Origin of the sequence: Parabacteroides acidifaciens (genome assembly GCF_003363715.1) — a bacterium.
Taxonomy (GTDB): Bacteria; Bacteroidota; Bacteroidia; order Bacteroidales; family Tannerellaceae; genus Parabacteroides; species Parabacteroides acidifaciens.
Map to the genome: position 1 here is coordinate 1 of NZ_QREV01000024.1, position 57,671 is coordinate 57,671.

At 42.1% G+C, this 57,671-nt stretch carries 42 protein-coding genes (1 of these 42 running past the window's edge); 6 read left to right on the forward strand and 36 right to left on the reverse strand.

Going from position 1 to position 57,671, the window contains the following annotated elements; translation table 11 throughout:
- Positions 1 to 946 precede the first annotated feature (946 nt).
- The 28 genes from DWU89_RS11125 to DWU89_RS11250 all read right to left on the reverse strand — a co-directional run bounded on the left by DWU89_RS11125 (position 947) and on the right by DWU89_RS11250 (position 39,910).
- Positions 947 to 1,660, reverse strand: a complete 714-nt coding sequence (locus tag DWU89_RS11125; protein WP_115499723.1) for a hypothetical protein — start codon at positions 1,658 to 1,660, stop codon at positions 947 to 949.
- A gap of 1 nt (position 1,661) precedes the next feature.
- The gene (locus DWU89_RS11130; RefSeq protein ID WP_115499724.1) at positions 1,662 to 6,563 is read right to left on the reverse strand and encodes an efflux RND transporter permease subunit; all 4,902 of its coding nucleotides are present in this window, start codon (positions 6,561 to 6,563) and stop codon (positions 1,662 to 1,664) included.
- Between the two features lie 2 nt (positions 6,564 to 6,565).
- Positions 6,566 to 9,730, reverse strand: a complete 3,165-nt coding sequence (locus DWU89_RS11135) for an efflux RND transporter permease subunit (protein WP_115499725.1) — start codon at positions 9,728 to 9,730, stop codon at positions 6,566 to 6,568.
- 98 nt (positions 9,731 to 9,828) lie between these two features.
- Positions 9,829 to 10,890, reverse strand: coding sequence for an efflux RND transporter periplasmic adaptor subunit (locus DWU89_RS11140; protein WP_115499726.1), 1,062 nt, complete (start codon positions 10,888 to 10,890; stop codon positions 9,829 to 9,831).
- Between the two features lie 6 nt (positions 10,891 to 10,896).
- Positions 10,897 to 12,393: a TolC family protein gene (locus DWU89_RS11145; protein WP_115499764.1), complete on the reverse strand. Its 1,497-nt coding sequence runs from the start codon at positions 12,391 to 12,393 to the stop codon at positions 10,897 to 10,899.
- Between the two features lie 20 nt (positions 12,394 to 12,413).
- A complete protein-coding gene (locus tag DWU89_RS11150) occupies positions 12,414 to 15,686 on the reverse strand; it encodes a golvesin C-terminal-like domain-containing protein (RefSeq protein WP_115499765.1) in 3,273 nt (1,090 codons plus the stop codon).
- 17 nt (positions 15,687 to 15,703) lie between these two features.
- Complete coding sequence (locus tag DWU89_RS11155; protein WP_115499727.1) at positions 15,704 to 16,597, reverse strand: ABC transporter ATP-binding protein; 894 nt, start codon at positions 16,595 to 16,597, stop codon at positions 15,704 to 15,706.
- 122 nt (positions 16,598 to 16,719) lie between these two features.
- Positions 16,720 to 17,298, reverse strand: a complete 579-nt coding sequence (gene rbr / locus DWU89_RS11160; protein ID WP_115499728.1) for a rubrerythrin — start codon at positions 17,296 to 17,298, stop codon at positions 16,720 to 16,722.
- A gap of 136 nt (positions 17,299 to 17,434) precedes the next feature.
- Positions 17,435 to 18,172 carry a glycosyltransferase family 2 protein gene (locus tag DWU89_RS11165; protein ID WP_115499729.1) on the reverse strand — a complete coding sequence of 246 codons (738 nt, stop codon included), beginning with the start codon at positions 18,170 to 18,172 and terminating at the stop codon, positions 17,435 to 17,437.
- A gap of 6 nt (positions 18,173 to 18,178) precedes the next feature.
- Positions 18,179 to 19,831, reverse strand: a complete 1,653-nt coding sequence (locus DWU89_RS11170) for a glycosyltransferase (protein WP_115499730.1) — start codon at positions 19,829 to 19,831, stop codon at positions 18,179 to 18,181.
- Positions 19,828 to 20,883, reverse strand: coding sequence for a glycosyltransferase (locus DWU89_RS11175; protein WP_115499731.1), 1,056 nt, complete (start codon positions 20,881 to 20,883; stop codon positions 19,828 to 19,830). The genes DWU89_RS11170 and DWU89_RS11175 overlap by 4 nt, the downstream gene beginning before the upstream one ends.
- Positions 20,884 to 20,886: 3 nt before the next feature.
- Positions 20,887 to 22,200: a galactosyltransferase-related protein gene (locus DWU89_RS11180; RefSeq protein WP_167451665.1), complete on the reverse strand. Its 1,314-nt coding sequence runs from the start codon at positions 22,198 to 22,200 to the stop codon at positions 20,887 to 20,889.
- Complete coding sequence (locus DWU89_RS11185) at positions 22,193 to 23,362, reverse strand: cysteine peptidase family C39 domain-containing protein (protein ID WP_115499732.1); 1,170 nt, start codon at positions 23,360 to 23,362, stop codon at positions 22,193 to 22,195. The genes DWU89_RS11180 and DWU89_RS11185 overlap by 8 nt, the downstream gene beginning before the upstream one ends.
- On the reverse strand, positions 23,362 to 24,702 hold the full coding sequence (locus DWU89_RS11190; protein ID WP_115499733.1) for a nucleotide disphospho-sugar-binding domain-containing protein: 1,341 nt from the start codon (positions 24,700 to 24,702) through the stop codon (positions 23,362 to 23,364). The genes DWU89_RS11185 and DWU89_RS11190 overlap by 1 nt, the downstream gene beginning before the upstream one ends.
- A gap of 7 nt (positions 24,703 to 24,709) precedes the next feature.
- Complete coding sequence (locus DWU89_RS11195; RefSeq protein WP_115499734.1) at positions 24,710 to 27,052, reverse strand: carboxypeptidase-like regulatory domain-containing protein; 2,343 nt, start codon at positions 27,050 to 27,052, stop codon at positions 24,710 to 24,712.
- Positions 27,053 to 27,063: 11 nt separating this feature from the next.
- On the reverse strand, positions 27,064 to 28,530 hold the full coding sequence (locus tag DWU89_RS11200; RefSeq protein ID WP_158543365.1) for a radical SAM/SPASM domain-containing protein: 1,467 nt from the start codon (positions 28,528 to 28,530) through the stop codon (positions 27,064 to 27,066).
- 62 nt (positions 28,531 to 28,592) lie between these two features.
- The gene (locus DWU89_RS20630; protein WP_158543367.1) at positions 28,593 to 28,733 is read right to left on the reverse strand and encodes a hypothetical protein; all 141 of its coding nucleotides are present in this window, start codon (positions 28,731 to 28,733) and stop codon (positions 28,593 to 28,595) included.
- A 25-nt stretch (positions 28,734 to 28,758) separates the two neighbouring features.
- Entirely contained in the window at positions 28,759 to 29,301 is a 543-nt protein-coding gene (locus tag DWU89_RS11205; RefSeq protein WP_115499736.1) for a hypothetical protein, read from the reverse strand.
- A 1-nt stretch (position 29,302) separates the two neighbouring features.
- A complete protein-coding gene (locus tag DWU89_RS11210; RefSeq protein WP_115499737.1) occupies positions 29,303 to 30,160 on the reverse strand; it encodes a DUF6734 family protein in 858 nt (285 codons plus the stop codon).
- 87 nt (positions 30,161 to 30,247) lie between these two features.
- Positions 30,248 to 31,756 carry a radical SAM/SPASM domain-containing protein gene (locus tag DWU89_RS11215; protein WP_115499738.1) on the reverse strand — a complete coding sequence of 503 codons (1,509 nt, stop codon included), beginning with the start codon at positions 31,754 to 31,756 and terminating at the stop codon, positions 30,248 to 30,250.
- Positions 31,757 to 31,779: 23 nt separating this feature from the next.
- Positions 31,780 to 31,953, reverse strand: a complete 174-nt coding sequence (locus DWU89_RS20635) for a hypothetical protein (RefSeq protein WP_158543369.1) — start codon at positions 31,951 to 31,953, stop codon at positions 31,780 to 31,782.
- A complete protein-coding gene (locus DWU89_RS11220) occupies positions 31,934 to 32,788 on the reverse strand; it encodes a glycosyltransferase (protein WP_115499739.1) in 855 nt (284 codons plus the stop codon). Before DWU89_RS11220 ends, DWU89_RS20635 begins: the two co-directional genes overlap by 20 nt.
- 2 nt (positions 32,789 to 32,790) lie before the next feature.
- A complete protein-coding gene (locus DWU89_RS11225; RefSeq protein ID WP_115499740.1) occupies positions 32,791 to 33,930 on the reverse strand; it encodes an HlyD family secretion protein in 1,140 nt (379 codons plus the stop codon).
- A gap of 12 nt (positions 33,931 to 33,942) precedes the next feature.
- A complete protein-coding gene (locus DWU89_RS11230) occupies positions 33,943 to 36,144 on the reverse strand; it encodes a peptidase domain-containing ABC transporter (protein ID WP_115499741.1) in 2,202 nt (733 codons plus the stop codon).
- The gene (locus tag DWU89_RS11235) at positions 36,141 to 37,160 is read right to left on the reverse strand and encodes a hypothetical protein (protein WP_115499742.1); all 1,020 of its coding nucleotides are present in this window, start codon (positions 37,158 to 37,160) and stop codon (positions 36,141 to 36,143) included. Before DWU89_RS11235 ends, DWU89_RS11230 begins: the two co-directional genes overlap by 4 nt.
- A gap of 5 nt (positions 37,161 to 37,165) precedes the next feature.
- Positions 37,166 to 37,444, reverse strand: coding sequence for a hypothetical protein (locus DWU89_RS11240; protein ID WP_115499743.1), 279 nt, complete (start codon positions 37,442 to 37,444; stop codon positions 37,166 to 37,168).
- A gap of 40 nt (positions 37,445 to 37,484) precedes the next feature.
- Positions 37,485 to 37,874, reverse strand: coding sequence for a DUF3244 domain-containing protein (locus DWU89_RS11245; RefSeq protein WP_115499744.1), 390 nt, complete (start codon positions 37,872 to 37,874; stop codon positions 37,485 to 37,487).
- Between the two features lie 176 nt (positions 37,875 to 38,050).
- Positions 38,051 to 39,910 carry a tetratricopeptide repeat protein gene (locus DWU89_RS11250; protein WP_115499745.1) on the reverse strand — a complete coding sequence of 620 codons (1,860 nt, stop codon included), beginning with the start codon at positions 39,908 to 39,910 and terminating at the stop codon, positions 38,051 to 38,053.
- An 803-nt stretch (positions 39,911 to 40,713) separates the two neighbouring features.
- Between DWU89_RS11250 and DWU89_RS11260 the strand changes: the two genes are divergently transcribed.
- Positions 40,714 to 42,405, forward strand: coding sequence for a SulP family inorganic anion transporter (locus tag DWU89_RS11260; protein ID WP_115499747.1), 1,692 nt, complete (start codon positions 40,714 to 40,716; stop codon positions 42,403 to 42,405).
- Positions 42,406 to 42,411: 6 nt separating this feature from the next.
- Here DWU89_RS11260 and DWU89_RS20785 read toward each other — a convergent pair whose 3' ends face one another.
- Entirely contained in the window at positions 42,412 to 42,582 is a 171-nt protein-coding gene (locus DWU89_RS20785; protein ID WP_167451667.1) for a hypothetical protein, read from the reverse strand.
- Between the two features lie 118 nt (positions 42,583 to 42,700).
- Here DWU89_RS20785 and DWU89_RS11265 point away from each other — a divergent pair, with 118 nt between their 5' ends.
- Positions 42,701 to 45,508, forward strand: coding sequence for a T9SS type A sorting domain-containing protein (locus DWU89_RS11265; RefSeq protein ID WP_115499748.1), 2,808 nt, complete (start codon positions 42,701 to 42,703; stop codon positions 45,506 to 45,508).
- A 67-nt stretch (positions 45,509 to 45,575) separates the two neighbouring features.
- Here DWU89_RS11265 and DWU89_RS11270 read toward each other — a convergent pair whose 3' ends face one another.
- Genes DWU89_RS11270 through dinD form a run of 4 tightly spaced genes read right to left on the reverse strand, consistent with a single transcriptional unit; the run spans position 45,576 to position 50,100 of the window.
- Positions 45,576 to 46,355, reverse strand: coding sequence for a radical SAM protein (locus DWU89_RS11270; RefSeq protein WP_115499749.1), 780 nt, complete (start codon positions 46,353 to 46,355; stop codon positions 45,576 to 45,578).
- Between the two features lie 36 nt (positions 46,356 to 46,391).
- On the reverse strand, positions 46,392 to 48,422 hold the full coding sequence (locus DWU89_RS11275) for a helix-hairpin-helix domain-containing protein (protein WP_115499750.1): 2,031 nt from the start codon (positions 48,420 to 48,422) through the stop codon (positions 46,392 to 46,394).
- 12 nt (positions 48,423 to 48,434) lie between these two features.
- Complete coding sequence (locus DWU89_RS11280; RefSeq protein WP_115499751.1) at positions 48,435 to 49,241, reverse strand: PorV/PorQ family protein; 807 nt, start codon at positions 49,239 to 49,241, stop codon at positions 48,435 to 48,437.
- 19 nt (positions 49,242 to 49,260) lie between these two features.
- Positions 49,261 to 50,100 carry a DNA damage-inducible protein D gene (gene dinD / locus DWU89_RS11285; protein ID WP_115499752.1) on the reverse strand — a complete coding sequence of 280 codons (840 nt, stop codon included), beginning with the start codon at positions 50,098 to 50,100 and terminating at the stop codon, positions 49,261 to 49,263.
- Between the two features lie 264 nt (positions 50,101 to 50,364).
- On the opposite strand from dinD, the gene DWU89_RS11290 reads away from it, so the two are divergent.
- Entirely contained in the window at positions 50,365 to 50,970 is a 606-nt protein-coding gene (locus tag DWU89_RS11290) for a DUF4294 domain-containing protein (protein WP_115499753.1), read from the forward strand.
- Here DWU89_RS11290 and DWU89_RS11295 read toward each other — a convergent pair.
- Positions 50,962 to 51,492, reverse strand: coding sequence for an RNA methyltransferase (locus DWU89_RS11295; RefSeq protein WP_115499754.1), 531 nt, complete (start codon positions 51,490 to 51,492; stop codon positions 50,962 to 50,964). The two genes, DWU89_RS11290 and DWU89_RS11295, sit on opposite strands and share 9 nt — an antisense overlap.
- 754 nt (positions 51,493 to 52,246) lie before the next feature.
- On the opposite strand from DWU89_RS11295, the gene nadA reads away from it, so the two are divergent.
- The 3 genes from nadA to DWU89_RS11315 are packed head-to-tail and all read left to right on the forward strand — an operon-like array spanning position 52,247 to position 55,654.
- Entirely contained in the window at positions 52,247 to 53,233 is a 987-nt protein-coding gene (gene nadA / locus DWU89_RS11305; protein WP_115499755.1) for a quinolinate synthase NadA, read from the forward strand.
- Between the two features lie 2 nt (positions 53,234 to 53,235).
- A complete protein-coding gene (locus tag DWU89_RS11310) occupies positions 53,236 to 54,678 on the forward strand; it encodes an MBOAT family O-acyltransferase (protein WP_115499756.1) in 1,443 nt (480 codons plus the stop codon).
- A gap of 4 nt (positions 54,679 to 54,682) precedes the next feature.
- Positions 54,683 to 55,654, forward strand: a complete 972-nt coding sequence (locus DWU89_RS11315; protein WP_115499757.1) for a hypothetical protein — start codon at positions 54,683 to 54,685, stop codon at positions 55,652 to 55,654.
- Here DWU89_RS11315 and DWU89_RS11320 read toward each other — a convergent pair.
- Both DWU89_RS11320 and porZ read right to left on the reverse strand, forming a co-directional pair.
- On the reverse strand, positions 55,646 to 56,698 hold the full coding sequence (locus DWU89_RS11320) for an acyltransferase family protein (RefSeq protein WP_115499758.1): 1,053 nt from the start codon (positions 56,696 to 56,698) through the stop codon (positions 55,646 to 55,648). The genes DWU89_RS11315 and DWU89_RS11320 overlap by 9 nt on opposite strands.
- A gap of 4 nt (positions 56,699 to 56,702) precedes the next feature.
- A protein-coding gene (porZ, locus tag DWU89_RS11325; RefSeq protein WP_115499759.1) for a type IX secretion system anionic LPS delivery protein PorZ crosses the window boundary here: on the reverse strand, positions 56,703 to 57,671 show its 3' portion. The gene runs 1,362 nt beyond the window's last position; 969 of the gene's 2,331 nt are visible here — the last part of the coding sequence; its start codon lies off the right edge, out of view; its stop codon occupies positions 56,703 to 56,705.

A 57,671-nucleotide genomic window follows, 5' to 3' on the forward strand; every position in this document is an offset into this window, starting at 1 on the left:
GAACGTTTTTTTTAGTCATTTTTCAAGTAAATTTTTGCTTTGCAAATATGCTTTGATATTCAAAAGATAATAGCATTTGCAGTAAAACACTTACATTTTTGAAAGAAAAGCTGCCGAGGGTTTTCTAAATGTATTTTTACAAAATACACTTTTCCAAGAGGGTTTTCCGCACGTTCCGCAACTTCCATACTACACACGTTTATCGTTGTAATTTTATTGATTTTCAATGCATTATACCAACACTTACCACTCGTGATTCGTAAGATCAGCACCTTTTTACACTAACGTATAAGAGCTGATTCAACTGATCTTTTTCCATTCCGAGAATATGGCCTTTGTCGAAGGCTTCTTTTATTGTAAAATTTTCACCTAATTAGAAAAAAAGTCACTCGCTGACGAACGGGTTCAAGATCGGATTAATTACAATAACCCCCATTTCGGCCGTTTTTCTATTTCGTCTGAAATTTTGGTCGATTTTGGTTTGACTTTTTTCATTGATTATCCCTTCCTGTCTGACAACAGATGAAGTGAGATGCGCAGCCCATTCCAAAAGGCATTCTTTTTGATTGTCGAAAACCAGAAACGCCGTCAAAGTGATAAAGCTTAACTCCTGGAGAATCGCCTGTAGCAAAATAAAACGGACGGCGTTCCAAATATCCCAAGGAAATTTTAGCGGTTTTTAGGCATGAGGACGGTCGTTTTTCAAAAGAAGACGGTCATAACCGCCATTACGACCGTCCTAATGGGTAATGCACTCGGCACCTCGCAAAGATTAGCACGGTCGCAATGGCGAAGAGGACGGTCGTGATGGCAAAAAACTCCCGGAAAAGGGAAAAAAGTGCATTTTTGACGGCTGAAAAGTGGATTAACATTTATTTTATTTCGTGCGTCTTCCGAACCTGAAAAATGCGTTTTTTACAATAAGTCCCCCTCGAATAGTTGAAAGTCACACGAACTTCTCCCTCTTTTGCAAGTTCAACAGGCCGATGAGCATCCAGACGATACTGGCGACGAGGAGGAAGATGCGGCTTTTGATGATGATGCCTTCCCAGATGATCGGCAGGAAATTGCGGGGGATGGAGAAGGGGTTGAGCATGATGTTCCAGAAGGAACGCTCGATCAGGGGGGTATTGCTGAAGATCAGGAGGACGATACCGATGACGATCATCAGGACAGCCGTTCCGTTACCGCTGCGGGTAATGGTGGAAAACATGAAGGCGAGGTTGCCGAAGAAAAGGATCGGGAACATCAGCTGCGTGGCCATCTCGAGGGGATTGACAGGATAGAGCAACAGCGTTGCCAACCACGAGAAGGCGATCAGGATCACGAAGATCGCCACGTAGATCATCAACAGACGGATGCCCCATACCTTATATTTATAGTTGGGGATGCCGAAAAGTATCTCCAATATCCGGCTGTCCTCATCGTTCTGGATGCCGAACACGGCGGGATAGAACACTAACAGGACGCAGGGGAACATCAGGAGGTTATAGATCAGCCCTTCGTTGATCTCCGCCCGGTTCCAGGCACTCTGGAACATGAACAGGCCGAAGAAGAGGAACGCCGCCAGCAGGAACCAGATGAATTTCCCGGCAAAGATGATCTTCAGGTTATACTTAACCAGGCGGGGCAAGAGGGATATGAGTTGTTTCAGTGTCATCCTATAATCCTTTTAATAAACATAAATATGCATCTTCCAGGTTCGGCTCGACTTGCACTGCGCCTTCGTAGGGGAAGGCGGCGGAAAGATAGCGAACCCGGATCCGGTCGTCTTTCTGGATATGGTTGACGATACGGGATTTATCTAATGCTTGTTCAAACGCTGTCTTGTCGATATCGAACTGCCAGACTTTACCGGCGGCCATACCGACCATATCGACCGGGTCACCGAAGTAACGCAGGGCGCCCTTGTTGATCACGACAACCTGGCTGCACGAGCTGGATATATCTTCGATGATATGGGTGGAGAAGATGACGATACGGTCCTTACTCAACTCGACCAGCAAGTTACGGAAGCGGATACGTTCGCGCGGATCGAGTCCGGCTGTCGGTTCGTCGACCACTAAGATGCGCGGCAGGTGCAACAGGATCAAGGCGATACCGATACGCTGTTTCATACCGCCGGAGAAAGAGCCGATCTTCTCGTCCTTTCGGTCGTACATGTGGACGGCTTTGAGGACATATTCGAGGCGCTCACGGCGGACAGCACCGTCGACAAGGCCTTTCAGGATCGCCTGGTAGTCGAGGAACTCCCACGACGACATATTCTCGTACGTCCCGAACTCCTGCGGCAGAAAGCCGATGAGACTCTGCAGCTCTTCCCGGTAGATGCGGGTGTCGAGTCCGTTGATCCAGATGCTTCCGTAACTCTGCTCCAGGATGCCGCAGATGATGCGCATCAGGGTGGATTTACCCGCTCCGTTAGGTCCTAACAAGCCGAACATACCGGTACGGATCTCGAACGACACGCCCCGGAGCGCCTTGAACGGGCGGCGGCGTTTGCCGATCAGCGGGATGCCTTTCACCAGCCGGAACCACGAACGGCGGAGTCCGGCAAAGCGTCCCTTCACACGCTCGATATTGATCTCCTTCTCAAACAGGTAACCGGCAGTCACGTAAACGGCGATACAGAACGCCCACAGCAACCCGACGGTACTGACGAGGTTCGGATTGTCCAACCTGCGGAACAGGGCGAAGAGGATCAGCGGCGGGATGCTCCAGAAGATGACACGGTTGAGAATCCTCACCGTACGGCTTCCGGCAAAACGCCAGTAGAGGTATTCGCGCACCTTCCTCCACAGATAGAGCGTGGCGGCATAGATTGCGAAGGAAAGGATAAAGATCCACAGCCTGCTCCCGATAAAGAACCAGGTGAACCAGATGGCGAAGCCTAAGAGGGCGAACTGCCAGCTCAGTTCCATAAAGAACCCTCTTTCCCGCGCTTGACGCGGGATCGCAGAGGTACTGGCGGTGTCTGCATCATCAGAAGAGGGATCGGGGTTGTTCTTTTGCGATCCCGCGTCAAGCGCGGGAACGAGGTAGCTTTTCTCCAAGCCCAACCGACGGCGGATCAACAGACCGCTCCGCCACTGGCGGCTGACACGTCCCGGCCAGTCGTATATCTTCACTAAGTTGCGGACGGAGATATGGATGTCCGCCTCCGGGTCGATCACCTTCGAACGGGCACGGCGCAAGCTGGTCTGCATAAAATAAGTCATGCCCGGAGTACCGGCCAGCAACACCACTCCATAGATAGATTGCCACAACAGGCTGCCGCCATAGAGATAGATGCAGCTCATGCCTGCAACAAGGAGCACGCCGTGCAACACCCATACCTTCGGCGACAGGCCCCGGTACCACTGCAACGTATTTTCCAGCCCCATGCAGACAGTCGGGATCAGTATCAATGTCAGCAATGCCGAGAAGGACAGGCCGCCGATCACGGTAATGGCGAAAGGCGCACCGATCGCACCGGCATACTCGTCATTGCCCATCGCCATCGGGAACATGGCGACAATCGTCGTAATGGAGGTAATCAGGATCGGACGGATACGCGACAGCCCTGCCGTCATCAACGCCCGGTTACGGCGATAGCCACGCCGCCGCAGGATATTGGCATAGTCGATCAGGATAATACCATTGTTCACCACGACGCCTAACAGGATCAGGAAGCCGATCATCACATTCGCATTATTCAGCAGACTGTTGCCCGTCAGCAGCAGCGCTAACAAAGAACCGATAGCCGCTAACGGAATGGAGAACAGCAGGACGAACGGTGTCGCAAGGGATTCGAACACCGAGGCAAGGATCATAAAGATCAGGATAAAGGCTGCCAGCAGGAGGAACTTGAAGTCAGCAAAAGTATCTTCCTCATGGAACACCTCGACCGCCACACCCGACGGGAGATTATAGCCCGCCACCAACTGGTCGATATCCGAGCGGTAGCCTTCGAGAAGGTCTTTGGAATCTTCCACGTCGCGCGAGAAGGAGTAGAACAGTTCGATCTGCTTGTCCTGGTTCACACGGGTGATGCGGGCACGTCCCCGTCCATAGTCGATCGTGGCGATGTCTTCAAGGCGGTGCAGTCCGCCGGATGCATTCGGGATGCGTACTTCGCGGAGGTCGTCGACCGTCTTGTCCTGCTTCTTTTCGGCTTCTAATTCTTCTTCCGTCCGGTTCTCCCGGTTACGGATGATGATGTCGTAGGTGTCTTCGCCAACCTTAAAGGAGGTTCCGGAAGACATCTCCGGGTTCAGCGAGGCGAGGCCGGAGGATATATTTTGGCGGGAGATATCGAAGGAGGTGAGCAGGATCGGGTCGAAGCCGAGACGGACCTCCGGCTGGCGGCGGTTGTAGGAGACACGGGTGTTGCGGATGAACTCCTGCTCGTCGAGGTAGTAACGGAAGTCTTCCGCCACACGCTGCATACGGTCGAAGTCGGAACCCTTGATAACGATCCGTTCACGGTTCTCACCCATTCCGAGGAGGCGCATGAAACCGCCCATACCGGACATATCGCTACCTCCCCCAAAGGCTCCGCCCTGACCTCCGCCCGAAGGGGAAGATAAGGATATCTCGGCGCCGTTAATGGCCCGGAGGCGGGTTTGCACATCGGACTTGATATCGGAGATCTTGCGTTTTCCGATCTTCTGGTAATCTTCTTTGAGGACAAACGTCAGCTCGGCATCCGTCTCGCGGATGCGGCTGATCAGGTCTTGCTTCTCAGGGAACTCGGCGAGGCGTTCTTCAATGACGCGGACCACCTGGTCGGCATTCTCTAACGTGCTGCCTGTAGGCATGGTCACATAGATACTGAAACGATCGTTCTCCACCTCTTTACGGTCCTGTATATTGAGAGAGATCGAGAGGATCAGGGAGACGAAGAGCAGGATGACAGCCCCGAATATTGTCACACCCGGATTCCGCATACAAGTCTTCAGCAGCACTAAGTATATCTGCACAGGCCGCTGCGTCACGGACACCTTCTCGTAGAAGACAGTGTCCCCTCCACGCATTACCGGACGCAGATGACGCATGAAAAGTCTGCGTCCTTCTGCGTTATCTGCGTCATCTGCGTCCGATAATTCCGTTTGTTTACGCCTCAACACCGTATAGGTCGCCATCGGGATGAAGAGGAGGGCGACGATGAGGGAGATTGTCAGAGTAGAGATGATCGAGACGCCGATATGGTGCCCCATAAGCTTGATCAGGAAGTTATCGGAAAAGACGAAAGGCAGGAAGACCGTAACTGTCGTCAGCGTAGCCGCTAAGATAGAGCGCCAGACCTCTCGCGTACCTTGCGTCACCGACTGTTCGGGACTCTTACCGGCGGCCGAGAGACGGTATATGTTCTCTAAGACGACCACACTATTATCCAGCAGCATACCGATCGCTAACGCCATACCGACCAGCGTCAGGCTGTTAATCGAGATCCCCGCCCCGTAGAAGAAGTTGAACGCCGTATAGACCGAAATCGGAATAGAAAGGGCGATGAAGAACACCAGCCGGAGATTCTTCAGGAACAGCCAGAGAATAAGAACGGCAAGCAGGCCGCCGACGAGGGCAAGGTGGATAATCTGGTCGATATTGTCTTCCATCGTCTCTGCCTGGTTGCTCTCCACCACGATTGAGAGATCGAGCGGCGCAAGCTGTTCGTTCAGGCGGCCGATGACGGCTGTCGTACGGTGGGACAGTTGAATCAGGTTCGCCTGCGAGTCGGCAAGCAGGGAGACAGAGACAGCGTCTTTCCCGTTCACACGGCTATAGCTGGTCTCCTCCTTCTTGTCGAAAAAGATCGTGGCGATGTCTTTCAGCAGGATAGGGCCGGGAGCGACGACGATGTTCTCGAGGTCCGACACTTCGGCGTAGGGCGAGTCGACGTGTACGAAATACTTCCCGTCAGGCTCTGTGGCGTATCCGACAAAGGCTTTCTCCTGCGTATTCTGCGTCAGGATGCTGCTGATAGTGGAAGGTGTCAGGTTAAGCGCCTTGCAGGCATCGGGGTCGAGCTGCACTTCGATCGCCTTCTCACGGCCTCCGTAGACGTTGACCGAGGCGATCCCGTCGATATTTTCCAGGTCGGGACGTATCTCCTTCTCCACGAGGTTACGGACACGGTCGGTACCGCCCGAACCGCGCACCTGCAACAACATGAAGCCGCCGCTAAGCATAGAGACGTCTATCTTCTGTATCTGTACCGTGAAACCTTCGGGCAGGGTCGAGGCTGTCTCGTTGATCTTCTCCTGCAGCTTGAGGGCGGTGATCTTGAAGTTTACGTTCGGCTTGAAGTCTATCTTGATAGAGGATTGGCGGCTGTCGACCTGCGATTCGATCTGTTCCACACCGCCTATCGTGCCGATCGCACCTTCGAGCGGGATGATGACCTCCGACTCCACATACGACGGGTCCATATCCTGCCGGGCAGAAACCTGCACGAAGAGCATCGGCAGCTCCGCATTGGGCAACAACTCGACGGGCAACTGCTTATACGAGACATAGCCGAGGCCTGTCAGGGCTATAAACAGCATGCAAATCGCAATCCTTCTATGTAGTAAAAAGTTCATACTTATCTTCTTTTCATCTTCTCAAACACGTAATAAACACACGGTATCACCACTAAACTCATGACCGTCGAGGTGACAAGCCCCCCGATCACCGCTATCGCCATAGGCGAACGGAGCGATGCGCCTTCCCCGAAACCGAACGTCATCGGCAGGAGGGCAAGGATCGTCGTAAGCGTGGTCATCAGGATCGGACGGATACGCTGGCTGCCGGCCTCCACAATCGCATCGTCGAGCGGCATACCGGCCTGGATCAACTGGTTGATACGGTCGACCAGGATAATCGAATTGTTCACCGCTATACCGACCAGCATCACGATACCGATCACACCCATCATGTTGATCGTCGTCCCGGTCAGGAAGAACAACAGGATCGCCCCTACGACCGCCAACGGAATCGTCAGCAGGATCGTGAAAGGATGCAACAGCGACTCGAACTGCGAAGCAAGCACCATATAGACCAGGATAACCGAGAGGGCAAGGGCAAACAGGAGGCTGTTCATGGACTCCTGGCGTTTCTCTTCTTCTCCGGTGACGGTGATCGAATAGTTGTTCGGCAGGTCGATATCTTTCACGGCAAGCCGTATATCGGCGGCAACACGGTCGAGCGAATGCCCGGCGTCGAGACTGGCGGTCACCTTACTGATACGGTTCTGGTTGCGGCGGAAGATCTCCTTCGGCGCCTGTGAATGGGTGATCGTGGCGATCTCCTGCAGGCGGAATTCCTTCTCGCCGCTCCGTATGACGAGCGTACCGAGGTCACGCAGGGTGATGTCGGGCACTTTGATCAGGATGTCGCGCATCTCTCCCCTGTACTCCATCTTGCCGGATTCCAGGCCGGTGAGCTGCTGCTTCAACTGCTCGATAACGGTTGAGACGCTTACGTTATTGATACCGGCAACCGTGCGGTCGACGGAGATAGTCACCTCGGGGGCGCCGTCTTCGACGGACGACTGGATGTTATAGATGCCCCTGACATCCCCGAGACGCTGCTTCACCTCATCCGTAAGGGCGGCGATCTCGTCCAGTTCCTCTCCCTTCACCTCTACGACAATGGGAGCGCCTTCGCTGCCTAAGAGGGAGCTGAGGGAGTTCTCTTCCTGCTTCAGGGTGATTTCCAATCCTTCGGTGTTTTCAGTGGTCTGCACGAACTGTTCCATGACCACCTCCGGCGGGACAGGGCAGGAAGGCGAGAGGATCACTTTCATTACGGCAGTATTCTCTCCCTCGAATATATCATTCTCCGAGCCGCTCCCCGACCCGATATGGCTGTAGATCGTACAAAGCGAATCCTGAGAAATCGTGTGCATCAATGTTTCTAAGTTCCCGACGGCCGAAGCGGTACGTTCTAACGGAGTCCCTTCCGGCAGCTTGATAACAGCCGTGAAAGCCCGGCTCTCTGCCCGGGGCATAAACTCCGTCCCGATAAAAGGCACCAGCAAACCCGCCAGCGCAATCAACCCCACGGCACAGCCGATCACCACCCAACGGTGCCGTAAGAGGGCACGCAGGAAGGGGGCGTAGGCGGTAATCCGAATGCCAATTACCGTCTGCGTTGTATCCACCGTCGTCGTTTCGACCGTAGAGACGCACGGCCGTGCGTCTCTACATACGCCACCCACGCCATCACCATTATCCCGTCGTCCGGTAATCCGGTCATATAACATCGGGATCACCAACACCGCCACAAACAGCGACGACACTAACGAGAAGGTCACCGTCCAGGCCTGGTCCTTAAACAACTCTCCGGAGGCGCCATGCAGGTAGACGATCGGCAGGAACACGACGATCGTCGTCAACGTCGAGGCGATAACAGCCCCCGCCACTTCGGACGTTCCCGTAATGGCAGCTTCGCGCACCGTCATCCCTTTCTCCTGGTTACGGAAGATACTCTCGATCACTACGATCGCATTGTCGACCAGCATACCCGCCCCGAGGGCCAGACCGCCGAGTGTCATAATGTTCAGGGTAAGATGATTGAAGAACATCAGGTTGAACGTGGCAACGATCGAGATCGGGATCGCCAGACTGACAATCAGCGTCGTCCCCAATCGTCGGAGGAAAACGAAGATAATGATCACCGCCAGGATAATACCTAACACGGCACTGTTCTTCACCTCCCCGATCGCATTCTTGATAAAAGTCCCCTGGTTGGTAATCACCTGGAAACGGTAGCCGGGCAACGCCTGTTCGATCATCCCCAACTGGCGGATCACGCCGTCTACCACCTTTATGGTATTAAACCGCATCTCCTTATAGACCGACAGCCCGATGCTGCGCTCGCCATTGATACGGACAATATTCTCAGGCCGTGCATTCTCGAACCGGACATCGGCAACTTCTTTCAAAAAGATCGGCGCCTTATCGACACTTCCTGCCGTCGTGCTACCGGCTGTTGCCGAAGCGCCTTCCTCCACCTTGACCGCCTTATAGCCGACGATCAGATTCTCGAAATCGCTTTCCGTAGCAAAGAGGCTCGAACTCTTTACCAGGTATTGCAATCCCAACTCGCTGACTCGGCCACCGGAGATGCTCTGATTGTTGGCTTCTATCTTGGAGGAAATATCATTAACGGTCAGCTTAAAGGCATCTAACTTATAGGGATCGGTACGGATCGTCAGCGTACTGACCTCATCGCCGGACAGCGTGACATCGGCAACACCTTCCAGGCGGATCAGTTCGTTACGGATATAGCTCTCGGCCACCTTGCGGAGCTCCGCCATATCGGTAATGCTGCGGTGCGAGAGGCCGATCAGGACGACGGGCGACTGGTTCGGGTCGTGCTGCGTGATCTTCAGTTCGGTGATATCCTTGTTCTGGGCATACGGATTCATCGCTTTCTGCAAATCGAGGAAAGCCTCGTCCATATCCTTCTTCCAGGTATATTCGACGGTGATACGGGCAGAACCGGCACGGATCACGGACGACACCTGCGTCACATCGCTCTGGCGTATTGCCATCGATTCGATGTTCTTGACGAACTGCTTCTCTATCTCCTCCGGCGGACGTTCGCCTGCCTTCAGCTCGATAAAGAGCCGGGGGTTATTCAGGTCGGGCAGCAGGTCGACAGCCAACTGGTCATAGGATATCTTGCCCAACAGCAGGATCGCCAGTACGAGCATGCAGATAGTGACCGGGTTGCTTACTGCAAATTTGATAATGCTTTTCATATTAATAATGTGCTGATGTGCTAATATGCCAATGTGCCAATGAAATGTACCAATTCATTCGCATATTTAGCGAAGCGCCACATTGGCATATTGGCACATTATTTTTGTACTTTTACCTTCGCATTCTCCTTCAACGTCTCGAAGCCTTTCACCACCAGGTTGTCGTTTTCCTTCAGGCCTTCCAGAACCTGGATGTTCTTGTCGTCTTCGAGGCCGGTCTTCAGTTCCCGAAGCAGGGCGGTGTTCTTTTCAACGATATAAACGTATTTGGTACGGCGGTTGGACTGGATCACATCTTTCGGGATGATAATGGCGCTGTCCGCCTTGTTGACGATGATATCCGCCTTGACGAACATTCCAGGACGGAGTTTGAGACCGTCGTTCTGGATCAGTATCTTTCCCTTGAAAGTACGCGTCTCGGAGCTGATAGCCGGCGACAGTTCGCTGATCACCCCTTTGATCGTATCTTCCGGCAAAGTATAGTGGGTGATACGGACCGGCTGATCCGCCTTCACATATCCGATAGCGCTTTCCGGCAGGTTGATGTCCATATACATGCGGGCATAGTCCATGATGCCGACAACCGGTTTCCCCTGCTCGATCCGGACATCGGACGTATAATGCGGCAGGTCGACAATCACACCGTCGAAGGGAGCCGTGATGTTCATCTTTTCCAGATTGAGCTTGCCGTTCTCGAAGTCGTAGCGGGCGTTCGTCACCTTTACCTCCGTGTTACGCATCTCGCTAAGTGTCACGCCACCCTTTTCGTAAAGGGCTTTCTGCTTCACCTGCTCCTGCTCGGCTATTTCGAGGCTCAGTTCTTTGGCGTCGATCGCAATGCCGTTCTCATACTCTTTGTCTTCGAGGCGGACGATCAGTTGCCCTTTGGAAACGAGATCACCCAACTTAAAGGGCTTACCGGTACGCGGGTTCGTCTGTAACTTATACAGGCCGCTCATCTCGGAATTGAGGGTGACGCCGTAGGTGGGCTGTGCCGTCCCGGTAGTATTGACCAACTTGCTGATAGAACCTTTCTTGAGTTCCATCACGGAGACAGGGGTTGCAATATCGTTCTGCGTATTTTGAGGCTGATTGTTACAACCGGCCAGTAAAACAGCTGACAGCGAAAGAGAAACAAGGATGGTATTATAGTGCTTCATAACCGTTTATTTTTTCGTTATTAAATCTTTCATCGGAACAACAGCCACATCGTGCTCGAAGTCGTAGAGGGAAAGTATTTTGAGGTTCAACAATTCGATTTTATAGTTGATAAGCGATTGCGTGTAGGCAATCTTCTTATTGGAAAGCTGCGTCTGGAACTGGTTCATGTCCATACCGGTGATATCGCCTTCGCGGTAGCGGGTCAGGTTCAGGTCGTAGGTACGCTGGGCGTTCAGTACGTTCTGTTCGGCGATCTTGATCTGCGAAAGCAGGTTCTCCAAGCTGCGCCAGGTCTGACGGATATTCAGCTCGATGCTCACCTTGTCTTCGTGAAATTCCAGTTGGTTGATCTTCTGGGCTACCTCCTGCGCCTTGACACGGGCTTTCTTTTCTCCCCAGTCGAAGATAGGAACAGAGAATGTAATCGCGACGCGGGGGTTCTGCGTCGGGTTGTTATAGATCTGGTCCAGGTGGCGGTTATCACCGATCAGACCGAACGAGAGCGAAATGTCGCCCTTAAATTCGTTCAACGCCTTTGTCTTGATCATGTCAAAAGCCAGTTCCTTGCTCTCGATCTCCCGCTGGCGAAGTTCGAGGCGCGACTCGAGGCCATGCTGGATCGCCTTTTCCAGGTTCACCTCCACCGGCTTGATCTGCACTTCGGCAAAGACCATCAGGTCTTCGTCCAGGTTCATCCCCAACGTCTGCTTCAGCTGGTCTTTCGCGTTTTCGAGCGAAACTTGCTGCTCTTCCATAGAGGAACGGGCGGATGCTAAGTTTACCTCCGCCTGGAACAGTTCATCGCGGGCGGCCAGGTCGGCTTCGACCTTATTCTTGATGATATCATAGCTCTGCTGTGCGTTGGTCAGTTCTTCCTTCGTAATGGCCAGCTGGCTTTGCGCCATATAAACGGAATAGAACTGCTGGGTGATGTCTTTCTCCGTATTGAGCCGTTGCAGGGCATAGCTGATATTGGCATTCTCGTAGTCATATTCGATCTGTTGCAGTTCCATCTTACGCTTGTTATAGGTAAAGATAGGCTGCGAGAGTTGCAGATAGAGGTCGTTACTGAAAGCCTTGTTGCTGGTCTTCGTCCCGTCTATATTGGAGTTGTTGTCCTGCCATCCGAAACGGTTGATCAGCGAAAGGACACCATCCGTCCACAAGATCGGCTGGTCGACCTGGAACGTCCCGCTCGTACTGAACCTCTCATTCGTGTACCATTGCGACAAACGGTTGTCGAAACTACGGCTCTTGCTATAGTCCACCGGATTAAGGTTCAGCGAGAACCTCGATTTCAGGGAGGCCCGCTGTGCAACCAGGTTCTGCTGGTAGCGTTCCAGGTTCATGTGGGAACGACGCAGGGAAGGGCTGTTCTCTTCCGCAATATCCATCGCCTTCTCGATCGTCAGCGCGATCTGCCCGTAGGAAGGGACCGACAGGCTCAAGCAGGCAAGGCCTGTCAGCAGCATCTTTTTCATGGATAGTAACTCTCTTTGCATCATGTATCGTAATCTACTAATTAATATCGTTTTACTATTTTGACCGCATCGGCCGTAACACTCCGGAGCTTGCACTCGTTCGTGAGGGTGATCCGGATCGTATCGCCGCTGAAGTAGTAAGCCCCTAAAGGCTCCCACCCTTCATTCGCCTTCTTCAAATCTATATACGCATCTTCGCTCTCCTCATCATAGGCCACCTTGAAGTGGTATTCCCCGCCGGCCTGCTTATTATATTTCAATTCGTTATCCTTGGAAACATAATAATAGACATCATATTGCCCGGCAGCCGGGACAGGCACTTTCCAGGTAGCCGTCTGGTTCCCGTTGCCACTCTTGATGACATAGGCGGAACGGATATAGCGGCCGTAGTAAGCCGCATTCGTCGTCGCCGTCCACTGAAGCGGAGCGCGCCAGGGAGAAACGCCGGCATACTTGAAGGAGGTGTCTTCCACCTTATCGAGCCATTTAGGCAGCAGCCCGACAACGGCCGGTTCGGACAGGGAGAAAAGCGCATCTTCATTATCGACGATCACCTCCCCCTCCGCCTCGGGAGAAAAGTTTTGTACGATGAAATCTCCTTCCGGATCGACCGTACGCTCCCGTTCTTCCGGGATATTGGTGATAGGCAGGTTCAGCACATTCGGCAGGTTACCGGATATCAGCGTATTGACATCCACCTGAAGAGGCGCATCCTCCCAAACGGTTACCAACAGCTTGGTCTGATGGGCGGCAAGCGGCAGTTTCCGGCTGGTGCGCGGATCGATATCCGGACCATTGCCCCTGGCCTGTATATCGAGCTGGAGCATCCCGTCGTAATCTGAATTATTGCTCACCAACTGTTTCAACACAAAACTCTCCTGCCCCTTATTCGTTACCTTCGTCACCCCGGGCTGTCCGATCGTATAGAACGGAAGCGGCGTCGGACGTTCCCAAGCAGAGATACCCGAACGGATATCGGACCGGCTGATCATCCCTAACGTATCGAGCAGAGACTCGAAACGAATGTTTTTAAACTCATTCCGTTTCAGCACGGCATACAGGGAATCGCGGAACAGGCTGACCCCGATATTTACCTCGGCAGGGGCAAACAGGCTGTAGCCTTTCAGACTGATAATATTGTTCAGCAAGTCACGATGTTCGACATCGGACAGCAGCTCCTTAAACGACTGCTTCTCCATCAGCAGGTTCGCCTTCTCGTTATTACTGATGCCGTTAATCTCCCGCTCCCAACCGTTGTTATCGGCTTTCTTTTGCAGGTAAAGCTCGATGATACGGTTCGTAACGGGCCATGCGGATGAATAGATATTGTACCGGAAATTATAAAGCTCGGGAAACAACAGATAAGGATTGCTCTGGGAAGAGATATTGAACTTGCCCCGGCTGCCGGAAGAGAAGTTATAATTACCCTCCGTCTGCGAGAATATCCACAGGAAACTGTTCAACGTCCGTATCTCAGCCTCCTCCTCGCTAATCTCCCGCCCTCCGCGTTTCGCCCATCTCAACTGGTTTTTCTTGCTCCTGACGAAGTCCATCTGGTTGAACATACACCCCATTTCGGGGAAAAGAACCATCTCCGGCTGCACAACCTCCTGCGCCTGCGACCAGGAACGGACATAGCTATAGAACTGTGCGGGGACCTCCACCACCGAGAAGCGGTCGAACGGATAGCTCAACTTATAAGTGCGTTCCAGATTATCCCGCAGGTTCCGGACAAGTCCCGGAATCGTATCGCGGATCGAATCGAAAGCCGCCTGATAATAGTCATGCCCTTTTATATGCCAGACACTATAGAGCGTACTGTCGCTCTCGAAGCTCTTCTGCTCATACCGCCCGATAATCAGCGAGACTGACTGATAGGGGGCATTACCCGACTGCGAAACGGCAACCAGCCCGGGCAGTGGCTTCACATCCAGCCGGAAACGGCTGAAATAGGTCTGCTGCCAGTCCGGACTCACATCGCTGTATGCTGTGCCGGGACGGGGATACCAATATGTCTCGGGTGTAAACAGCACATAGTCGGGTGTCTGGAAACTATATTTCTTATCTATCTTCAGTAGTTCCTTCTCATACGGTTCCTGCAAGACCTCGGCCGGAATATCCAGGTAACAGAAGTTATCCGCTATCCGTCCCGCATAGCGTACCGAAAGCGAAACCGTGTCCCCCTCCTCTATCTTCCTACCGAAATCCACCAGCAGGATCTGTTTGTCCCGTTTAAAATCGAGCGCCTTCTCCCCTTCCCTTACCTCTTCCACCTTCAATCCCGGATTCAGGCAGAAGGTAAAGACATCGGATGCGGCAAGGGCCGCCCCTTTCATCGTGACGACCGATTCGATCGATTCAGGCTTCTGTTCCACCGAAATATCATAGCAGTCGATCACCATCTTAGGCGTATGGACATATTTATTGTTGATGCTTGTGTATAAAGCCCGCACCTCTCCTTCCTCCAGGATAAGGCGTATATGCCGGAAACCCGCCGTCCCCGCCACCCCGAACATACAGAGGGAAAGGAACAACCAGGGATAATGACTCCGCCGGGCATTAGGCAACCGCTTGAACAGAAAGATCGTAAAGAAGATAAATCCCAATCCGGCAAAAAGGTAGATAGCCCGGTGATTCAACATCAACTCCGGACTGCTAAACCCGACAATCGTCGATTTGAACAACGGCAGGTTATACGCCATATAATCGAACAGGTAACAAAACTTATCCTGTATATAGAACAACGTCAACCCGATATACCCCAACAACAGGATAAAGGTCAACGCCTGGTTCTTCAACAACAACATCAGGAAAATGGAAAGCCCGATAATAAAAATAAGCGTCGGCAGGCTGACCAGGAAGAAATAGATGAAATAGGCCTGCCAGTCGACCGCAATACCGGGCGCCATAAAGTTTAAAGCCATCACAATCCCCAATATCAGCACATTCAGAAGCAGGAACACACGCAGGTTTCCCCATATCTTCCCGACCACATATTCCGCATTGCTGAGCGGACGGACATAAAAGACTTCGGACGTATCGAGCTTCTTATCCCGCTTCAGGAACTCGGACGAGAGGAAGACAGCCACCACCGCCTGCCCCGTGTTCAACAGCAACAGACTAAAATAAGGTATATTGGAAGCAACCGATTTCTCGAACCAAAGCCCCCCGCTATCCTCCATCAACAGCATAGCAAAGTTGAAGAACCCTAAAAAGGCGACGGCAAGCAGCGTGAAGATCCGGAAGAACCAGCTTCGCACCAGTATCTTGCTTTCGTATTTAGCAACGGATTGTATGTTTGTGATAAATGACATCTCGCAGGCAACCTCCTTTAATCGTTTCTCCACCGGTTCAACTTATTCTCCATATAATAGACGTAGGCATGTTCCAGGTTAGGTGTATAAGACTCCGCCTCATACCCCCGCACCTCATCGGCCACCACCTGCACTTCCCAACCCGTACCGGAAGGAATGGTCGAGATAACAGGGTACTGTTTGTCCACCTCATGCAGTTCGTCACTACTCACCCGTATGCGCCACACCTTCCCTTCCGCCTGCTTCAGCATATCCTGCGGAGAACCGAAAAACGACACTTCCCCCTTATTCATCAGCGCCATGCAGTTGCAGGTACTCGAAATATCCCCCACGATATGCGTCGACAGGATAATCGTCACGTCATTCTCACTGACTTCCGACAGCAGGTTACGGAAACGGATGCGCTCTTCCGGGTCGAGCCCCGTAGTCGGCTCGTCCACGATAATCACCTTCGGATGATGGATCAACGCCTGCGCAATCCCCAAACGGCGCTTCATACCTCCCGACAGCTTGTTGGCATAGCGGTCGCGCACATCGAAAAGCCCCACGTTCTCCAACATCTCATCCACCGCTTTCTTCCGGAAAGACTTACGGTTTATTCCGGAAAGACGCGCAGCGTAGTCCAAAAACTCGTACGTTTTATATTTGGCAAAGAAACGGAAGTCCTGCGGAAGATACCCCAATATGCCCCGTATCTCTTTCCGCTGCTTCATCAGGTCGTAGCCGCAGATATCGACTTCACCGGAGGTCGGTTCCATAAGTGCGACAAGGATACGCATCAGGGTAGACTTACCTGCGCCATTCGGCCCCAACAGCCCGAACATACCGGTCGGTATTTCCAGATTGACATCTTTTAGTGCGTGGTTTCCATTCGGATACACTTTATTGAGATTTCTTATCGATATGCTCATCAACAGGTAAATTCTGATTCATATAAATAGTCGGGCTAAAGATAGAGTTTATTTCATAAAAAACGCTCCCTTACAACATAATATTGTAAGGGAGCGCCCTAATTTAAAAACTAATAAGATAATTAATAGTTCTGTTTCATCGGTTCGAAATAAGCCTGCGGGTGAGCACATGCCGGACATTTCATCGGAGCCTTCTTGCCTTCGAATACGAAACCGCAGTTACGGCACTGCCACATGATAGCTTCGTCTTTTTCGAATACCTTGTTTGCTTCCACGTTAGCCAACAGCTTGCGGTAACGTCTTTCGTGTTCAGCTTCCACCTTTGCGATCATACGGAAAACGACAGCGATTTCCTTGAAGCCTTCTTCGTCTGCGATATCAGCAAAAGCCGGATAAAGGTCTGCCCATTCTTCGTTTTCGCCAGCAGCAGCGGCAGCCAGATTTTCAGCAGTTGTTCCGATCACGCCAGCCGGATAAGAAGCTGTAATTTCAACCATTCCACCTTCCAGGAATTTGAAGAAACGCTTTGCATGTTCCTTTTCCTGTTCAGCTGTTTCCATAAACACACCTGCAATTTGTTCGTAACCTTCTTTTTTAGCTACACTTGCAAAAAATGTGTAACGACTTCTTGCCTGAGATTCTCCGGCAAATGATTTCAGCAGATTCTGCTCGGTACGAGTACCCTTAATACTTTTTTCCATAACGCTAATATATGTAAGATAATTATGAGTTTGTCTAATCGCCTATAAATAATAACGCTCAAAGGTATGAAAATGTTTAAGGGGATTACTAATTTAGATGATAAAAATATTTCTATATACTGATAGATGAGATTTATTATATGACTTTCTCGCATTGCAACACCCAACCTGAATTTCTGAACTTTTTAATGACTCTAACTCTCTCCCAACCAAATCCTACCTTTTTATGTAACGCAAATTCATCTGTAGAATACACACGCTTTATATTTCCTGATTCGTAAGGCTTAATTTGCCGAGGGACAAATGTCGGTATATTTCCATACTGTTTACAAGTCGCCGAAAGATGAATATCCTCTCCATTATTACGAAATAAAGGACTTTCCAGTAAAAACATATCAATCCATTCTTTCTTGAAGAACCACGAGTTATTGCCAAAGTCAACTTCTTTGTCAACAGTGCAGAAACTATGTTGGAATTCATAACCATCCCCAACAAATACTTCTGTCTGATTATTCCTGATATTCAACAATCGCCCATTTGGACAAACAATTGCATTTAACCGTTTACTTGTCTCCAATGCTTTTTCCAGAAAGCCAGGACCGGGAATAATATCATCGTCTATTATATATACATACGAAGTCGTAACATCCTTTACTGATTCGAAACGCCCGAATACCCCCGGATTATCCTCCCAACAAATATACTTTATATGATCCCGATATTTAGAAACAACACTATCCACATTGACATGATGTTGAGTTTGCTGTACCCAAATAACCTGCGGAGATAAGGTCTGTCCCAACAATGCCAAAAGTTGTTCTTCCAGATGATCCCGTTTCCAAACAGTAAGAATTGCAGTTATAGTATTATCCATAAATATTTATATATTACTCCATAAAACAAATTCTTCTCCTTCTTTTGCAATTGAGGTAAAAGAAAATCGGCTCCTCTTTTTTACTTTTAAACCTTTTACCCAACCGAATAAACTCAAAAAAACAGAATCATTAATTTCAATTGGTTCCGGAATAGTCGCCTCATGATAATGAACATGCATCAAAAATCTACAATCAGGTTTTGCCACACGTTGTAGTTCTTTCGCCACTTTTTCCAAATTATCAACGTGATCAATTGCATTTACCGATAAAATAACATCAAAAAAATTATCTTCTATTGGTATTTCTTCACCCCCAGATGCCATAAAATGTACATTCGGATAGAAACATAATGGGAATCCAGCCTTTTCATAATTTGAAATCAACGGGTCTACACCATAAATTTCAGCTTGCTCAAAACATGTTGCACTTGGAATAGGACCACACCCAACATCTAAAACTCTTTTCCCCAAAAAACTATTTCCAGCAACGTCTAAGTCTTTTAAATATTTCGGCTTCTGATGCAATTCAGTCCATGTCAGAATAGCAGATTGTAAAAGATTGTTCCCGACGATTTTTTGTTCCGGAGAAGGACACGGAGTATTATACAATATTGGCAGATTACCATCATACCAAGCTAAATAAGATTGAATCTCCGATTTCCAAAATGCAATTTCTGCATTATGTTTGATCTCTATATTCTGTTCATTAAATAATTTCAATATATCAAGAATAAAGCCATTCCGTTGCAAATAAGATAAACCGGACTTCATCTCATTCATAACAAACTGCTGTTGTTCTATCGATAAAGACTTAACATATCCAAGCACTTTATATGCAAGCTGTTCTGCTATTTTAGTCCAGAACCGACTATTTAACAGCTTGCCACAATGGCAATAAAATATGATTTCACCTATTACGGGATGCCGCATATCCTCACTTTCCGGCATATCATTTTCCAATGACTTGAATCTCCGTATCATTTCCAACTGGTATTTTTGCCGGATTTCACGGGCATATTTTTTTTGCTCCAGTCGATACACACTCGATATCTGAGTCTTATGTATACGATATTGCATTAAGACATCCGGCATATTGACAATTTCGCCTTTTAACGCCAATCGGCAAGCCAAATCATAATCAGAAGAGTATCTATACCTCTCATCATATCCTCCCAACTCTTTTAACACAGTTGTCCTAATAAATAAAGACGGATGCAGAAAACGATTATCTTTTAATAACTGAAGCTGTATATCACAATTTTTCAGCGGTTTCGGATATGTATTATCCATTCCTATACAAATAAACTGGGATCCGCATGCTAACACACCCGGATGTCGCTCCATGTATTCAAATTGTTTTTCTATTCTATCAGGGAATGCTATATCATCCGCATCCATTACACAAATATATTTTCCTTTCGCCACACGCATCCCTTTATTACGGGAAGGATAGTTTCCGATGTTTTCTATATTTCGAAGGCAAACCAGACGTGAATCAAAATAAGTACATAATACGTCCCAACTCCGATCCGTAGAAGCATCATCTACCACGATCAGTTCAAAGTTTTCAAATGACTGCCCCAATATGCTATCAACCGCTTCTTCCAAATATGATTCCATATTATATACGGGCATTATAACAGATACTTCCGGTTTCATGATACAAGTATTTTATATAGTTGTGACATTGTTATTGATGGTTCGAAACTCATTGCCTTTATTCCCGCTAAAACAGATAGCTCATTTCGTAACGAACAATTCAGAATCAACTGCTTTAATTCGACATATATAGACTCTTGGTCCCAATCGGCCAACACTCCATATTTACCCCCTTCTAATATTTCATCAGCCCCTCCGGAACGTGTAGCCAATACAGGACGTTGCAGACATAAAGCCTCGCAAAGAACCAATGGAGCACCTTCAACCTGTGATGTCGAAACAAAAATATCTGCTGCCTTTATATAGGGATACGGATTTTTCAAAAAGCCTTTCAAACTAACATAATGCTCCAGTCGATGTTCACCAATATATTGTAACAAACTTTCACGCAAATATCCCTCTCCCAAAATCCACACCTGAAAATCCAGTCCTTCCAAAACCAACCTATCAACCACCTGTAACAACAGCATATATCCTTTTTCCGGATTTAAACGTCCAACACAACAAACAACCAGTTTCTCCTTTATAGGCACATCCACTTCAGCCTGACGGCAAATGAAATTCCGATCAATCAAATTAGGCAAGACATGCTGCTCAGACTGAATATCCGGATATAACTTCCCGAACTGTTTTTTCGTATACATAGAGACGAATACAAGTTTATGCATGGTATTAAAACATCTCTTTTCCTCTTCTTTATTCCGATAGAATTGTTTACACCAATGTAACTTATACAAATCCGTATGTATCCAAGCTATCTTCAATGCATTACTTTTCCGGTAAGCAACATATTTAACAGCGACACCTTCTAAAAATGCAATCTCTACGTCATACTGCTTCCTGCGTAATGGATGATTCTTATCTTTAAGCCCTGCTAACCAAGTAACCTGTTGAGGTATATCATTCCGGTAAATTCCCCGATCAAAAAGGATCAAAAGCGAAACGTTATATAGTTCATAATCAAATCGTTTCAAGATTTCAATTAATAGATGTTCCGCTCCTCCTCCTTCCAAAGAATCGATACAAAAAAGTATGCTTTTCTTTTTTTCCATAACCTAATCCCTCCATGTCCATGAATGAATATATTGATATAACTCAAGTTGTGTCATTCCACAAATTTTCAGAAACTCTTTTCGGTTCGACACTTCCAGTTCGGGAGTGGCAAAACCGGAATTTTCATTCCTCGGATGATGTAAATGGAATAAGCAACCAGTAGCCCGATAAACCGGCAAGCCCAATATTTTAATTCTCCGGAATCTCTCGAGGTCTTCCGGCCCCCAACCATAAAAATTTTCATTTTCTCCTCCAGCATTTAAATACATATATTTATTAACCAGAAAAGCGCCTCCTACAGAATAATCACCAGCCGGCAATTGGAAATCACCAATATGTCCGATTAATTCCGAGACCATCCCATTATCCGTAAAGTCAATACTTTGGGCTTCTGTAAGTGCACAAAACCGTCCGTCATAAGGATAAGCCATCACGGCCTTTCCTGAATGAATCCGTTTTACAGCATCCATGATCTGATATTCCGGTATAATAACATCCGTATCCCAAATTCCAACTATAGGACTATGCGCCATTTGTAATAATTGATTCAGATAACGGGTTCGATAAAACACGGGGTCATCATCTTGCACAAATACATATCGAACACAAGGATTATCTATTTTCAACTTATACCGAGCTGTCTCATCTGCTTCCAACAAGATAATCTCCTTAAACTTCATTTTACACAAACCTGAAAGCAATACATCCAAATTTCTTACCCTCTCAGGAGAATCAATACGTAACGGAATTACAATAGAAACATCCGAACCTATTTCTAACAAACATGCAGTCTGTTCCGGGCAAACCCGTTCCGCCTGCAATCTTTTTAGTTCTTCAATAATACTATCGGGAAAAGTAGTTCCTTCCTCTTGATATTTATTCAATTTATCCAAGACAAGTATCAGATTTTGTTTGTTATTCAACTCATTTACCATATCCTTATCCCGGACGGACATACCTACCCGATTTCTAAGATAATATATTAATACAGCCAACTGACCGACATCCTGCTTCAATATATCAGGAAAAAAACGATAAATGGCAGAATCCAACATGCGAAATAACATTTCGACAGTCCCCTTCAGCCTTTCTTTCCTATATAATGACAATAAAACGCTTCCCAAACGAACAAGCACATTCGCTTCCCCGTCAGTTTTCTCGCCAACCACTTCTTCAAACTCTGTCAACAACTTTACCGTATGCCGCTCATAACGCTTGTCTTGCTTTGTACATGCCAAAACATAACAATAGAGAATTCTTTTTACATCCAACCATGAAAGATCCGTTCCTGTTATTTCCAATTCAATATTATTCATATCTTTCTCTCCTTCTGTAAGCCATATAAACAGACAAAAAAATAGGAACTGTACTCTTTATCGAATGATATTGATAAAGAATATTCGTAACCAACAGAGATATCATAGCCGTGAACATTCCAAGCCAGCCATTTGGCCAACACATCCATCCGGCTAATCCTGCATTCAACAACAACAATGTTTTTACCCGTAGTCCTACAATCTTTTTTACTTCTTCTATAAACTCAAGTTCTAAACTACTTTTTCCGGAAAAATGTAACTCTTGTCGTGACCGATACTGCCAAATACCATAGATCGTTAATGGTATATATAATACATACACAAGTAATAAAAAAGAACTCTGATACAAAGTATAACTAATACCCCCCAAATACAAAACAAAAGCCAGAAATATTTTAATAACCATCTGGGGGTATTTTTCCATCGCAAAGTACAATTGAGCCTGTTCGCCATAATTGACACGATTCATCATTATTCTCCAAAAACGGTTAAAACGCTCCGCTACAAATTGTTTCCATTTCAAATAGGCAACAGAAAAAATGTAATATCCTCCACAAATCAATAATAGAAATCCTAAAAGCATAAAAAAGTTAGAATACCAAAACCAAATTCCCCAAGCTACTCCTATAGCCAAAACAATACCACACAAGAAAACTATGAAATACTTCCAATCAGACTTTAAATAGAACCTTATATATCTGTTTATACGTTTTTCCTGATCCTCTTCCCGTTCAAAAGTATCATCCGGGAACACCATCATACAAATACCCTTTATCCACATCAGATCCATTTCATCCGGCCAATATTGCATTAGCCCCCATGAAGTATCGCCTACGATAAAACGATCGCCATCAAAACCATAATAAACTACAAAATCCTTTTTCCCCTGCTCTGTATCAAAAAATAAAATCGTCGGCGTATAAATACAACGCAATTTTTCTAACGTCATCTGCATTACTTGACAGTTGAAACCAGATCGCACAAAAGCATTTTTGAGTCCCTTTAAAGAGACCGTTCCGTTTTTCACATCGCTCCAGCGTTCTAACACCCATATTTCAGGTTTTCCTCCATAAAACCGATTCACAGAAAGTAAGCAAGCGACTCCTGTAGAACAATGGTCAGCCAAAGTAAATGTTTGTTTTATGTATTCGTAATCTACCATTATACTATCGAATTTATATAAGGAGTTAACGTATCCGGAGTTTCCTCCATTCTTTGCTTCATTTTCTGAAGATTCTCTTTATACATAAGATAAGAAGAACATATCTTCTTTATTTTTTGGTAGATTGTAATCGGAGAATCCTTGGATATATTGCCTTTCAAACCTAATTTATGAAAAACAACACGGGCTGCATTCCCCGGTTGGTCCCAATTACGGTTTAAAGGATATACCAACATGGGAACTTGCCGATAGATACACTCAGTTATACTGTTCATTCCCCCATGAGTAATCATTAAATCACAATATTGAAGTAAATGGAATTGAGGAACCTGTCTAAGAATCAACATGTTTTCAGGAAGTGGCAACAAAGAATTATGCAAGAACATCTTTCCTACGGAACAAACAAAGAATAAACTACTGTCAGTAAATGCTACTTTTCTAATTTTACTAAAAAAACGGATCACTTTTTTCTTATCCGTATCCCCCAATGTTCCTAAAGAGCAATAAATCACAAATACTTTACCTTCTACACGCAAAAATTGTAGTCTTTCTGTCAAAGCAGAATAGCGAGGAACAAACAAATGAATATCCCGATTCTCTTTTGCAGGAGAAAAAAAAGTTAACAAGTTTCGTTCTATAGATGGAAAATCGAAAACAATCGGAGAAATAATAAGCTCCGTATATCCACTTAATTCCACACGAGAGACTGTATATCGGTTGCTTTCAATATATTTAGAAAGCGGATAATGACTTAAATTCGCTAATATGGTTACATTAGTAAAATAATTATTTGAAGAATAAAACAAACGCAGTATCCACTGATGAACATGATACCTAAGATGATACATTTTCCATAAAAGTTCACTTTTCAAAATACCTTTTCTCGTATAAGAAGGTAGACTTTCATAACAAACTGGTGCAATATAAGGATATTTATATGTACTTACCATCGATTGTAATCGAACTATATGATTACATATATCATTATATATTACAGTTTTATAAAAATGGTGTGAATCCAGTAAAATCAAATCCGGATGGAAAAGTTCACTTATTTGCTTATAACTCCGGAACATTTCCCTTAACAACCTTTTTCTTTTCAATACTGAAAAAGAGAAAATAGACGACCAAATACCGCTTAATCTCCTTTTTGCTTCAAACAATATCAAAGTATCAATATCAACTATATATGTTTCAAAACCACAACTTGCTATCATCTTTTGATAAGAGCCACCACATACATATATAACACGATTTTCTTTTGACAAATGCTTTGCCAAAAGAAAAGTCGCATTATAATGACTTATTGCCGGATAGATATCAAATATAATAGTAGCCATAACATACCTATCTGTTCATGTTAATAATACCGGCATCCGTATCTACATTGTTCAACTTCTTGTTTCCAGCTTTATGTTTCCGTCCGAAAGAAAAGTTATAAGCTAAACGAATATTCAACAATCGCTTGGACTCTTTAATATACTCCCAGGAAGTTACCGGTGCATCCTTACTCAAACGCTCATACCCTTGGCGGAAATTATTGGTAAAAGGAAACATCATGGCAACGCCAAGCTGGAGGTTGTTTTTCATCCAAAAAAGTCCCAGTGCAGACATATCCGTCCCGTTTTGTATTGTCTCACCATACAAACTGCTCTTATACCGTCTGTATTGTCCGATAAGCGACAAGTTCCGATACGTAAGCGAAGCATTGATATTGAAATAAAAATCATCGAACGTATGATCATAATTCCACCCCCTGCTCATATATTTAGAATAGCCGAAACCGGCATTAATGGACAGGAACCGCTTCAATGATCCAATAGTCAATCCATTTAAACCCAAATTCAGATCTACATCAAACTGCTGATAGTAATCCTGATTATTCTCCGTCAAAATGACTTTATTGCCTTCAATGAACACATCTTCCATAATGGGATTCTTGGAGTATTGATGGTTTAAATTCAAATATCCACGAAAGATTCCTTTGGAATAAGAATAATTCAAGTTATTCTTAAATACTTTATACGTTTTCAAATTGGGATTACCCCGTACAATCTGGATCGTATCCAGCAACACTTCGACATCTGTCAAAGATGAAAGTGAAGGGATCGACGGATTCATCTGGAATGAATAACGTAAGAAACTGTTTTTATGGGGCTGCCATCCCAACTTTACCGTCGGAGTAAATATCCAATACGTATTATCGATCTCCCCTTCTTTAAACCAGCTACGGTTCACCCCAACACCTGCCGAATAAGAAAACTTCTTCACCTTTCCGACAACTTCGGCAAAACCATACGTTTCAGATTGCATCATATCCGATAAAGTGCTTGTCGTCCCGGAATAGGTATTCTCCGTCTTCATCTGAGAATGTTTTAACCCGGCACTAAAATTAAATTTCTCGAATTCACGCGTGTAAATACCTTCCCCGATAAATGAATACTTCTTACCATCGATATTCGTCAGAATATTGCTAAAAGGATTATTCTGATCCACATATTCCAGATAAGTACGTTCACTATTCGTAGACATCAAAGTTCCCACAGCATTGAATTCAAGTGTTTGCTTTTTGGGCAGATTATACAGGAAATACAAGTCCAAGGAAGGTGTATAAGAATTATCTTCCTGTAAAACACGTGAATAAATAAAATCTTTCGTATTACTCCCATCATACAATTTATTGTAATAATTGTTATAAGGCGCATTTTTCAATGTATTACGGAAAATAGCATTAAAAACATACTTATCCGGATTATACAAATTGTAAGACAGGTTTATGTCATTCTTAAAGTTTTTAGATTTGTCATCCAATCCTTCCTGAATGCGTTCAATCGTTTTATCAGCAAAATGGTATTCTTCTTCCACATCTTTGTAACGATGCTTATACCCCCGATTCCCGTTTACAACACTTAATCCCCATTCCGAGCGACGGTTATTAAATTTCGCAGCCAAGAAGTTTTCCCCCCAAAGACGATTTGGAGCATCTGTTCCCTGAAAAGATACATATCCACCGGTTTCCCGACGGCGAGTTACAATATTAACTACCGCTCCTAACCCCGGTTCTCCGTAACGGCTCCCCGGATCCTCAATGAATTCGATACGGAGCACGTCCTTCGGCAAGATGGCCGCAAGCTCGTTTGCAGAAACTTTGATACCGTTTATTCGTGTCTGAATAGAACCTCCATTGCTAACCTCCATCGTCTTCATAATAGGATTCACGTACAAACGCGGGATATTCAAGTTATTCATCAAATCGTAAGCATCAGCAGAAATATCTACAGCTGATTTAATGGGTAATATAACTTGCCTGTCTACCCGGTTGATAATATTGGAAGCCGTCACTTCCACATTTCCAAGTTCAACCGATGATTCCCCCATCATAATATCACCTAAATCAATCGTTCCGGAAAGATTGTTTACGGCTATCGAAACAGTTTCATACCCGATAAACGATGCGGAAACAATGTAATTTCCCTTTGCCAACTTTTCCAATTGGAAAATACCTTTTGCGTCTGTTGCACAGCCACCCACAAAAGCAGAATCAGCCGTTAGCAAGGAAATAGAAACTGCCTCGACAGGAAGTTTCTTTTCACCTTGCGTTTCAACAACACGCCCCTTAATTTTTGCATTCTGTGCTTGTACACTTAAACAGAATGCAAAAAAGATAAATGTATATAAGTATGTTTTCATAAGATATAATATTAATTATCATTACATTTAGGACATAAAATATCAGGATAATACCACTTATCTTCCCCATATTTTTTTAGGATTTCTTTATAACAAACCTGTTTTACTGATCTACATTTCCTGAAAACATCACATGTAGAACATAAAGATTCTTTAGGAATATTTTTTTGATTAATATAAAACAAATCCAATGCCTTCTGAGAATTCCAAATTTCTTCTATGCTTTGATTCAAAATATTACCAACCAAAAAATGAGGATTCCAATATAGTTCTTCACAAATAGTTACCTGCCCATCCGGTAATATAAATAACCCCGAATAATTTGCAGAACAATTCGCACGATTGAAAAAATCATTCATACTTTTTGGTTTAGGCAAAAAAGATATATTCGTTGCTGGCTTAGGATTCCTTATCGCAAAATCAACATCTGAACGAACAGAATCAATAAAAAGGGTAATATCTGAAATATTATTTTGACGAGAAGCTATTCTTTCATAATCTTCTTTCAAATACATAGATTTACCAGCTGTATCTATTTTCCATTCCAGGAGATGACTATAATCTTTTATTGAATTAAATATCGATTTCATATCTTCCACACTATCATTTTTACAGGTTAAAACAGTATGAATAAAAAAGTTGATATCATGTTTCTCTAATAAATCAAGAGTATTCATTATCTTATTTACATAAGAATGTGTAACCCCTATCATAGATGAAAGATGATCTGTAATTAACGTGTCCAAAGATATTTGAATATCTTCTACTCCCAATCTTGTCAACTTTAACACATCGGACTCTTCCATTGGTTTCTTTGTAGATAGATAAGGATGATAACCTTGTGAGTATAAATATTCCACCAATTCAAACCAATACTCATACAAAAAAAACTCTCCCCCTATAACATCGATTGTTTTTACATCCAATTTTACAGCTTCATCTATCAACTCTTTCATTCGACTGAAAGGAATTTGGCAATCAATCTTATTTCTTCGATCTGCATAGCAATAAAAACAATTTGTATAACATCTGTTATTGACCATTAACGTCAGATTGGAAGGTGTAAAATAACGTCTATTTTTCAGATCTATAAAATCATATTTAAAAGACTTATAATCAAACCTATTAGTTAAATTATCTTCATTACTATCTACAATACAGAATGGAGGAAAAACCGAAACTCCGTCCTTTGATCGAATTGATAAAAACTTATCCTTGTTATATATTTTATAAATAAAATTTCTTATTAAATTTGGATCTATATTTAAAGAGATAGATGCATTCTGTATAGAGACTTCCATATCATCTCCATTAAAGAATGATAATATTTGAGCATATAATGGATGTATCAAAGCTTCAAAACTACTTATAACTCCCGCGGGCATCCGATTATCTCTACCATAATATCGAGCCAAAACAAGAACTCTACCCCCATCAGATTTTAAGGTATAATTCGTATTAAATATCACATTTTTCATATACATATAATATTATTATTAAAAAATTTGAAGTGGAGAAAAGAATTCTCCACTTCAAAAAATCACATAAAGCCACTGTAACAATTTATTGTACATGCAGCACAACCCATTCCACCTTCAACCTCTTCCATCTCATTTTCAAGTAATTCGGAAACATCCAAATCTTTTTCCTGAGGCTGATTGTTCAAATCTTGTGTATCCATAGTAGTACAAGAATTTATAAATTACCTACTCTATATGGTTTTCGGTATCCCCACTCGATTCTATATATAAATATTGCATAAGGAGCAATTTAGTGATAACAGCTATTATTTTCCGTAATAAATCATTTCTGTCAACGGATCTGTTAGCCTCCAATATATCCTCAACCAGCTCCATCCCCGTAAAAGACTGCCTTCCGTAACAAATCCGTATAAAGAAATCTGTCCATAAATTATAAGGTTCACAAAAGATGATCTTTTGTTCAGTATACAATGTCGAAAATGAAAATATCACATTTACTTTCTTCCTTTCCAACATCCCAACTAACCGCTCGTCTATTTCCAGATTATATATTTTGATAAAACTATTCACACGTAGCTTCACATTAAGCAGATAACTTTCAAAATCCCCTCTTTTCAACAGTGATAATGCTGTTTTCGCATTATTCTGCTCAAACAAACGATAAAAAGAGCTACACAAATTATCTATTTCCAGTCTGTATTGCTCAATAGCCTCATTAAGCATCTTCCGATCCAAATGGCAAAACTGTATGTTGCATCGTCCTTTCATATTATCTATTATTGAGGAATTTAACTATACGATCATAATACTCAGGATACTCATAATATAACCTCTGTCCCATCATATAGCAAAGCATACTATTTTGTTTATGGTACCCGATAACATGTATAAATTTACAAGAATGCGGTACAGAGCTAAACCTGACCAGTTCTTTAAAAGAATCGCTAATCCCATCCAACAAATACTCAACGGGACAAGATTTATTCTTTGCCAAAGAATAATAAATATATTGTTCAAAAACATTATTTACAATTGAAACTTCTTTCTTAGTTAATTGAGATATAATATCATAATTAACATCTATAAAACGAAACACTTTTTCAGTATAATCTTTAAAAAACTCTATGTTACAGCCACCAACTATACCTAAATTTGATTCATTAACAACCGAATCATTTTCCGGTTTCATAAAACTATCATATTTTATACCTCTTTCTATCAAATCAAAAAAAGATTTTCTATTATAGGAATAATTATATTCAAAATGTTGAGCAATAAGCTGAGATGATTCTATTCTATTAGGAAATTTATTCCAAATGAAAATATCATTATCTACATGGATAAAAGGTTCATTTTGCAAACTATATGTATAAATCTTACCTAATGCCCATAAACCTTCATCATAATGATCTATATCATTTAGACATACTTGAACCGATGTATAGGGAAGTCGTAATTTATTTATCAATAAATCATATCCAGCCCTATCGGTAACAAGCTCAACCTTATCATAAAATTCAAGCAGTTTCAGACAGCTAAGTGTCCAACTTATATAATGGAATACAGGATCATACCAACCTCCACTACCTTGAAATGGTTTCGACCAAAAACTTTGTATAATCTTCATTTTATATTCCTTTCATATTGTTATTGCAAATAAAGTATATATTAGTCCGAAAATACAAGATCGAAATTTATTTATATCAATAAATTACTAATAGCCTAAATTATTTATCATTTTAGGAGATATTAAACATCGAGGATCCGGAAAATCCCAATATTTTTTACCATATGCTTTTACAATATCACTCCAACATCTATTCCGATACTGGAAGCAGGAATTAAAAAGAGTACAATTTTTACAAGTACTCGTTTTTTGTATTTCTTTTTGAGACAAATTGACTAACCTGATAGAGCGGGGAGAGTTCCATATTTCCTTTAAGTAATCAATAGTAGCATCACCTATAATAAAAGATGGATGCCAATATAACTGTTCGCAGATAGTGGCCTGCCCATCCGGCAAAATAAACAAATGCGTATTCAAGGCTGAACAACTACTACCCTCGAAATAACGGCTTCCACCATCCGTCTGATGGAATTTTTGTTGCCGGAACGATTCATTCAACAATATAGTAAAAGGGGATGCCGGAATAATAAATTCCTGTATATAATCGAACAACCCGATAAGTTCCTCATAAGAAGGTTTGATTTTCTTCATTTCTCCAGGAGCCACATGCAAAGAATTGCTGACCGGAACAATCCGCCAGTCAGACAAATTTTCCAGCGTTAAAAGAAACCGAAACAAATCTGTCAGAACATGGCAGTTGCAATTATAAGTAGAAACGACTGTCGATACCTGATAATCAAAACCGCTTTGATCCAACAACCGCAGGCCATGTTCCATGTTTTGCCAATAAGTATCTGACACCCGTAGCGATTCTTGTAATACAGAAGATGAAACCGCATCAAGAGAAACCTGGATAATATGGCTGTAACCGGTCTTACGCAAGCGTTCCAATAACTCTGCTGTAAAAGGTATTTTAGTTGATAAATATCCCGGTGCAATATCCCGTCGGACAAGTTCCTTCAATATAACCTCCCAATCCGGACGCAAAAAAACTTCCCCTCCGATCAAAGCAACCTGTTGTACCTGCAAATCTGCCGCTTCCTGTATCAATGCCAATATACGAGAAGCCGGAAGCAAATGCCTTACTTTTGTTTTAGTATCCGCATAACAGTATTTACAATGTGTTACACATTGATTGGTCAACATAAATGTCAACAACAACGGACCAGAATAAAGACGCCGTGAAAACAAATCCAATTTTCCGCATACGAAATTATCCGGCTTCAACTGTATAAATTGAAAATCATTTCCTGCATCTTCCTTTCTAATCAGAATTTTTTTAGGAAATACTATTTTTTGCCCATTCCATACGGTATAAACCGGAGATTCATTTTCCAAATAAAGATCCAAAAGACGTTCCATATAGGTTACGTCCCGGTGAAAGAAATTAGCCAACGCCTCAATGTTTTCCTGCAAAGTCCTGTTATAGGTAAAAAAACTTAGCAAAATAGCTTGAAGAGGGTGAATAAAGGATTGCCAGTCTTTGGAACAGTCCACACCGTGTCGTATCCTGGAAAAAAGTATAATACGATATACATCGTTCCTCAACACATAACACGGATTCAAAACATATATATGATTCTTTCGCTGTACCATATCCGATAACCGGCTTTTTTATCCTAATATATTCCTCCCAAAAAACATCCTAACCCGCAATTCGCCAAATCTTCGTCATTCTCGATGCCACCTTGTATTTCCAGCAGTTCATCCAAATTCAGAAACTCTTCCACGGAATCTGCCGCTTTGTTGTCTGCCACCTTCGGCAGTTCTTCCTTAAACTGATTTTTTTTCATAACATTCAATTCTTTTATAATTAGACAAACTTTGTGCAAAACGATAAACCCAGACAAGACGATCATAGAACCAGTATCGTAACTCCCAGTCTTTTTCCTCCGTAAAGTTCTGTTGCATATATCCGTACAACTTGTCGGCTACATATAGCAAAGAATCGTAACGCTCCGGATTTTTCGAATGAGTTATAGAAGCATCATGCTGACGATAACCATAGAAATTAAAATCTATTACTTTCATACGTAGGGCAGAACAAACCACTATGGGCGACCATAACGCATCTTCATGAAAAATAGGAGCAAAACGAAATCGGTGCCTTCCGATAAATTCACGTCTGTACAAACATACCACTACCATCGGATTAAAAACATGTTGTTTACTCAACTCCAAAAAGCACTCCCTGCCTGTTAAGACCTCCTGAAAAACAGTTTTATCCCTCCATCTGAACGGATTTATTTTCCTCCCGTTTTCATATAAATAGACAAGACCTGCCATCAAGATATCCGTTTGATATTCTTCCGCTTCGGTTACCAGTCGTTCATAAGACTTATAGATTACCCAATCGTCACTATCGACAAAGGCTATATATTTACCGCATGCCACCTCCAAACCTGCATTCCTGGCATTTCCCAAACCTTTGTTAGCCTGACGAATAATCTTAAAACGGCTATCCCTGCAAGCAAAATCATCCATGATTTCCACAGAACTATCGGTCGAGCCGTCATCTACAATGATAAATTCCATATCATACAAGGTCTGCCCCATTAATGATTGCAGACACGTGGATAAATATGTCTCCGTATTATATACTGGAACGATAACAGACACCATGCACATATTTATTTTCGTTTAAAGATTTCATATAAGGGTGTGAATATCCGCTTCAAGACACTCTTACTTGCCATAATAATTTCAGCCTGACCAGACAACCCCGTTTCATAATCGATTGTCTCACCTACCGATGTTACCAACTTATCAGGAAAAGCGACCTCGACAGCATAACTCTTATTGTAAGGAACATAAGAGACAGACGCTATCTTCCCTACCACATATCCGTAAGTATGTACCGGAAACTTGGCCAGTTCCACCTGCACAAGATCTCCCTGTTCTATACCACCAACTTCACTCTCTGCCAAAAACAATCTTCCAATCGGTTTCCCTCTCGAACCGGAAACTACCGAACAGACTGTATCTCCTTTATGAACTACCGTCCTACGGCTCCAACTTTTACCCAACAGGAGTATACCATCCGTCTTACTTTTGATCATATATCTACTTTCCCAGGTTTTCAAACTGTTCACCATATTCTCATAAGCCAGTTCCAACATCCGGCGGTTCTTCTGTATTTCCATCTTATGTGTAATATCCAGTTCGAATAATTCTCTTTTAAGTTGAAGAATCGCCAATCCGTTTTTATCATCCAATTCCGTTTGCAACCTAAGTTCCTCCTGCAAAAACGCTTTTCTCTGCGGATACAGATCCAACTCCTGATAGGCCAGACAGGTACGAACAGCTTGGGTAAACTGTTCATAAGCACCAGACATTTCACCCATAATCAGGTCAAACGGATAATTTTTCAGATACCGGATATCATTCGTACGGTAATACCATTCTACGCAAGTCAATACCTGGCAAAACCGTTTTACATCTGTCAACGAAGCCGGATTTTGGATGATCCCCAGTGTATCATTCTTTTTTACAGAAGCGCGATCTTCCACAAAAAAACGATCGACCAACCCATCACTATTAGCTGTTATCCATTCCGCATTCGAACGGTCGTCGATAACAACAGAAGACTGTACTACATCCGGATATTCGAATAAAGCAGTTCCTACCAGCAAAAGCACAATCAACCCATATATGATATAACTTCCCGTATGGATAAGCCAACCCGGAGCATCCCCCAGTATATCGTTGTTTTCACGGCTATACAGTTCGATTTTGTCCGCTTCTGTTTTCTGTTCATATAAAACTTCCATCTTATACCGATATTAAGCGTTCAACTCCAATTGATTTCTTACCAGCCGGAAATAATCTCCTTGTTGGGCAATCAATTCCGCATGTGTTCCTTTCTCTGCTATAGTCCCGTCTTTCAGTACCACTATCTGATCGGCATTCTTCACCGTACTCAACCTGTGAGCGACAATTACAACCGTCCTATCATGAAAGAAACGATCCAGATTCGACTGTATCACCCTTTCATTATCAGTATCTAAAGCATTGGTCGCCTCATCAAAAAATAGATAATCAGGATTTCTGTAAATAGCTCGTGCTATCAAAAGCCGCTGCTTCTGTCCCTGGCTAAGTCCCTGTCCGGAACTTCCAATGCGGCTGTTATATTTCAAAGGTAAAGACTCTATAAAATCTTGTATATTTGCCATTTTTACAGCATACAACAGACGTTCCCGATCTATCTGTTCAGAACCCGGCGCAATATTGTTAGCAATCGTATCATTGAATATGAACCCTTCTTGCATCACAACTCCACAATGTTTACGCCAGTCTTTAAAACTCATGTTCTGTAACGAACAGTCTCCGATTCGTACCGTACCATCAGTCGGTGGATAAAATCCTAACATCAGTTTCAGTAAGGTTGTTTTTCCACTCCCGCTTAACCCAACAATAGCAGTCGTTTTCCCATAGGGAATATCCAATGTCAACTCCTTGATTATTTTCTTCGATTTACCGGAACCATATGCAAATGAAACAGCATCCAACCGGATCGGCTGTCGTAGTTGTAACTGGTCTGTAATCCCCATTTCCTGAACTTCCTCATCTGGCTTACCATGAATTTCCCCAAGACGTTCAATACTGAGCCTGGCATCCTGTGTCTGCTGTACAAATGAAACCATCTGTTCAATAGGTCCTTGCATCTGCCCGATAATATACTGAATAGAAAGCATAGCGCCCAATGTTATATTACCATCTAAGACTGCAGTAGCTGAAGTTACAGTAATCAGGATATTTTTGATTTCATTAATCAAGACCGCCCCTACTTGTTGCCACTGTCCCAGGTTCAATGAACTCATGTTGGTACGGAACAAGGTTGCCTGTATGTTTTCCCATTCCCAGCGCTTCTGTTGTTCACATCCCAACAGTTTTATATCCTGCATGCCGTAAATCATCTGCATAACGTTATCTTGGTTAACGGACATCTGCTCAAAATTCTTCCGGTTCAGATCAGCTCGTTTTTTCATAAACAGTTGTATCCACAAAAGATACAAGACACTGAAAAATAAAAAAACCAGAAATATTTTCCAATCATATATAGCCAATACGCTTCCGAATATCAGAATTGTGAGAGTAGCAAATAAAATACTCAGTACAGATTGCGTCAAAAACAATTCGATACGTTTATGATCTTCAATACGTCGGATCAAGTCTCCAGCCATTTTGCTATCGAAAAAGCGCATTGGCAAACGCATCAGTTTTGCCAGAAAGTCGGAAATTAACGCAATATTGACACGGCTACTGATATGTAAAAGAATAAAACGCCGGATCACTTCAATCAGTGTACGGCTAAAAATCAAAACTAATTGTGCAATCAGTATTAATTGAATAAAATTAAGGTTGCGGTGTCCTATTCCTTGATCTACAATCGTTTGGGTCAAAAACGGAAAAATCAGTTGCAAAACACTTCCTCCCAGCATCCCCAACAACAACTGGACAATCATCTTCCGGTAAGGACGTACATATTTCAACAGATACCACAGGGAAAGTTTGTCATATTCCGCCGGATCCGTACTATAAAATTGAGGAGTCACCTCCAACTGCATGGCAATTCCCTTTTCTATACCCCCCTGCCGGGTACTGATCCAGCACTTTTTAAATTCCTCTTCTTCATATTTAAGTAAACCATAGGCAGGATCGGCTATATAGAAATAACTTTTTCCTCTTTTAGTCCTGACACCATAAAGAACAACAAAATGTTGTTGATTCCAGTGCAGAATACAAGGAAACTTGGACTGCTCTTTCAGCTTTGCCAAAGTCGTACGTACACCCGTTGCACGCATTCCAATACTCTCGGCAGCCTCGCTAATACCTAACAGATTTACCCCTGTACGCTGTATAAAAGACTGGTCACGTAACTGCTGTACGGAAAAACTCTTCCCATAAAATTTAGCAATCATCCTAAGACAACTTGGTCCGCAGTCCATTGCATCCAATTGCCGATAAAAAGGAAAACGTTTCATATCATCCGTTCTTTTCTATTGACCAATTCTTCCAGCCAACTTATCACATAATGTACCTGTTTGCTTTTCCGGTTAAACAGTTCAGACATCCTGTTCATTTTAGCTGTTATATCGTCTTTATTTTGTAAAAGAGTTTGTATTTGGTTTCTAAAATCATCCACTGTACCGCATTTGCAGTCCATTTGCAATCCCAAACCATGATACACCATACGAGCAGTATTTTCAGCTTGTACTTTTGTAACCGGAAGTAATAAAACCGGCAAACTATGATAAATGCAACTGACCAGCATATCCAAATCGCCATTCGTAACCAGCAAATCCCCTGAAGCCGTCAACCGACGGGAAGTATCGGACAAATAAAACTGCATATTTACCGGTAAAGGAAAGAGCCGGTTAAGCCAGTCTTTACTGTTGGAACACACAATAATTTCATACTGTGGATATTGTAAACAAAAATCTTTCACCAACTCATAGAAATGAAAACCGATATTAATATTTTCCGTCATTTCCGTTACAATAAACAAGGATAGCTTCGAATTCTGTTTTTTATATCGGGACATACGTCCGGCCAATAATTCTTCTCTTTTCGATAGCACTTTCTCACTTATATTACCAATATCAAGCAATGGCCCGGCACACACCAACCAACCATCCGACTGATCCTGGTAATCAAGCGGTGAAGGTGCTAAAAACAACAATGGGAAATCCTTCGATACATTTTGTTTATCGCCAAACCATAAACCCAGGTAGATAATCCGGATATTCCGGTTCCTATAAAACCCAATCCGATTCTCCAAGCGTCTATCCAACAATACCAAGTCCGGTTTAAACCAACGGAAATCGCCTGGATAGAGCACACGCCCAATTCCTTTTTGCAGCAGATAAAAAGTAAATGCCGAATCAGATGAATCTGTATAATAAACTTCATGTCCTTCCTCATTCAACAGACAAGCAAGCTGTATGGTCAGTTTAACATCCGTATCGACGGGTAATATGTCAAAAAGGAATGAACTCATATAACTCAATTATCAGCCGATTCAAAACAATATTTTTCTTGACAAACGGAACAACGTTTGTTTCCCAGAATAGAACACAAGTCGTTGTCGCCATAATAATAAGTTTCCCGGTATTCATCATACCGTACATCCACCATTAATTCATTACGCAAATAAGCCAGATACTCAAAAAAAGTAGCTCTGGACAGTTCAAGCCTCCGGGCAAGTTTGCCCGGAGTACCTGTACATTCACGTTGGATCAAAGAATCCATATACAACAATTTCTTCAAATCAACGTACTTCATAATAATTGAAAATTAGTGAATTATAAATCAATCAGTCAATCTATTTGGCAAAATCACCATAAAGATACCCTCCCCACTGATTTCTTAGTTCAAGCGTATAGGTCCCTTTTTCCCAATCAACAACGGATATTCCGATATTAGCTGTCTGTGCAGCAGGAACGGTTTTTTCGTAAATAATACTTCCATTCTTTACTATAGTAATAGTAATGTCGGAACGAAGAGTCGAGCTTTGGACAAATAAGAGGTCGCTCGTAATATAAGCAGAAACAGGTACAATCAGAGAAATACTTCTTTCAGTTTCATTCCAATGACCTTCCACTTCTATTTTTACAGGAGTTTGTTCTGCATATCCCATAACCATTAATGTATTCAATACTGCTATAAGCATTACTCGTATGACCCATGTCATAATTGTCTTGTTTATTTCCATAATATTACTAATTTTTTAATGATTGATTCATACAGCAAAATTATCCGCATAGACTACAAAAAGCAAGAAAAAAGCCTGTACTACAAGTGGACACACACTTATAAAACAAAAATGGTAATATGCTAATAAATAGCGTATTACCATTTTAATAAAAACAAAGGAAGTGGACAATCGTTTTAGTACCCTTGCAACCACATATCTAACGAGCCATTTTCCTCTAAATCTAAACTCATGCGTTCCTTCATACGCTGCTTGCGCTTCGTCACGGAAGCGGGAGAAATTCCCGTTAAGGTAGCGATCGTACTATTATTCAAATGGAGTTTGATCAAAATACAAATTTGAATGTCACTCTCTGTCAAAGATGGATGTTGTTCACTCAAACGAATTGTATAATCATCATACAAAACATTTATCGCTTCAATAATATTTTCCCACTCACCTTGCGTTTTGATATATTTGGGAGACAAACGAAGTTCTTTCAAGATGGTTGTTTGCTTCATCAATCGATCACATAAGAACTTCTCTCTATCACGCAAACGAATATTTTCTTCCGTGAGTTTCTTATAATCTTCAAGCTCGCTATCTTTTTGTTGCAAAGACTGAGTGAATTGATCTATATTTTCCTGCAAACGCTTATTAGCTTCCAATAAACCTTTATTCTGATTGTGCAGGCTTTCTATTTCCGAAGATTGTTCCTTGACCGATTCTTCCAAATTGGCATGATTGGACATTTCACCGGACAATTCTTCTATACGTTCTTGATTTTTACGAATAGTCAAATCATTTTCACGCAGTTGTCTGGTATATTGTCGTAATAAATCCTTATCCCTCTGAATTGTACGCTCCTTTGTCAACAAACGACGTTGATAAACATAAACAAGTATTACTATGGTTAAAAGCAATAATGATAATATGAAAAGACTACTTTTGAAAAGTTGGCTCCTCTCCAATTCTAACACCATCTTCTCATTTTTAAGCTTCTCATAATTGTATTTAGCCTGTATTTCATCTATCGCATGGCTACGATTAACCTGATCCACAGAGTCACGACATTCCCAATAATAATTATTATATGCTATCGCTTTTTCATAATTATGAGTTTCTTTATTTATAAGATACAGATATTGATATGCATTTGTTTTTGTATATATATTTGTTGTAACCAATGACTTCTCTAAATAGAATCGTGCCGAATCATATTTTTCTAACATTTTATATACCTCTCCTAATACTAAATAAGTTTGTGATAAATCTCTTCCATTTTCCAATTTTTCTTTTTCAGCTCTTTTCAAATTAGCAAGAGCTTCTTTATATTTTCCTATAGAAAGATAAATACCACCTAATTCACCTAAAGCCGATCCTAAACTTCTATCATACTCACACTTTATTGGTTCTGAAACTACAATTGCTTGCTTATACGCAGATATAGACTTATCCCATTGCTCTGTTTTTCCATACATTCTTCCCAAATAGATTAAAGAAAAAGCAATATGGGAACTAACTTGGGATTGCTTTGCCAATTCATGCGCTTTCTGAAAAGCCAATAATCCTTCCTCATTAAGACCCCGATAAGCATAAATCATCCCCAAATTAGAATTTATCAAATACCCCAATCTATAATCCTCCGTCTTCTCCACCTCATCCGCTGCACGTAAATAAAACTCTGTTGCTTTCTCGATTTCCCCCAAGTCTTCATTTACTCGGCCTTCATAATTCAGAACCAAAGCCTTACGATTTAGATCTTCTTGTTTCATAAAATAATCGTAAGCAACATTAATCAGAGAATCGGATGTGTGTTCTATGTAGTTCTTATCTCGCGCCTGAACCAGCAACAAGCTATAGGTTGCATTCTGCAATTTATTAGAAGGTGAAGGAGGATTCATATTCTCCAACAGGGACAACGCACTGTCAGGATGATCATACATCAAAGACTCTGCACGGGTCAATTCCGGCAAAAGTTCTATTGTTTGGTGGTGGGTACATGCCAGTAGATAGACCAAAATCAATAATAGTAATATATAAAAGGCGTTTTTCATTTAAAAATAAAGTTTGTATTGCCAAAGATACTCAAATTTATATGAAGGCAAATGAAAATATGAAATTTCTATCATCTGGATAACTATTTTCACGCACACTTTCGGAAAGGAAATTACAATAACCCCCTTTTTGTCTGTTTTTCTATTTCATCCAAAATTTTGATCGATTTTGGATTGACTCTTTTCACGGTTTAAGCTCCCCTTTCTGACAATAGGAAAAACGAGGTGCGCAGCCCATTCCAAAAAGTGTACAATTTGATTACCGAAAGACGGAAACGCCGACAATGTGATAAAGCTTAACTCCCGGAGAATCGAATATTTGAAAATAAAACGGACGGCGTTCCAAATATCCAAAGGAAATTCAGGGGCTTTTTTGCCCTTATGACGGTCCTCTTTCCAATTACGACCGTCATAATCGCCATTACGACCGTCATAATCTTCGCGAGGTGCCGAGTGCACTACACATTAGCACGGTCATAATGGCAAAGAGGACGGTCGCAATGGCTGGAAACGCTCAAAAAAGAGGAAAAAGTCCCTTTTTGAGGTCAAAAAAAAGGATTAACATTTGTTTGGTTTCGGATGTCTTTCTGGAGTCAAAAATACGTTTTATACAATAAGTAGAGATGCACGACCGTGTATCTGAAGCCCGAACATCCATAACGAGATTTTATTTCCCAGTCCGATTTCTATCGTTATATATCTTTTTCTGTATACAGGAAATTAAACCTTTTCTCATTAAGAATATATTATACAATTCACTTTCTTTGTACCTTTGCAGCATTTTTAATCAATCAGGCAGAAAGATGAAGAACAGGTTTGATTTTCAGCCCAAGCTGTTATCGGCACTGAAAAATTATTCGAAGGAAAAATTTATGACCGACCTGATGGCCGGTATTATTGTCGGGATCGTGGCGCTCCCGCTTGCCATTGCTTTCGGTATTGCGTCGGGGGTTAGTCCGGAAAAGGGACTGATCACGGCTATTATCGGCGGGTTTATCGTATCGCTGTTGGGCGGCTGTAACGTGCAGATCGGCGGACCGACAGGGGCCTTTATCGTAATCGTATATGGGATTATTCAGAATTTCGGGATCGAAGGATTAGCCATTGCGACGGTGGTAGCCGGGATTATCCTGGTGATTATGGGGGCATTGAAATTAGGTACGGTTATCAAGTTTATCCCCTACCCGATTGTTGTCGGTTTCACCAGCGGTATCGCCCTGACGATTTTCACCACACAAATGAAAGACCTTTTCGGTCTGACGATAGACAAGGTACCGGCTGATTTTATATCCAAATGGATTGTTTACTTCGAACATTTCGATACGATGAACGTATGGTCTCTGTTGATCGGACTTGTCAGTATTGCGATTATAGCCTTCACACCTAAATTTTCCAAAAAGATTCCGGGCTCGCTGATCGCGATCATTGCCATGACAATCATCGTATATGTCATGCGGTATCATTTAGGTATAACAGGGATCGAAACGATCGGCGACCGTTTTACCATCAACGCTGCCCTGCCCGGTCCGGCATCTATCAGCTTCAATCCGGAAACAATAAACCTGTTACTTCCTTCCGCATTTACAATCGCCATGTTAGGAGCGATCGAATCACTGCTTTCCGCTACGGTGGCAGACGGTGTGACAGGTGATAAACATAATTCAAACACCGAACTGATCGCCCAAGGAGCAGCCAATATCATCGTGCCGATTTTCGGCGGTATCCCGGTGACAGGCGCGATTGCCCGTACCATGACGAATATCAATAACGGCGGACGTACTCCGGTGGCCGGTATCATCCATGCAATCGTATTGCTGTTGATCCTGCTTTTCCTGGGTCCGCTGACCAAACATATCCCGATGGCTTGTCTGGCAGGGGTGCTGATCATTGTCTCTTATAATATGAGTGAATGGCGAACGTTCCGTTCGTTGATGAAAAACCCGAAAAGCGACGTGTCTGTCTTGCTGGTGACGTTTTTCCTGACGGTTATCTTCGACCTGACGATTGCGATCGAGGTAGGATTGCTGATCGCCATGTTCCTTTTTATGAAACGTATGGCGGAAACCACCCGTGTGTCTGTCGTGAAAGATGAGATCGACCTTTCGGATGATGGGGAAATCCATCATGACGAAGAGGTTCTTTCATTGCCTAAAGGGGTGGAAGTGTATGAGATCGACGGACCGTTTTTCTTCGGTGTGGCGAGCAAATTCGATGACATTATGCACAATATGGGCGACAAGCCGAAGATACGTATTATCCGTATGCGTAAAGTTCCGTTCATGGATTCGACGGGACTGCACAACCTGGAAAGCCTGTTCCGCATGTCGCAAGCCGAACATATCCACATGATTCTTTCCGGTGTAAACGAACAGGTACGTAAGATACTTGTCAAGTCCGGCTTCGACAAAAAGATCGGAACGGAAAATATTTGCAGCAATATTAATGAGGCGGTTGCAAAAGCCTGGGAACAGGACAGGAGACAAAAAGGTAACTGATACTCTCTACATAAATGCAATATAAAGGTAACGATTGTCTAACCGGCAGTCGTTCTTTTTTGCTTCAAACACGGATTCTTTCGCAATTGTTTCCGCGTCTTCAAAACTAAATCCATTGTCCGGCTGGCTCCAATACCAAAGCTGCGGCATCTGTTTTTTACTTTTTGTTGATTCCATTGTCTTCAATTATTTATCTAACTTTTAATTATAAGACATGGAATTGACAAAAACCCCTATCCGGATCAGAAATAAATATTACATTTGCGAATTAGTACATCATAAATCAACGTACATTATGAATAAAAAGGCTCTCTTTCCGCTAATCAGCTTATTTCTGTTAGTAACAGGAATTATTTTGCCGGAATCTGTTCGTGCACAAATCAGTGAAGGCGGGATACCTGCCTCTTTCAAGTACTCAAACACATTAAAAAGTGATCTGCCGACCGTTCGGATCCCCGTTAATTTTAGCGTGGAAGACCTGAAAACAGTCGACGCCTGGCAGGTGAGCCAGGGGGCGCCGCTGAAAGTGGGAACTCTCATAAATACGGATCTGACAATAGATAAATCCGGTAATTGGACTACTTTACCGGACGGCAATAATATATGGCAACTGCGCTTACAGGCAAAAGATGCTATTGCGCTGATGCTTAGTTTCAACGATTTTTATATTCCTGAAAATGGTAAATTATTTGTTTATAATGCTGATAAAACACAGATAATTGGAGCTTTCACCCATCAGACCAACCCACCGACAAAAGAATATGCAACCGAGTTTCTGGCGGGCGATGATATTATCCTCGAATATGAAACAAGCAGCCGGGAAGGAGAACAACCCCGTATTTCGATAGATGCAATCGGCTATGGATATAATCATTTATATATTTCCCGCACTAAAGCAAATACAGGTCCCGGAGCTTCCGGCTCCTGCATGGTAAACATAAACTGCGAAGAAGGAGATGCCTGGCAAACAGAAAAGAATGGTGTTTGCCTGATGACGCTTATTATTGGTAAATATATTTATTACTGTTCGGGGGCATTGGTCAACAATACGGCAGAAGACCTGAAACCCTATATCCTTTCCGCTTATCATTGTATAGATATGGATGAAACTGTTACGCAGGCAGACTTAAACAAATATACTTTCTATTTTCATTTCGAACGCACAGGTTGCGAGAACACCTCAGGCATAGCTTCCTATAAAACAATAATAGGCTGTAAGAAAATGGCCGGAATACCACTGGATGGCGGATCAGACGGTTTATTATTATTGTTGAATCAAAATATTCCGGAAAATTATAATGTCTATTATAATGGTTGGGACAGAAGTAACACTTCTGCCAAATCAGGTGTAGGTATTCATCATCCGGCAGGAGATTATATGAAAATATCAACCTTCAGCAGAGAAGCAACCACTACTACCTGGTATGGTGTCGACACTGTAATCGGCGCAGCAAAAGCTCATTGGAACGTAATATTTGACCAAACAGCTAACGGACACAGTGTAACCGAGGGAGGTTCGTCCGGTTCTCCTCTGTTTAATCAAAATAAATTGATTGTCGGAACACTTAGCGGCGGTTCTTCTTCCTGTGAAAAACCTAATCAATCCAATACATACGGTAAACTATACAGTCATTGGGATCAATATAGTAAAGCCGATACGGCCCGTATGGACGTTTATCTGGATCCGGCCAGGACGGGAGTAACCCAGTTAGCCGGACGCTATGCTACTGCCCATAAAGCAGCTCCAACCGATCTGATTCTGTCATATAAAAACGGAGAAGTACAATTGAACTGGAAAGCTCCTGCTTCCACTTCAGAGAAGCCTTCCCAATATGCTGTCTACAGAAATAATACATTAATCGATTATACAACGTCTACTTCTTATGTAGATAATGACCCTGAAACAGGAACACAATTCTACAGCGTATCTGCTTTCTATGCCGATGGAAACGAGTCTCCTGTTATAGGTGAATTTATTTATATCTATGAGTTGAAGACACCTACAAACGTAACTGCTGCATCCAATGGCAATAACGTAACGATAAATTGGAAAGAACCTGTCTACCAACAGATGATTTATTGGGGAACCGGCTCTTCTTACATGATGGTCGGTTTTGGACAACCGTTCTATTTCGGACAGAAATGGGATAAAAACGACCTGGCTCCATTAAATAAAAACCTGATCAAATCCGTAATCTTCTTCCCTGTTGCAGGAGTCCCCTATTCACTGCTGATCATCCAGGGCAACCGGAAGTATACACAGGAACTGAATAATCTGTCTCCCCAAAAAACAAATACGATCGAATTGAAAGAGCCTTTCGTTATCGATGCTTCAAAAGAACTAATTATTGCTTTTTATGCCTCAACAAATAAAGTAACAGATTATCCGGCAGTTCTCGATGAAGGACCTGCTATAAATGGAAAAGGAAATCTTGTTTCTCTCGACGGCGAGAACTGGGAATATTTATACGAACCTTCGGAAAACGAAGAAGAAAATTATGACAACAATTTTATGTTGGCTGCTGTCGTCAGTTCTGAACAGAAAGAAATACCCGACACGAAAGCTACTGCATCGGATGGAAATATAATATTATCCAAATCATCGGTAACACCATCATTTACCAAAAGAACGGAAGCTAATTCATCACTTCGCAGTACCGAAGCCACTACATTTCCGGAAATAACCGGTTACAATATTTACCGTAATGATATAAAAGTAGGAAATGTATCCAATAAATCAATTACCGAATATACGGATAAACAAGTGCCTGCCGCTCGTTTTACCTATCAGGTTTCTACTTTGTATGAAAACAATAATGAAAGTAAAAAGAGTGAAGCAAGTGCGGAAGTCAGTGTAAACAACGAAAGCATACGTACTTCAGAGGTAACCGTTACACCTACTTCATTTTCCGACAAAATACAGTTGACAGGAAATGAAAAAGTTTATTTGCTGGAAGTAGTTTCGGCTGACGGCAAATTGGTTATAAAACAGAATAATCCAGAAGCTACTATTTATACAGGTTCACTTCCTTCCGGTATCTATTTCTTCCGTATCCATACGGACAAAGAAATAAAAGTGATAAAAGGCATCAGAATAAATTAAAAATTAAAAATGGAGAATTGAAAATTAGTTGGACTTTCTATAATTTTCAATTCTCCATTTTCAATTTTCAAGCAGATACCGTTACGTCGAACCCTTCACAGCGGGCGCGATCGGCAATTGCTTCCAGCTCTTCTTTGGTCACCTTTTTCAGGTTCTTGACAGGCGTTTCCCGGTCTATCGTATAGATCATGACCTGTTTCGGTTTGATTTGTTTGAGTGCTTCCAACCAGCCGGATATTTCATGTTCAGTTGTGTTGGTCACGCTCTCTCCGTCTATTTCTCCTTTCAGGAACATGGTTTGGATGATCAGATTGCCGTTGAAGCGGCAAAGCTGTTCCAACAGGCGGGAGAAGGTAAAGGCGGGAGAATTGGGTACGTTCAGTTGCCGGATACGGCTGTCCAGTATGGAATCGAGCTTCAGTATGTTATCTTCGATCTTATTCAATGCCTGGAAAACTTCTTCCTTATGAAGCATAGTCGAGTTGGAAAGGACAGCTATCTTGGCGTTCGGGAAAAAGCGGTTACGGGTCTCGATCGTATCGTCGATAATACCGGCAAATTCTGGATGCATGGTTGGTTCGCCATTCCCGGCGAAGGTAATCACATCGGGGGCCACACCTTCCGCTTGCATGGCCGATAGCTTTTGTATCAAAGCCTCTTTTACTTCTGCACGGGCAGGCAGTTTGCTGCGCGTACGGCGTTCTTCATTCAGTCCGCATTCACAATAAATACAATTGAACGAACAGAGCTTGCCATCCGTAGGAAGCAAGTTCATACCCAATGAAACACCTAACCGGCGACTGTGTATCGGTCCGAAGACTATTTTATCAAAAAGAATTGTCGACATAATGATTTATATTTGAGTACAAAGCTACGAAAGTTATCAGAATTTCCAGCGTAGTAACGTATATACATCTGCTTTGGTATGCCCTTCAATCTCTTCCAGGTCGGTACCGATCACGTCGCGATCGGCATAATAGGTATATCCGAACTTAGTTGAAAGGGAAAGACGTTTCATTATATTCCATCGAAAAGATACCGCTAACCGGACCCCCCTACCATAAAACGAAGGTATATTAAAGGCATACAGAATATTTTTTTCATAAGAGGATATCCGGCTCTGATAGTCATCCGTATGAAATCCGGCCACATAGAAATCTGCCTGAACAGGCGTATCAACAGGTTTCCAACCAATACTTTGTGCAACCATCCACCCCCTACTCTTCCCCTCAACCTCCGTGTAAAGAACACCGTCCACGGATGTCCGTAACGAAACGAACGAAGAAACGGCATATAAGGCTTGTAGCCGCAAACGTTGCTGATGGTAAGGAAACATATCCTGCTCTTTCTCCTTATACTTATAACGGATATAGGTTGACAAACTTCTGTTCGGCGTATAGTCCGCCTGAAGCATATACTCCTTCCCTGTCGAAGGTGCATCCATTCCATACTTCAACCAGGGAAAACGGAAAACATCGGCATAAGCAGATAATTTCCAATGCCTGAAAGGTGTCCACTGTATTCCCATATATAACCCCTGTTCATTCTGGATTGTTGAACCTTGTGAAAAGGCACTTCCGAAAAATGCCTGGTAGCGTTTATCATAATACCGGTATAATAACAGGAAAGAAAAATAAGAGGCAGGTGTCAGTTGCAAGGCATTCAGCGAAGCTATCGCCCCATTCCGGCTTAGAGCAGTCTCGCCGTAAAACTTAATCAACCTATTTTTCAACAGATAATCCACACTTACATTCAGATTCCGATTACCACGAAAATAGAACAGGTTATAAGGTTTAGCTTCCGGTTGTACGGAATAATCTCCGAAAGAATAGGAAAGAGCGGTCAGACCGATACACAAATCCGGCGTCGCATATCTGATATTTCCCCCATACGTCTGCATGGAAACCGTGTGCATCTTTTCCCTGTCGCGGACCAGCCGGTGCAAACCATCTGTTTTGAACGAGCGGACAATATTACTATCCACACCTGCATCCAGTTTCCTATATGAATAAAACAGGCTAATATCAAACTTATTCCAATTGACAGTTGCCGCCGCTCCCCGGAAGAAATCGTTTTCATTGGTTGAAAAATGGCGCCTGAATCCGTTCGTTCTTCTTTCCGCTTGTGAAACGAAAGCGTTCCGGCTGGGGGAAAAATCATTGCTAATCACCAATCCCTGTCCGAAAGAAACTTTATAATCACCTATGGCAAGACTTTTCAACCACTTATTCATTTCCTTTAAAAAGAGATGAACCGAATAATAATCATACCCTTTATGATATTCGTTCCAGAAAGGTTCCCCCGCATCTTTCTCCGCCACTGCTCCAAACTGAACACGTTCGTCAAAGGCATACGAATAGCGAAATGAATGGTAAAACGATTCACCCAGGTATTTACGGTTCGGATATTGTTGCAACACACTGTCAGGATATGAACCATAACCCTTCTTTTGTTGAAAACATCTGTCGTATCTGATTTGCAAATCATCAGAACTATATTTCAACAGGTTCTTCACAGTTATAGGTCGCTTATCAACCATTATTTCACCGATATGGACAAAAGGAATCAACAGGGAAATCGTCTCATAATCGAACGATTCTACATTTTTGAGTTCATAAAGCGTAACCATCTTACCATAATGCGAACGATATTCCAACAGCTTTTGTATCTGCAGATCGGAAAGGAAAGGCAGGCGGCGCAACTGTTCTTCCGTCACCGTATTCAGTTCGAAAGGGTGTTCGGCAAGGTAAGAAAGGTCGGTATAAAGTGTTTCGATACGTGCTTCATCTTCCGTTTCCGAAGCCATTTCCTCTATATATTCCATCCACTTATCAACAGAATATAATGTCTGGCTTTTAAGTTGATAACTGCTTATGAACAGGAATACCAACAGGTTTATAAACATTCGTTTCATAGTCTGATCTGATTAAAAGGAATAACTTAAACCAAGTCCGGTACTGACTCCCAAAACCGGATGATAAACAGTCGCTACATCAACAGTAAATCCCGACAGGCGGTATCCGACACCTAAAGTAGGCAATAGAGGAGTAGCTTGCATACCTGCCCGTATATGGAAGTCTTTGAACGGAGTATATTCGATCCCGGCATTACCGGTTAATGTATGCTCTTTATTGCTTTCGAGTGTTCCTACTATCAACAAGCTGTTCATTACTTCCCATTGAAAACCTATTTGAACAGAATAGCTTGTAAAATATTTGATTTCAGAATTTTGCTTATTAATCGCCACAGAAGGAAAATTCATTATCAACATTCCAATCAACAGCTTGTCAACGGGAACAAACAGGATTCCCACATCCGTAGACAATTGTTTCGGCACTTCCTCCAACAACTCTGTCTGTAACACGGCACACTGGAAGCTAACACCTATTCGCCACCGCTCATCCAATTGCTTTCCTAATGACAAACGGAAAAGTGTCTCCCTATACTTATCATACCCGAAAGAAGAGATATTAACACCTGCCGACAATCGTGAATCGGGATAAACAAAATTAATACCAACTGTTCCCAACTCTTTTACCCCATAGCGATTAAAGTATTCGATATGAACCACTTTATTACTATGCAATGTTACCAATGCAGGATTGAACAGTACGGATTGTGTAACCCCGTTCCCTCCCATTCCCACACTGCGCATATCAGTCAAGCGGAGGTTATCAACAGCATGTATGTTGACAGATACAAGAAATGCAACAAGTATATTTATTGATTTCATAGTAAGGTTTGATTTATTATCAGTTAGTAGAATTGTTTCGTTTCAAAACTTTCTTATCCTCATTTTCTATTCTCTTCTGAACTTTCTTAACATCTTCACCAGGCGATAACTGTTCAGGATGAATACCTCGTTTCAACAGCATATCCCGGACTGCTGAATTATTATCAACATGTTCTTTTTCTATAGGAGGTTGTCCATATAAATCTTTTGACTGTACATTAATATTAGTCATTTCAGCAGCTAAATCTTTAGCTTTTATGCTGATAGTCGGAAGAAAATCGGCAACCGGACGTCCGGAAGGAACTCCCATTTTCTTTTTTAACACCTGTGTATTCATATTAAACAAGGCTTGGTCACCTTTTGAACGAATAATTGCAAACCCTTTACTATCAATGCCACGCTCATATAATATACCAGATAGTTGTTTTTCTGTCCTGCTAAGCTTTTCACGAGCTTTTACCCGTTCATAATCAAGAAGCCGTTGCTCAATAATCTCTGCTTTACGAGTTTGTACAGCAAAATAAGTTTGTGCAAAAGCAACCTGAGGTTTTCTGCTATCTCCATTTTGAGCTATTAAATAGCATGCATAACGCGTTAATAAGATGTCATCTATTTGTTTTTCAACACCATATCCTATAGAAACCATTTTCCCGACGTCGGGAAAATGGTTTTGTATATCTTCTCCTGCATTCCTACATGCCTCTTTGGCTTTCACCACAACATTGTTGATAAAGTTATCCCACTTTGCATATCCTAATAAAGTTTGTAATTCTCTGGCACTCCAGCATTCTACTTCTTCTACAACATTTGCAGCCGCCTCAAACTTATCTAATAAGTTTTTGATTTCTTCTTTTTTCATAATACAAGTTTTTAAGTGATAATTATTTATATATTAAATATTTATGATTTATAAAGAATGGAAAGGAAGTCGGATATTTCATAGTCTGTTGATTTTAGTTGTTTGTACTGCTACAAATATAATGATTTATATAGAGTTGACAACATATTAACGACTTATTTATAAGATATCGTCTTATTATCAATAAATAGAACCATATAACTGATTAGTCAAATTCTGTAAAACAAGCAGATGCTATTCGTAAATCAACTACATTTGTACACGATGTTGAGACAAGGCAGGTATAAAATATTGATAATATTCATGTTGTGTATGATAGGGGCCAAAGCACAAACATTGAAGATTAATACCGTTCCTGAAGGATTACAAAGAGCTTATCTGGATGGAAAGGATACGGTACCTGTTGTCAATCTGCGGGAAATATTCATTTATCCACCGGTAAAGTTCAAAAACAAGCGTGAACAAGTCAAATACAATAAATTGGTTCGTGATGTGAAACGTACATTACCATATGCAAAAATGGTTTATGAAACACTGATTGAAACATATGAATATATGGAAACACTTCCGGACGATAAATCCCGTCAAGCTCATTTGAAACGAATGGAAAAAGAACTCTTCCAGGAGTATAAACCGGAACTGAAAAAGCTTACTTTCTCACAAGGTAAGTTGCTTATCAAATTGATTGACAGGGAATGTAACCAATCGAGCTACAATTTGTTGAAAGCCTACTTAGGAAGTTTCCGGGCGGGTTTCTGGAATATATTCGCTGGTATGTTCGGTGCCAGCCTGAAAACCGAATACGACCCGAAAGGAAAAGACGCTATGACGGAACGAGTAGTCGTACTCGTTGAAAACGGATTAATCTGACAACTGCTTAAAGAAATCCCAGATAATAATACCGGTAGTAACCGAAACATTCAGGGAATGTTTTGTTCCATACTGCGGTATTTCAATACACATATCACAGTTATCAACGACACATTGTTGAACGCCTTTTACTTCGTTTCCCATGACGACTGCATACTTCTTATCTTTGTCCAACAATAACTTATCCAACATTGTACTGCCTTCGGCCTGTTCCACTGCACAAACGATATACCCTTGTTGTTTCAGGTTATCAACAGCCTCCATCGTATCTTTAAAATATTTCCAGTCTACCGTCTCTTCCGCTCCTAAAGCAGTCTTATGGATTTCCGCATGAGGCGGACAAGCCGTAATGCCACACAGATAAATACTCTCCACCCTGAAAGCATCGGACGTACGGAACACGGATCCTACATTATTTAAGCTCCTTACATGATCCAACACGACCACCAACGGAATTTTTTTACTATCTTTGAATGCCTCCGGAGTCAGGCGGTTCAGTTCTGTTATTTTTAACTTGCGCATAGCTATCATTTCTTTGCTTGCAAAAATAGTCAATTAATGTGGATATGCCGTTGAAAAGGTATTGATAAGTGGTGGACACAAAATGAAAAATAATTCTTGCATTATCCAAATTGTTCGCTATACGTGCTCTCATTTCTTTTATGCAATAGAAATAACAAATTATTTACTACGCTCTGTCAACAGTGGTTGTACACGTATCAACAGCATTCAACCGCTATGAACTTTTACACACAAGTAGTTTTCAACCGGAAATTAATAAAGTCTGTAAAGTAAAGAATAACAGGATATAATAAGAAAAACAGTATGTTGGTATCTACTTAATAAGTAGTTTACATCGTTTAATAACTAATCAGGCAAGTAATGTAACGAAAATGTATTAACTGTTTCAACCGGATATTATATTCATCATATTTAGATTTAAAATAAAGAATAAATAAGAATATAATAATATGATTGTGGATAACTCGAGGAAGGGGGAAAAGTTCCGGATGAAAACAGTCGGCAGGTTTTTGGAGTTAGACGTACGTATTTTTGTGAAAACCTGCCGTTGTTCTTATGGTTTTATATATGTTTCCTATGCGAGAATCAATAAAGTTCTTACCTTTGCACAATATCAACAATAAGTTGATAAGTAGAGTAAAATAAAGATTATCAGTGATAAGAATAGATGATAACTTTGTTGACAGGCTGTGAATAGCAGTTTGTACTCGTTAGCGGTTATTGAATTTTAGAATCATTTAATACAGAAGTAACTATGTTGACAAACCAATCGATCGGATATATGGACGCCCCCATTCCAAAGGGTTTGGATTTGAAGGAAGAGATAAATAGAATGCGTAAAGAGAAAAACGCCGTTATCCTTGCTCATTATTATCAGACTGGTGATATCCAGGATATAGCGGATTTTGTAGGAGACAGCTTAGCATTGGCACAACAGGCAGCCAAAACGACAGCTGACATCATTGTTTTCTGTGGTGTCCATTTTATGGGAGAAACAGCTAAGGTGTTGTGCCCGGACAAGAAGGTATTGGTTCCCGATCTGAATGCCGGTTGTTCGCTGGCGGACAGTTGTCCGGCTCCTGACTTTGAAGCATTCGTCAGACAACATCCCGGTCATGTGGTTATTTCGTATGTAAATACGACAGCTGCAGTCAAGGCTGTGACAGATGTGGTGGTAACTTCCACCAATGCCCGTCAGATTGTGGAAAGTTTTCCGGAGGATACGAAGATTATCTTCGGACCGGACCGTAACTTAGGTAATTATATAAATGGCATTACCGGACGTAAGATGTTACTTTGGGACGGCGCTTGCCATGTACATGAACAGTTTTCATTGGAAAAGATATTGGAACTGAAGAAGCAGTACCCGGATGCGGAAGTCATTACCCACCCGGAATGTAAGCAGCCCGTTATACAGGTTTCAGACTTTGTTGGTTCGACCGCGGCTCTTCTGAAGCACACGGTTAAGTCTGACAAGAAACAATTCATTGTAGCGACGGAAAGTGGCGTTATTCACGAAATGCGCAAGCAAAGTCCCGACAAGGAGTTTATTCCGGCTCCTCCCAACGACAGCACTTGTGCTTGCAACGAATGTAATTTTATGCGTTTGAACACAATGGAAAAATTGTATAACTGCCTGAAATACGAATTACCTGAAATCTTTGTAGACGAAGAAGTCCAGGAAAAGGCAATCCGCCCGATTAAGAAGATGCTGGAGATATCGGAGAGGTTGGGGTTGTAGGTATGTTATTCAATTCGATTGAATTTTTAGTTTTTCTTCCGATTGTCTTTTTATCCTATTGGTTTCTTTTCAATAGGAGTGTGAAGTTACAGAACTTATTTGTAGTGGGAGTAAGCTATCTGTTTTATGGCTGGTGGGATGGACGTTTCCTGCTATTGATAGCTTTTACTTCCTTCTTCAGTTGGCTGAGCGGAATAGGTATTGAAAAAATTAGAAATACATCGGAAGACAATTTGAAATCGATGCGGCTGAAGTGTCGCTGGATAGCAGGCGGTAATATCGTTTTGAACCTGTTGATATTGGGATTCTTTAAATATTATAACTTCTTTATAGAGAGTTTTGTCAGTGCTTTTTCATTAGCAGGTATTACGTTGCATACTTCAACTCTTTATGTGATTCTTCCTGTAGGTATAAGTTTTTATACGTTTCAAGCATTAAGTTATACGATTGACGTATATAGAAAAAGACTTGAACCTACGCATGATATAGTTGCTTTCTTTGCATTTGTCAGTTTCTTTCCACAGCTGGTAGCGGGACCTATTGAAAGGGCTACGAATTTGTTGGTTCAATTTTATAAACCGCGTACTTTTATTTACGATAATGCTGTGGATGGAGTTCGACAGATGTTGTGGGGATTCTTTAAGAAGATCGTGATTGCTGATAACTGTGCTCTTGTCGTGAATGATGTATTTGGAAACTATGGTCATTATTCCGGCAGCACTTTGTTGATGGGAGCTATCTTATTCGCTTTTCAGATATACGGAGACTTTTCCGGATATTCGGATATTGCCATTGGTACGGCAAAGTTGTTCGGAGTTAATTTAAAACAGAATTTCAGATATCCTTATTTTTCTCTTAATATAATAGATTTTTGGCGTAGGTGGCATATCTCATTGAATACATGGTTCGTTGACTACGTATATATTCCTTTAGGAGGAAACCGGGTCGGAAGATTCAAGCATATCCGGAATATTTTGATTATATTCTTGTTAAGCGGACTTTGGCATGGGGCAAACTGGACGTTTATAGGTTGGGGATTATATCATGGGTTATTATTTATTTGTTTATTGCTGTTGAAAGGAAATAAACAACAGACACCTCGTTTATTAAAAATGTCAGTGACTTTTGCCTTTGTAACTTTAGGATGGATTTTGTTTCGTTCAGAAACAGTATCTATGGCTTTTGCATATATAACAGATATGTTTTCTTCCTCTTTGTTGAAAGTACCTAAAGTTAGCGGTATTAATAATGTTATTGCTCTTATTTCTTTATTTTTCATTGCATTGATGTTATGTATAGAATGGAAAAACAGAGATAAACTTTTTGGGTTGGATTTATCTGCTGTACGAAGTATATGGATAAGATATAGTTTGTATATGGTTATTCTCGTCTCCATCTATTTTTTCGGTAACAATTCATCTGACTTTATATATTTTCAATTCTAAATGTATGAAACCAACCAGGAAACAGTTTAATAATATCATATGTTTCATAGTTTTTATATTGGGTCTGATTTATATATTGAATTTTGTGACTCCTTATTTATACAGGTGGTTGCCTAATGACTATATACGTACTCATCTTATTATTGAAACATTGGCTGATACAGCTCAGACACCGGATGTAGTTATTTTTGGAAATAGTCGGGGAATGAGTGGTATAAATGGTTATATGCTGGAAGAAAAGATGAAAGGAAATCCTACCGTTTATAGCTTAACATCGACAGGACAGCAAGTCAGTGAAAGCGCTTTATATTATACATCTTTACCAAGTTCAGTGAAAGTAGTTTTACAATGTGTAGATATCGATCAATTGTCTAAACCGATAGATATGGATACACCCAACCGGGTAGCTTTGCATATGTATGGGTATGAGATGGACGCATTGACTGAAAAAATTGTTCCTTCTTTATCTGAAAAATTAGACATTTCTCCTTTCTATTATAATTATGAAGCCAGAAATTGTTTATTTACCGGTTTATCAATTGTTTTACGTAATCTACTGGATGATGATGTAATTCAGGATGCTACCGCAAAAGAACTTCGTTATCCAACTTCTAAAACCTCAGATAGGAATGACATAACTTATCAACGTGATGTTGATGAACAGAATCTAAATAATAAATTCGTGGATTATGAGATAATTCCTGAATGGAAGCAACTTTTGGAAGATTCTTATTTATATTTTCAAAAACGGGATATTATGTATTGTTTGATAATTATGCCTTATAATCCGGATATTAAGTCTTCGACTTTCCAGGAAAAGCAGAACGCTTTGGAATTAGTCAAAGAGACGTTTCAAAATATTCCGATGATTGATTGTTTTAGTTTGCTCGAGGCTTCTGATTTTTACGATGCTATTCATCCTAATAGTAAAGGAGCAAAAAAGATTACAGAACGGGTTATATTACAATTACCGTAATTTTTTTGGTTTATACAGACAAGGTTTCTCTACGTATTTCCAGGATAATGTTCCCAAATAAGTACAAATGGCAGTTGTCAATGCCAATGTCAGAACCAAACTGTATTTATTTAATCCGAAATGGATGAAGGTTTGTATGATGGGAAAATGGAGTAAAAATATACCATAAGAAAAGTTTCCCATACGATTAAAGAAGTGTAACCATTTAAAACTATAGGCTACCGATATGATAATAGAAGCCAATGCGATCGGTTCGAATATACTGAGAAACAGAACATTTCTAAATATAAATAGCAGAATACTTATCGGAAAAATATATTTCATGTACTTTCGGAACAACGGAAAATAGGCTAATATGATGATACCGGAACAGAAATACATCATTTGTCCGGGGAACTGTCGTTTCAGAAATGCGTATATAGCGTTATGTGTTGTGTCATCCAAATAGTTGCAAGTGGTGGAATAAATGAAAGATAGTACATATATCAATATTAGGCATATCAGTTTGTTATATTTCTTTAGTAGCCAATAAATGAGAGGAACTGTCATATATAACATCAATTCCACTTTGATTGTCCAGAGCGAACCGTTCATTGCATGCATCGTATTATTTTCAAAAACACCCGGAAGATCCGGACAGAGAAAATTTAATGTCAACAGGTTGGTGAACAGATAAGTATATGGTTTGGATGATGTCAGAAATTCATGATGTGGCAGTGTGGTAAGAAAGAAACCCAATATCAGACATAACAGAATCACCAGCGAATAAGCCGGCATGATACGTTGTACGCGTTTACGAAAGAAAACATATGTATCCGGTGAGCGCAGGAAACTGAACATAACCAGGAATCCGCTGATAATGAAAAAACCTTTTACACGGAATCCGCCACTGACGAACCAGAAAGGGTCTGTATCCGTCAATGTACTGAAATGATTGAACATGACCGAATAAGCTAAAAAGAAGCGGATAAAATCAAAGTTATTCGCTTCTTTAACTTGTGCAATCAACTTAGAATTGAGCAATACCTTTTCTGTTGGATTCATTTCCTTATTTTATGACTGCGATCTTTGTTACTACACTTTCTTTTGAATCTTCGGTAGCAGAAAGTACAAGATAGATACCTGATGCTACACGAACACCTTTTTTGTTGCGACAGTTCCAAAATGCTTGTCCACCTAAGGATTTGGTTTGATAGATAAGATTTCCGTTCAAATCTGTGATTTTTACGTTTGAGTTATCCATTAAACCTGTGATAGTAACTTTATCTGCATGTTCCGGCCGTACAGGATTTGGATAAGCGTAGACGTCAGAATAATCGCTTTTTCCTTCCGTTGCCTCTCCTTTATAGGAGACTAAACCTTTATCTGTTCCAATAAAAACTTCACCTGTCTTTCCATTGATTTCGATGGAATATATTTTATCGGATAAAAGAGGACTGTTGGATGTATTGAATTGGTGAATGACTTCTTGATTGTCTCCGCTCAATACATAAACGCCATTGCCATCTGTACCTATCCATTTCCGGTTTCCATTATCTATTTTTATAGTTGTCACCATTACGTTGTCGAGGAAATAGTAGGGTGTTCCATCTTCTTCATTGATAAGTTTGACACGTGTACAACGCATCGATTTATTGCTTTCCGATGTTGCCAATTTAGGATTGGTAAAGTAAATGGCACCTTTATTAGTCCCTACCCATACATATCCGTTTTTGTCTTCTGCCATACAGGTGTAATTACTTGGAGAGAAATTATTACCATCAGTATCGGTAAAACTTTCAAAATAGTAGGAATCAGCTGTATCCAATGAATTACTATTTGCAATGACTGTAATGCGAACTTCACCGGCAGGACGAGGTATATTTACCCATTTATCATTGTTGGAAGTTATGAGAATGTCATTTATTGTATATTTATCTTTTAATGATTCAACAAATAAACTATGCCATTTTCCATCTTTATCTAATATTTTTATAGCATTATTTTTAACTTGAGAGTTAGTCATCCAAAGATTTCC

Coding starts and splice junctions, on each gene's coding strand:
- nadA (WP_115499755.1), top strand. CDS start 52,247: ATGTTGACAAACCAATCGATCGGATATATGGACGCCCCCATTCCAAAG.
- DWU89_RS11210 (WP_115499737.1), bottom strand. CDS start 30,160: ATGAAGATTATACAAAGTTTTTGGTCGAAACCATTTCAAGGTAGTGGA.
- DWU89_RS11230 (WP_115499741.1), bottom strand. CDS start 36,144: ATGAAACGTTTTCCTTTTTATCGGCAATTGGATGCAATGGACTGCGGA.
- DWU89_RS11125 (WP_115499723.1), bottom strand. CDS start 1,660: ATGACACTGAAACAACTCATATCCCTCTTGCCCCGCCTGGTTAAGTAT.
- dinD (WP_115499752.1), bottom strand. CDS start 50,100: ATGAAAAAAGAAGAAATCAAAAACTTATTAGATAAGTTTGAGGCGGCT.
- DWU89_RS11275 (WP_115499750.1), bottom strand. CDS start 48,422: ATGAAACGAATGTTTATAAACCTGTTGGTATTCCTGTTCATAAGCAGT.
- DWU89_RS11170 (WP_115499730.1), bottom strand. CDS start 19,831: ATGAAACCGGAAGTATCTGTTATAATGCCCGTATATAATATGGAATCA.
- DWU89_RS11290 (WP_115499753.1), top strand. CDS start 50,365: ATGTTGAGACAAGGCAGGTATAAAATATTGATAATATTCATGTTGTGT.
- DWU89_RS11190 (WP_115499733.1), bottom strand. CDS start 24,702: ATGGCTACTATTATATTTGATATCTATCCGGCAATAAGTCATTATAAT.
- DWU89_RS11265 (WP_115499748.1), top strand. CDS start 42,701: ATGAATAAAAAGGCTCTCTTTCCGCTAATCAGCTTATTTCTGTTAGTA.
- DWU89_RS11150 (WP_115499765.1), bottom strand. CDS start 15,686: ATGTCATTTATCACAAACATACAATCCGTTGCTAAATACGAAAGCAAG.
- DWU89_RS20635 (WP_158543369.1), bottom strand. CDS start 31,953: ATGAAAAAAAATCAGTTTAAGGAAGAACTGCCGAAGGTGGCAGACAAC.
- DWU89_RS11295 (WP_115499754.1), bottom strand. CDS start 51,492: ATGCGCAAGTTAAAAATAACAGAACTGAACCGCCTGACTCCGGAGGCA.
- DWU89_RS11130 (WP_115499724.1), bottom strand. CDS start 6,563: ATGAACTTTTTACTACATAGAAGGATTGCGATTTGCATGCTGTTTATA.
- DWU89_RS11135 (WP_115499725.1), bottom strand. CDS start 9,730: ATGAAAAGCATTATCAAATTTGCAGTAAGCAACCCGGTCACTATCTGC.
- DWU89_RS11270 (WP_115499749.1), bottom strand. CDS start 46,355: ATGTCGACAATTCTTTTTGATAAAATAGTCTTCGGACCGATACACAGT.
- DWU89_RS11165 (WP_115499729.1), bottom strand. CDS start 18,172: ATGGATAATACTATAACTGCAATTCTTACTGTTTGGAAACGGGATCAT.
- DWU89_RS11185 (WP_115499732.1), bottom strand. CDS start 23,362: ATGGTAGATTACGAATACATAAAACAAACATTTACTTTGGCTGACCAT.
- DWU89_RS11225 (WP_115499740.1), bottom strand. CDS start 33,930: ATGGAAGTTTTATATGAACAGAAAACAGAAGCGGACAAAATCGAACTG.
- DWU89_RS11145 (WP_115499764.1), bottom strand. CDS start 12,393: ATGCAAAGAGAGTTACTATCCATGAAAAAGATGCTGCTGACAGGCCTT.
- DWU89_RS20630 (WP_158543367.1), bottom strand. CDS start 28,733: ATGGATACACAAGATTTGAACAATCAGCCTCAGGAAAAAGATTTGGAT.
- DWU89_RS11240 (WP_115499743.1), bottom strand. CDS start 37,444: ATGAAGTACGTTGATTTGAAGAAATTGTTGTATATGGATTCTTTGATC.
- DWU89_RS11215 (WP_115499738.1), bottom strand. CDS start 31,756: ATGGTACAGCGAAAGAATCATATATATGTTTTGAATCCGTGTTATGTG.
- DWU89_RS11315 (WP_115499757.1), top strand. CDS start 54,683: ATGAAACCAACCAGGAAACAGTTTAATAATATCATATGTTTCATAGTT.
- DWU89_RS11310 (WP_115499756.1), top strand. CDS start 53,236: ATGTTATTCAATTCGATTGAATTTTTAGTTTTTCTTCCGATTGTCTTT.
- DWU89_RS11260 (WP_115499747.1), top strand. CDS start 40,714: ATGAAGAACAGGTTTGATTTTCAGCCCAAGCTGTTATCGGCACTGAAA.
- DWU89_RS11200 (WP_158543365.1), bottom strand. CDS start 28,530: ATGAAAAATGTGATATTTAATACGAATTATACCTTAAAATCTGATGGG.
- DWU89_RS11175 (WP_115499731.1), bottom strand. CDS start 20,883: ATGGAAAAAAAGAAAAGCATACTTTTTTGTATCGATTCTTTGGAAGGA.
- DWU89_RS11155 (WP_115499727.1), bottom strand. CDS start 16,597: ATGAGCATATCGATAAGAAATCTCAATAAAGTGTATCCGAATGGAAAC.
- DWU89_RS11140 (WP_115499726.1), bottom strand. CDS start 10,890: ATGAAGCACTATAATACCATCCTTGTTTCTCTTTCGCTGTCAGCTGTT.
- rbr (WP_115499728.1), bottom strand. CDS start 17,298: ATGGAAAAAAGTATTAAGGGTACTCGTACCGAGCAGAATCTGCTGAAA.
- DWU89_RS20785 (WP_167451667.1), bottom strand. CDS start 42,582: ATGGAATCAACAAAAAGTAAAAAACAGATGCCGCAGCTTTGGTATTGG.
- DWU89_RS11235 (WP_115499742.1), bottom strand. CDS start 37,160: ATGAGTTCATTCCTTTTTGACATATTACCCGTCGATACGGATGTTAAA.
- DWU89_RS11205 (WP_115499736.1), bottom strand. CDS start 29,301: ATGAAAGGACGATGCAACATACAGTTTTGCCATTTGGATCGGAAGATG.
- DWU89_RS11195 (WP_115499734.1), bottom strand. CDS start 27,052: ATGAAAACATACTTATATACATTTATCTTTTTTGCATTCTGTTTAAGT.
- DWU89_RS11220 (WP_115499739.1), bottom strand. CDS start 32,788: ATGTGCATGGTGTCTGTTATCGTTCCAGTATATAATACGGAGACATAT.
- DWU89_RS11250 (WP_115499745.1), bottom strand. CDS start 39,910: ATGAAAAACGCCTTTTATATATTACTATTATTGATTTTGGTCTATCTA.
- DWU89_RS11320 (WP_115499758.1), bottom strand. CDS start 56,698: ATGAATCCAACAGAAAAGGTATTGCTCAATTCTAAGTTGATTGCACAA.
- DWU89_RS11180 (WP_167451665.1), bottom strand. CDS start 22,200: ATGAATAATATTGAATTGGAAATAACAGGAACGGATCTTTCATGGTTG.
- DWU89_RS11280 (WP_115499751.1), bottom strand. CDS start 49,241: ATGAAATCAATAAATATACTTGTTGCATTTCTTGTATCTGTCAACATA.
- DWU89_RS11245 (WP_115499744.1), bottom strand. CDS start 37,874: ATGGAAATAAACAAGACAATTATGACATGGGTCATACGAGTAATGCTT.